Source organism: Streptomyces sp. NPDC002467 (genome assembly GCF_042889825.1).
GTDB lineage: Bacteria > Actinomycetota > Actinomycetes > Streptomycetales > Streptomycetaceae > Streptomyces.
Genome location: NZ_JBIARJ010000001.1, coordinates 638,376 through 695,630 on the forward strand (window position 1 = coordinate 638,376; position 57,255 = coordinate 695,630).

47 protein-coding genes, 10 tRNA genes and 1 other RNA gene (2 of these 58 running past the window's edge) are annotated in these 57,255 nt (G+C 71.7%); 35 read left to right on the plus strand and 23 right to left on the minus strand.

The window, feature by feature from the left end; translation table 11 throughout:
- From traB to ACFYYJ_RS03085, 8 genes are all read left to right on the plus strand, one after another.
- A protein-coding gene (gene traB / locus ACFYYJ_RS03050) for a plasmid transfer protein TraB (RefSeq protein WP_389127963.1) crosses the window boundary here: on the plus strand, positions 1-1,008 show its 3' portion. 1,035 nt of this gene lie to the left of the window's left edge; the window shows 1,008 of its 2,043 coding nt (coding positions 1,036-2,043); its start codon lies off the left edge, out of view; its stop codon occupies positions 1,006-1,008.
- 171 nt (positions 1,009-1,179) lie between these two features.
- Positions 1,180-1,665 carry a hypothetical protein gene (locus ACFYYJ_RS03055; RefSeq protein WP_389127965.1) on the plus strand — a complete coding sequence of 162 codons (486 nt, stop codon included), beginning with the start codon at positions 1,180-1,182 and terminating at the stop codon, positions 1,663-1,665.
- Between the two features lie 14 nt (positions 1,666-1,679).
- On the plus strand, positions 1,680-1,832 hold the full coding sequence (locus ACFYYJ_RS03060) for a hypothetical protein (RefSeq protein WP_389127967.1): 153 nt from the start codon (positions 1,680-1,682) through the stop codon (positions 1,830-1,832).
- Between the two features lie 93 nt (positions 1,833-1,925).
- Entirely contained in the window at positions 1,926-2,663 is a 738-nt protein-coding gene (locus tag ACFYYJ_RS03065; RefSeq protein ID WP_389127969.1) for a DNA methylase, read from the plus strand.
- Entirely contained in the window at positions 2,660-3,502 is an 843-nt protein-coding gene (locus ACFYYJ_RS03070) for a bifunctional DNA primase/polymerase (protein ID WP_389127971.1), read from the plus strand. The genes ACFYYJ_RS03065 and ACFYYJ_RS03070 overlap by 4 nt, the downstream gene beginning before the upstream one ends.
- On the plus strand, positions 3,499-4,980 hold the full coding sequence (locus ACFYYJ_RS03075; protein WP_389127973.1) for an ATP-binding protein: 1,482 nt from the start codon (positions 3,499-3,501) through the stop codon (positions 4,978-4,980). Before ACFYYJ_RS03070 ends, ACFYYJ_RS03075 begins: the two co-directional genes overlap by 4 nt.
- A gap of 494 nt (positions 4,981-5,474) precedes the next feature.
- Positions 5,475-5,705, plus strand: coding sequence for an excisionase family DNA-binding protein (locus tag ACFYYJ_RS03080; RefSeq protein ID WP_389127975.1), 231 nt, complete (start codon positions 5,475-5,477; stop codon positions 5,703-5,705).
- 9 nt (positions 5,706-5,714) lie between these two features.
- Complete coding sequence (locus ACFYYJ_RS03085) at positions 5,715-6,980, plus strand: tyrosine-type recombinase/integrase (RefSeq protein WP_389127977.1); 1,266 nt, start codon at positions 5,715-5,717, stop codon at positions 6,978-6,980.
- 83 nt (positions 6,981-7,063) lie between these two features.
- Here the strand turns inward: ACFYYJ_RS03085 and ACFYYJ_RS03090 are convergent.
- Positions 7,064-7,151 (minus strand) — tRNA-Ser (locus ACFYYJ_RS03090).
- A gap of 152 nt (positions 7,152-7,303) precedes the next feature.
- On the opposite strand from ACFYYJ_RS03090, the gene ffs reads away from it, so the two are divergent.
- The 6 genes from ffs (at position 7,304) to ACFYYJ_RS03120 (ending at position 15,759) form a co-directional block, all read left to right on the plus strand.
- Positions 7,304-7,402: signal recognition particle sRNA small type (gene ffs, locus ACFYYJ_RS03095), an RNA gene on the plus strand.
- A 65-nt stretch (positions 7,403-7,467) separates the two neighbouring features.
- Positions 7,468-9,714: a DNA polymerase III subunit gamma and tau gene (locus ACFYYJ_RS03100; protein WP_389127979.1), complete on the plus strand. Its 2,247-nt coding sequence runs from the start codon at positions 7,468-7,470 to the stop codon at positions 9,712-9,714.
- Between the two features lie 60 nt (positions 9,715-9,774).
- Positions 9,775-11,028, plus strand: coding sequence for a phosphoribosylamine--glycine ligase (purD, locus tag ACFYYJ_RS03105; protein ID WP_385363348.1), 1,254 nt, complete (start codon positions 9,775-9,777; stop codon positions 11,026-11,028).
- Between the two features lie 298 nt (positions 11,029-11,326).
- Complete coding sequence (locus tag ACFYYJ_RS03110; RefSeq protein WP_389127982.1) at positions 11,327-12,994, plus strand: hypothetical protein; 1,668 nt, start codon at positions 11,327-11,329, stop codon at positions 12,992-12,994.
- A 198-nt stretch (positions 12,995-13,192) separates the two neighbouring features.
- The gene (locus tag ACFYYJ_RS03115; protein WP_389127984.1) at positions 13,193-14,698 is read left to right on the plus strand and encodes a N,N-dimethylformamidase beta subunit family domain-containing protein; all 1,506 of its coding nucleotides are present in this window, start codon (positions 13,193-13,195) and stop codon (positions 14,696-14,698) included.
- Between the two features lie 158 nt (positions 14,699-14,856).
- Positions 14,857-15,759 (plus strand): phosphoribosylaminoimidazolesuccinocarboxamide synthase, encoded by a 903-nt coding sequence (locus ACFYYJ_RS03120; RefSeq protein ID WP_385126539.1) that lies wholly within the window; start codon positions 14,857-14,859, stop codon positions 15,757-15,759.
- A 45-nt stretch (positions 15,760-15,804) separates the two neighbouring features.
- Here the strand turns inward: ACFYYJ_RS03120 and ACFYYJ_RS03125 are convergent.
- The 8 genes from ACFYYJ_RS03125 to ACFYYJ_RS03160 form a co-directional block, all read right to left on the minus strand.
- Positions 15,805-15,877: transfer RNA gene (locus tag ACFYYJ_RS03125), tRNA-Gly, on the minus strand.
- Positions 15,878-15,900: 23 nt separating this feature from the next.
- The gene (locus ACFYYJ_RS03130; protein WP_389127986.1) at positions 15,901-16,512 is read right to left on the minus strand and encodes a response regulator; all 612 of its coding nucleotides are present in this window, start codon (positions 16,510-16,512) and stop codon (positions 15,901-15,903) included.
- Complete coding sequence (locus tag ACFYYJ_RS03135) at positions 16,509-17,744, minus strand: sensor histidine kinase (protein WP_389127988.1); 1,236 nt, start codon at positions 17,742-17,744, stop codon at positions 16,509-16,511. Before ACFYYJ_RS03135 ends, ACFYYJ_RS03130 begins: the two co-directional genes overlap by 4 nt.
- A gap of 21 nt (positions 17,745-17,765) precedes the next feature.
- Complete coding sequence (locus ACFYYJ_RS03140; RefSeq protein ID WP_389127990.1) at positions 17,766-18,560, minus strand: ABC transporter permease; 795 nt, start codon at positions 18,558-18,560, stop codon at positions 17,766-17,768.
- The gene (locus ACFYYJ_RS03145; RefSeq protein WP_389127992.1) at positions 18,557-19,480 is read right to left on the minus strand and encodes an ABC transporter ATP-binding protein; all 924 of its coding nucleotides are present in this window, start codon (positions 19,478-19,480) and stop codon (positions 18,557-18,559) included. Before ACFYYJ_RS03145 ends, ACFYYJ_RS03140 begins: the two co-directional genes overlap by 4 nt.
- A 144-nt stretch (positions 19,481-19,624) precedes the next feature.
- A tRNA-Gly gene (locus ACFYYJ_RS03150) sits at positions 19,625-19,697 on the minus strand.
- Positions 19,698-19,769: 72 nt separating this feature from the next.
- A tRNA-Gly gene (locus ACFYYJ_RS03155) sits at positions 19,770-19,841 on the minus strand.
- Positions 19,842-19,929: 88 nt separating this feature from the next.
- Positions 19,930-20,247, minus strand: coding sequence for an Lsr2 family protein (locus ACFYYJ_RS03160; protein ID WP_385363340.1), 318 nt, complete (start codon positions 20,245-20,247; stop codon positions 19,930-19,932).
- Positions 20,248-20,573: 326 nt separating this feature from the next.
- Here ACFYYJ_RS03160 and purS point away from each other — a divergent pair, with 326 nt between their 5' ends.
- The 6 genes from purS (at position 20,574) to ACFYYJ_RS03190 (ending at position 26,753) form a co-directional block, all read left to right on the plus strand.
- Complete coding sequence (gene purS / locus ACFYYJ_RS03165) at positions 20,574-20,819, plus strand: phosphoribosylformylglycinamidine synthase subunit PurS (RefSeq protein WP_365172338.1); 246 nt, start codon at positions 20,574-20,576, stop codon at positions 20,817-20,819.
- A 2-nt stretch (positions 20,820-20,821) separates the two neighbouring features.
- Positions 20,822-21,502: a phosphoribosylformylglycinamidine synthase subunit PurQ gene (gene purQ, locus ACFYYJ_RS03170; RefSeq protein ID WP_389127993.1), complete on the plus strand. Its 681-nt coding sequence runs from the start codon at positions 20,822-20,824 to the stop codon at positions 21,500-21,502.
- The gene (gene purL, locus ACFYYJ_RS03175; RefSeq protein WP_385126550.1) at positions 21,499-23,748 is read left to right on the plus strand and encodes a phosphoribosylformylglycinamidine synthase subunit PurL; all 2,250 of its coding nucleotides are present in this window, start codon (positions 21,499-21,501) and stop codon (positions 23,746-23,748) included. Before purQ ends, purL begins: the two co-directional genes overlap by 4 nt.
- A 107-nt stretch (positions 23,749-23,855) precedes the next feature.
- Positions 23,856-25,112 carry a hypothetical protein gene (locus ACFYYJ_RS03180; RefSeq protein ID WP_389127996.1) on the plus strand — a complete coding sequence of 419 codons (1,257 nt, stop codon included), beginning with the start codon at positions 23,856-23,858 and terminating at the stop codon, positions 25,110-25,112.
- 9 nt (positions 25,113-25,121) lie between these two features.
- The gene (locus tag ACFYYJ_RS03185; RefSeq protein ID WP_385363338.1) at positions 25,122-25,913 is read left to right on the plus strand and encodes a sterol carrier family protein; all 792 of its coding nucleotides are present in this window, start codon (positions 25,122-25,124) and stop codon (positions 25,911-25,913) included.
- A gap of 39 nt (positions 25,914-25,952) precedes the next feature.
- Positions 25,953-26,753, plus strand: a complete 801-nt coding sequence (locus tag ACFYYJ_RS03190) for an META domain-containing protein (protein ID WP_389127998.1) — start codon at positions 25,953-25,955, stop codon at positions 26,751-26,753.
- Between the two features lie 47 nt (positions 26,754-26,800).
- On the opposite strand, the gene ACFYYJ_RS03195 is transcribed toward ACFYYJ_RS03190, so the two are convergent.
- The gene (locus ACFYYJ_RS03195) at positions 26,801-28,222 is read right to left on the minus strand and encodes a sulfatase-like hydrolase/transferase (protein ID WP_389128000.1); all 1,422 of its coding nucleotides are present in this window, start codon (positions 28,220-28,222) and stop codon (positions 26,801-26,803) included.
- Positions 28,223-28,337: 115 nt separating this feature from the next.
- Positions 28,338-28,433, minus strand: coding sequence for a putative leader peptide (locus ACFYYJ_RS03200; RefSeq protein WP_350325720.1), 96 nt, complete (start codon positions 28,431-28,433; stop codon positions 28,338-28,340).
- 159 nt (positions 28,434-28,592) lie between these two features.
- Between ACFYYJ_RS03200 and purF the strand changes: the two genes are divergently transcribed.
- Both purF and purM read left to right on the plus strand, forming a co-directional pair.
- Positions 28,593-30,110: an amidophosphoribosyltransferase gene (gene purF, locus ACFYYJ_RS03205; protein WP_385126559.1), complete on the plus strand. Its 1,518-nt coding sequence runs from the start codon at positions 28,593-28,595 to the stop codon at positions 30,108-30,110.
- A 99-nt stretch (positions 30,111-30,209) separates the two neighbouring features.
- Positions 30,210-31,280, plus strand: coding sequence for a phosphoribosylformylglycinamidine cyclo-ligase (gene purM, locus ACFYYJ_RS03210; RefSeq protein WP_384750241.1), 1,071 nt, complete (start codon positions 30,210-30,212; stop codon positions 31,278-31,280).
- A gap of 78 nt (positions 31,281-31,358) precedes the next feature.
- On the opposite strand, the gene ACFYYJ_RS03215 is transcribed toward purM, so the two are convergent.
- A complete protein-coding gene (locus ACFYYJ_RS03215) occupies positions 31,359-31,625 on the minus strand; it encodes a DUF3073 domain-containing protein (protein WP_389128003.1) in 267 nt (88 codons plus the stop codon).
- A gap of 289 nt (positions 31,626-31,914) precedes the next feature.
- Positions 31,915-33,009 carry a Leu/Phe/Val dehydrogenase gene (locus ACFYYJ_RS03220; RefSeq protein WP_385126564.1) on the minus strand — a complete coding sequence of 365 codons (1,095 nt, stop codon included), beginning with the start codon at positions 33,007-33,009 and terminating at the stop codon, positions 31,915-31,917.
- A gap of 185 nt (positions 33,010-33,194) precedes the next feature.
- On the opposite strand from ACFYYJ_RS03220, the gene ACFYYJ_RS03225 reads away from it, so the two are divergent.
- Positions 33,195-34,055 carry a hypothetical protein gene (locus tag ACFYYJ_RS03225; protein ID WP_385126567.1) on the plus strand — a complete coding sequence of 287 codons (861 nt, stop codon included), beginning with the start codon at positions 33,195-33,197 and terminating at the stop codon, positions 34,053-34,055.
- 578 nt (positions 34,056-34,633) lie between these two features.
- Positions 34,634-34,840: a developmental transcriptional regulator BldC gene (bldC, locus tag ACFYYJ_RS03230; protein WP_003949541.1), complete on the plus strand. Its 207-nt coding sequence runs from the start codon at positions 34,634-34,636 to the stop codon at positions 34,838-34,840.
- Between the two features lie 660 nt (positions 34,841-35,500).
- On the opposite strand, the gene ACFYYJ_RS03235 is transcribed toward bldC, so the two are convergent.
- A tRNA-Asp gene (locus ACFYYJ_RS03235) sits at positions 35,501-35,574 on the minus strand.
- A gap of 82 nt (positions 35,575-35,656) precedes the next feature.
- Positions 35,657-39,592: an ATP-dependent RNA helicase HrpA gene (gene hrpA, locus ACFYYJ_RS03240; protein WP_389128006.1), complete on the minus strand. Its 3,936-nt coding sequence runs from the start codon at positions 39,590-39,592 to the stop codon at positions 35,657-35,659.
- Positions 39,593-40,243: 651 nt separating this feature from the next.
- Between hrpA and ACFYYJ_RS03245 the strand changes: the two genes are divergently transcribed.
- Both ACFYYJ_RS03245 and ACFYYJ_RS03250 read left to right on the plus strand, forming a co-directional pair.
- The gene (locus ACFYYJ_RS03245) at positions 40,244-40,966 is read left to right on the plus strand and encodes a DsbA family protein (protein ID WP_389128008.1); all 723 of its coding nucleotides are present in this window, start codon (positions 40,244-40,246) and stop codon (positions 40,964-40,966) included.
- Positions 40,963-41,784 (plus strand): cytochrome c biogenesis CcdA family protein, encoded by an 822-nt coding sequence (locus tag ACFYYJ_RS03250; protein ID WP_389128010.1) that lies wholly within the window; start codon positions 40,963-40,965, stop codon positions 41,782-41,784. Before ACFYYJ_RS03245 ends, ACFYYJ_RS03250 begins: the two co-directional genes overlap by 4 nt.
- A gap of 37 nt (positions 41,785-41,821) precedes the next feature.
- Here the strand turns inward: ACFYYJ_RS03250 and ACFYYJ_RS03255 are convergent.
- From ACFYYJ_RS03255 to ACFYYJ_RS03265, 3 genes are all read right to left on the minus strand, one after another.
- Positions 41,822-41,895, minus strand: a tRNA-Phe gene (locus ACFYYJ_RS03255).
- Positions 41,896-41,917: 22 nt separating this feature from the next.
- Positions 41,918-41,991, minus strand: a tRNA-Asp gene (locus ACFYYJ_RS03260).
- 38 nt (positions 41,992-42,029) lie between these two features.
- Positions 42,030-42,102: transfer RNA gene (locus tag ACFYYJ_RS03265), tRNA-Glu, on the minus strand.
- A gap of 103 nt (positions 42,103-42,205) precedes the next feature.
- Here ACFYYJ_RS03265 and ACFYYJ_RS03270 point away from each other — a divergent pair.
- The 6 genes from ACFYYJ_RS03270 to ACFYYJ_RS03295 all read left to right on the plus strand — a co-directional run bounded on the left by ACFYYJ_RS03270 (position 42,206) and on the right by ACFYYJ_RS03295 (position 48,343).
- Positions 42,206-42,556 (plus strand): metallopeptidase family protein, encoded by a 351-nt coding sequence (locus ACFYYJ_RS03270; RefSeq protein WP_376657960.1) that lies wholly within the window; start codon positions 42,206-42,208, stop codon positions 42,554-42,556.
- Positions 42,553-43,041, plus strand: a complete 489-nt coding sequence (locus ACFYYJ_RS03275; RefSeq protein WP_385132660.1) for a CrcB family protein — start codon at positions 42,553-42,555, stop codon at positions 43,039-43,041. The genes ACFYYJ_RS03270 and ACFYYJ_RS03275 overlap by 4 nt, the downstream gene beginning before the upstream one ends.
- Positions 43,038-43,412, plus strand: a complete 375-nt coding sequence (locus ACFYYJ_RS03280; protein WP_389128012.1) for a fluoride efflux transporter FluC — start codon at positions 43,038-43,040, stop codon at positions 43,410-43,412. Before ACFYYJ_RS03275 ends, ACFYYJ_RS03280 begins: the two co-directional genes overlap by 4 nt.
- Before the next feature lie 934 nt (positions 43,413-44,346).
- Positions 44,347-46,647 carry a DEAD/DEAH box helicase gene (locus tag ACFYYJ_RS03285; RefSeq protein ID WP_389128014.1) on the plus strand — a complete coding sequence of 767 codons (2,301 nt, stop codon included), beginning with the start codon at positions 44,347-44,349 and terminating at the stop codon, positions 46,645-46,647.
- A gap of 141 nt (positions 46,648-46,788) precedes the next feature.
- A tRNA-Lys gene (locus tag ACFYYJ_RS03290) sits at positions 46,789-46,861 on the plus strand.
- A gap of 216 nt (positions 46,862-47,077) precedes the next feature.
- Positions 47,078-48,343 (plus strand): hypothetical protein, encoded by a 1,266-nt coding sequence (locus ACFYYJ_RS03295; protein ID WP_385365554.1) that lies wholly within the window; start codon positions 47,078-47,080, stop codon positions 48,341-48,343.
- Between the two features lie 10 nt (positions 48,344-48,353).
- Here ACFYYJ_RS03295 and ACFYYJ_RS03300 read toward each other — a convergent pair whose 3' ends face one another.
- Positions 48,354-49,205, minus strand: coding sequence for a YhjD/YihY/BrkB family envelope integrity protein (locus tag ACFYYJ_RS03300; RefSeq protein WP_389128017.1), 852 nt, complete (start codon positions 49,203-49,205; stop codon positions 48,354-48,356).
- Between the two features lie 151 nt (positions 49,206-49,356).
- Between ACFYYJ_RS03300 and ACFYYJ_RS03305 the strand changes: the two genes are divergently transcribed.
- The 3 genes from ACFYYJ_RS03305 (at position 49,357) to ACFYYJ_RS03315 (ending at position 52,096) form a co-directional block, all read left to right on the plus strand.
- Positions 49,357-49,430: transfer RNA gene (locus ACFYYJ_RS03305), tRNA-Met, on the plus strand.
- A 150-nt stretch (positions 49,431-49,580) separates the two neighbouring features.
- Positions 49,581-50,738 (plus strand): PP2C family protein-serine/threonine phosphatase, encoded by a 1,158-nt coding sequence (locus ACFYYJ_RS03310; RefSeq protein ID WP_389128064.1) that lies wholly within the window; start codon positions 49,581-49,583, stop codon positions 50,736-50,738.
- A 305-nt stretch (positions 50,739-51,043) separates the two neighbouring features.
- A complete protein-coding gene (locus ACFYYJ_RS03315; RefSeq protein ID WP_389128018.1) occupies positions 51,044-52,096 on the plus strand; it encodes a M23 family metallopeptidase in 1,053 nt (350 codons plus the stop codon).
- On the opposite strand, the gene ACFYYJ_RS03320 is transcribed toward ACFYYJ_RS03315, so the two are convergent.
- The 4 genes from ACFYYJ_RS03320 to ACFYYJ_RS03335 form a co-directional block, all read right to left on the minus strand.
- A complete protein-coding gene (locus ACFYYJ_RS03320; RefSeq protein ID WP_389128020.1) occupies positions 52,005-53,381 on the minus strand; it encodes a PrsW family intramembrane metalloprotease in 1,377 nt (458 codons plus the stop codon). The genes ACFYYJ_RS03315 and ACFYYJ_RS03320 overlap by 92 nt on opposite strands.
- A 43-nt stretch (positions 53,382-53,424) precedes the next feature.
- Complete coding sequence (trmB, locus tag ACFYYJ_RS03325; RefSeq protein WP_385132689.1) at positions 53,425-54,192, minus strand: tRNA (guanosine(46)-N7)-methyltransferase TrmB; 768 nt, start codon at positions 54,190-54,192, stop codon at positions 53,425-53,427.
- 408 nt (positions 54,193-54,600) lie between these two features.
- The gene (gene lhgO / locus ACFYYJ_RS03330) at positions 54,601-55,833 is read right to left on the minus strand and encodes an L-2-hydroxyglutarate oxidase (protein ID WP_385132680.1); all 1,233 of its coding nucleotides are present in this window, start codon (positions 55,831-55,833) and stop codon (positions 54,601-54,603) included.
- Between the two features lie 41 nt (positions 55,834-55,874).
- A protein-coding gene (locus tag ACFYYJ_RS03335; protein ID WP_389128022.1) for a sporulation protein crosses the window boundary here: on the minus strand, positions 55,875-57,255 show its 3' portion. 269 nt of this gene lie beyond the right edge of the window; the window shows 1,381 of its 1,650 coding nt (coding positions 270-1,650); its start codon lies beyond the right edge, outside the window; the stop codon is at positions 55,875-55,877.

A 57,255-nucleotide genomic window follows, 5' to 3' on the forward strand; every position in this document is an offset into this window, starting at 1 on the left:
GTCATCCCCGCCCGTACCCGCTGGCTCGGCGCCCACGGCTACCGCCAGTGGACCCCCGAAGCAGCACAGCAGCAGACCAGCACGGAGCACACCTGCCGCCCCGACGGCCACGTCTGCGGCTGCCCCGGCATGCCGTTCCTGGTCACGTGGATGGAAGAGGCCGCCAACACCCTGCGGCTGATGGGTGATGACGCGTTCACCGGGATCGCCCAGGAGGCCCGCTCGGCGGGCGTGGCTCTGATCGTCTCGCTTCAGCGGCCGTCGTACGACCAGATGTCCACCTCCACCCGGGCGTCCCTGCCGTCCGTGATTGCCCTCGGCTGCGACCCGCGCGACGAGGGGTTCTCCCTCCCGGACGCGGTCATCGACGCCGGCGCCCACCCCGGCGCCTGGGGCAACCGCCGCCCCGGCTACTGCTACGTGGTCTCACCGGGCGTTCCCGAGGACCGCTACCCGTCCCCGGGCCGGACGTTCGCCGTCCCCCACACCGCTGTCCCCACCATGGAAGCCCTCGCCGCCTGGGCCCAGCGCCACGGCGCCACCGCCGACCCCATCACCGCCGGGGCTGCCGGAGCGGTCGCGGGCCAGAACTACTCGGGCCGTCCGACCACGGGCAGCGGTCCGGCGTCGCGTCCGGCCGGCGAGGAGGGGTACGGCGTGGAAGCGGAATCGCACGGCCTGCTGATCGACCCCGAGGACGCGGGCATCGACCCGGAGGCCGAACTCCCCGACGGGGAGGAGGGAGACGACTTCCCGCTGTGGGAGTCTCCGGGCCGCAAGCCGTCTCCGGCCGAGGCACGGGAGCTGTTCGCGCGGGCTCTGGACGACTTCGAGTCGGACGGGCAGATGGTCGTCGGTCCGAAGGACTTCATGGACTGGTGCGACCGACACAACCTGTCCCGCCCGTGGGTCTCCGAACGACTCAAGGAAGCCGCACTCGACGGCCGCCTGGAGCCGACCTCGGCAACCGGCCGCTGGCGGATCGTGCCCTCCCTGATGGCTGCCTGACACCTGACACCGTCACGCCGTCCTGACAGTCAAACCCCTAGGCAAACCCGCTGTCAGACCCCCTGACACCGGCTGTCTGACACCACCTGACACCACGCCCTGACACCCCACCTCTGCGGGCCCGCGCCACCCACACGGCGCGGGCCCGACCCATACCCGGGAGGCATGCGCATGCCCCACGAACCGGCCGTCCACCACCCCGCCCCGATCACCTGGAACGCCACCCCGAGCCACTACACCGCGGCCCCGCTGCCGGTCCTGCCCACCGGTTCGGGCATCGCCTGGGTCACCCTCCCCGACGGCACCCGCACCCTCGCCTACACCCACCCCACCCACGTCGAAACCGTCCCCGCCCCGGCGCCGGCGGCCGCGGTTCCGGCGTGGGCCAAGACCACCGCGCTCCTCGCCCCGACCGTCGGCGGCGGGATCGGCGCTGCCGGAATCGGAATCTCCTACGCCGCCCCGGGAGTCCTCGCCATGGTCGAAGCCCTCTGGGCCCTCGTCGCGCTCATCGCCGCGGGCGCAGTCCTCCCGCTCCTCCTGCGCACCGGGCGCGGCCGGACCGGGAGGAGCAGGGCCCCCGTCCAGCACATCACCCAGAACATCACCGCCACCGGCCTATTCGGCCGCGCCACCGGAACCCTCAACAACCGCTGACCAAGGAGCACCGCATGCACGAGGACGACTACGCCTCCGAAGTGGTCACCGTCGAACTCGACTGGGGCGACCTGGACGAGCCCTACCGGCGGGACCTCACCCGCCAACAGCTCGGCCAGCTCCTCCTGAACTTCGACGACATGGCCGACACCACTGCCAACCAGTAGTCGCACACACAACGAAGGCGGCCCCCTCTCACGCCAATGAACCGGGGCCGCCCTCATCCACAACCCATCAACAGACCTGTGGAGGGCACCAGCATGACCCACCCCACCGACATCCGGCGAGACCAAAACAGCGACCGGCCCTTACTCCTCGACCTGTTCTGCTGCGCCGGCGGCGCGGCCACCGGCTACCACCGCGCCGGATTCACCATCCACGGCGTCGACGTCGTCGACCGCTCCGCCCGCTACCCGTTCGCCTTCCGCCAGGACGATGCATTGTCCGTCCTCACCGAACTGATTGAGTCGGGTGAGATCGGCCGCTACACCGCGATCCACGCCTCTCCGCCGTGCCAGAAGCGGTGCGCGTTGACCGTGGGCACCAACCGGTCGCGTGGCTGGGGCGGCGAGCACGTCGACCTTGTCGCTCCCACCCGCGAACTGCTCGACGCGTCCGGCCTGCCGTATGTGATCGAGCAGCCCGACGGAAAGGCCGACGTCCGCAAGGACGTCACCCTGTGTGGGGAGATGTTCGGCCTCGGGGTGCTGCGGCACAGGAACTTCGAATTGGGCGGGTGGAGCACTGCAAAGGCCAAGCACGTCCGGCACCGCGGCTACGTGCGCGGCTGGCGCCACGGCGAGTACCGCGACGGGCCGTACGTCGCCGCCTACGGCAAGGGCGGTGGCAAGGCGACGGTCCCGGAGATGCAGCAGGCCATGGGCATCGACTGGACGGACGTACACGAGGAGCTGACCGAGGCCATTCCGCCGGCCTACTCGGAGTGGCTCGGCCGCGCCTTCCTCGCCCGGATCCCGGACGGGAAGGTGACCGCGTGATCCGCGCGACCGGACTCCTGCGTACGGCGCTCTGGCTCGCCGGGATCGGCCTGCCAGTGCTGCCGTTGCGGGAAGGGAAGGAGCCGTTCGGGAACTGCCCGGCCTGCACCCGTTCGGCGTGCGGGGACCGCCCGCACATGAAGGCAGCCGGCCCCTGCCGGTGCCCGGCCCCCTGCCACGCCTGGGGCGCCGCCACCACCGACGCCGACGTCCTGACCGGCCCGGCCTGGGCCCGTGCCTGGCGTCAGGCCGGAGCGGTCGCCTATCACCCGGGCGGGGCGGGTCTGACCGTGGTGGACCTGGACGACGCCAAAGCCGTCGCCTGGGCCCGCGAGCACCTTCCGGCGACCACGGTCGTGGCCACTACCCGCGGCGAGCACTGGATCTACCGGGGCGCCATGCAGTCGGTGAACGGGGTCCGTCCCGGGATCGATCTGAAGTCCACGATGTCCTACGCCCGCTGGCGCGGCCCCGGCACCGGCACCATGAGCCCGCTGCCGGACGTCGTGCGTGCGCTCGTGGTGAAGGAACCCACCGCTAGGCCGATCCGCCCGGTCATCGTGCCCGCGTCGGCCGGGGGCGGGCCGTGCCCGCACCGCTCGCCCGTCTACCTGGAGCGGGGGATCACCATGGCCGAGCAGCGCATCACTGCGGCGGCCGAAGCCATCCACACGACCGTGTACCGGACCTTCCTCGCGGTGCTGTCGGCGCATGGCCGGTGCGGCTGCCTGACCGAGGCCCACACCGGGCGGCTGTTCACCGCTGCGCAGGCCAGGGGCGAATCGGCCCGGCACTGCGAGGACGCCTGGACCAACGCACGCACCGCATTGGGGATGTGACCGTGCCCGACGAGGACAAAAACCCGGCCCGGCAGATCATCACCGACTACGCACAGGCCCACTTCCGGTACTTCCGCACCACCGAAGGCACCGTGTACGCGCAGAAGAACGGGCACCCCGTCGCCCGCCCGATCCGATCCCAGGGGACGACCGGCAGCCACCGGCAGGAACTCATGGTCGGCCTCTACAACGACGGGCACGGCTCCTTCAACGGTTCCGCCCTCAAGGAGGCCTTGGACTTGATCGAAGCACTCGCCCTCAGCCAGGACGTACAGGCCACCCACATCCGGGTCGCGCCCGGATTCGACGGCGCGACCTGGCTCGACCTGGGCCGCGACGATGGCAAGTCCGTCCGCATCCACCCCAACGGTTGGGACATCCTCACCCCCGACCCGCGAGAGGTCTGCTGGCGACGAACCCAGCTCACCGGCGAACTCCCGCTGCCGGAGAAGGACACCGACGGCAAGGGCATCGACGCTCTGCTGCGCCTGTGCAACTTCGCCAACGCCGAGAGCGAGTGCCTGGCCATGGCGTGGCTGATCGGCTGCCTGGAGCCGTCCGTGCCCGTCCCCGCCCCCTTCCTCACCGGCCCGCAGGGCGCCGGCAAGTCGACCGGCGGGCGGATGTTGGTTCGGATCATCGAGGGCATGAAGGGCGACCTGCGCCGGGCGCCCAAGGACGAGGAGAACCTGATCACGGCCGTCGCTGCCGGATGGGTCACCGCCCTCGACAACCTCTCCCACCTGCCGCCGGACCTGTCCGACCTGATGTGCTGCATCGTCACCGGCGCCGAGAGCGTCAAACGCGCCCTGTTCAGCGACGGAGACGTCTACCTCTCCCGCTACCGCCGCCCGCTGCTGTTGACCGGCATCGACGTCGGAGTCATCCGCCCCGACCTTGCCGAACGACTCCTGCCTCTCCGCTTGGAGCGGCCCCGCGTACGCAGGACGGAAGCGGAGCTGTGGGCGGAGTACGAGAGCAAGCTGCCGGTCATCCTCGGCTCGCTCCTGGACCTGACCGTCAAGGTCCGCGCCACGGAGGCCGAGATCCCCGCCGACCTGCGCATGGCGGACTTCGCCCACCTCTGCGCCCAGCTTGATGCGGCCACCGGCCTCGCGTCCTTGAACGCCTACCGGGCGACCTTGGACGACCTCAACGACGACGTGATCGAGGGCGACCTCCTCGCCCAGACCGTTCTCAAGCACGCCGCCGGCCTCGACCCGGGCGCCGAGGTCCGGATGACCTCCGCCGAGTGGCTGCACGCGCTCACCCAGCTCTACACCGGCGAGGACTTCCGGCCCCTGCCCAAGGGCTGGCCCACCACCGGCAAAGTCCTCTCCGACCGTCTCAAGCGACTTCAGCCCACCCTCGCCGCCCGCGGCGTCCTCGTCGACTGGGGCCGCACGAAAGCCGCCCGCTACATCGAGATGACCAGGCCCACCGCCGCGCCGTCACACGAGCAGGCGGAAGCGTTCTAACCCGCGTACCGCGGTCGCTTGCGCACAAGCAAGAAGAGCACCCGGCCCCGCCGACGCGTGCTCTTCTTGCTGTTCCGGCGGCTCGCCGCCGCTGCAAGGGTCGTGCCGCGCAGCGGCCCCTTCTTCGAGTTCGAAGGCGCACCCACAACCACAGACACCCCTTCCTTTTTTCCTAAGAAGGGAAGGACTGCGTCACCCGCGTCACCACCAGCCGCGAAATCGCCTGTGACCTGCGGATACGAGGGTGACGCAGACGGCCCACGGCCGCGTCATCCTGCGTCACCTGCGTCACCGCCCCACGTCACCCGATGACCCAGGTGACGCAGACCGGTGACGCACGCCCACCCCCTATGTCACCCAAAGTCGCAGGTCAGCGCGCTAAATGACGTAGGTGACGCGATGACGCAGAAATCCGGAGGTCGGACAGGTGCGGACCTGTGAGAAGCCTGCAATCGGCCTGTTGCCGATACCCAACAGCCCTGGAGAGAGGACGCATGACCACGTACGAGCCGGAACAGACCATCGACCCCACCGTCGTCCTGCTGACGGTCGAGGAGGCCGCTCGCCGCCTCAGGATCGGCCGAACGCTCTGCTTCCGGCTGATCGGGACCGGCGAGCTGGAGTCCGTGCCCGTGGGCCGCCTGCGCAGGGTCCCCGCCGCCGCCGTGCACGAGTACGTCGCCCGACTCCGAGCCACGCGCGGAACCGCCGCGCCGGCCGCCTGAGAGGAATCCGTGGAAGAGAAGAGCAAGCGCACCCGCCAGCCCAACGGGGCGTCGACCATCTACCTGGGGAAGGACGGCAAGTGGCACGGCCGCGTCACCGTCGGCGTGCGGCCCGACGGCAAGCCCGACCGACGCCACGTCGAGCGCAAGACCCGAGCCGAGGTCACGGAAGCGGTTCGCGAGTTGGAGCGGCAGCGCAAGGACGGAACCGTGCGCAAGGTCGGGCAGCAGTGGACCGTCAAGACGTGGCTTGAGCACTGGGTGGAGAACATCGCCAAGAAGTACGTCAGCGAGAACAGTTACGACGGCTACGAGGTGGATGTTCGGGTCCACCTTGTGCCCGGCCTCGGGGCCCACAAGCTGGAGCGGCTGGAGCCCGAGCACCTGGAGGAGTTCTACTCCCGGATGCAGAAGAACGGCAGCGCCGCCGGGACAGCGCACCACGTGCACCGGACCATCCGGGTCGCCCTGAGCGAAGCGGTCCGGCGGGGCCACGTGCCCAAGAACGTCGCCGAGATCGCCAAGGCCCCGCGGCTCGAAGAGGAGGAGATCGAGCCGTACACGATCCAGGAGATTCAGAGCCTCCTGCTGCAGGCTTCCAAGCTTCGCAACAGTGCTCGCTGGGTCATCGCCCTCGCCCTGGGGCTTCGCCAGGGCGAGGCGCTCGGGCTCATGTGGGAGGACGTCTACCTGGACGCCGGGTACATCCGGATCCGCAAGAACCGCCTGCGGCCCAAGTACGCGCACGGCTGCACGGAACCCTGCGGCCGTAAGCCCGGGTACTGCCGTCAGCGCCAGCAGATCCGGCGGGAGTACAAGAACACCAAGTCCCGCGCCGGCCGCCGCACCATCGGACTGCCGGGGCCGCTCATCAAGCTTCTCCAGAAGCACCAGGAGGAGCAGCAGCGTGACAGGCAGGAGGCCGGGGACGGGTGGGAGGACAAGGGGTACGTCTTCGCGCAGCCGACCGGCGGCCCGCTCATCCCCAACACGGACTACCACCTGTGGAAGCAACTGCTGGAGGACGCAGGGGTGCGAGACGGGCGTCTGCATGACGCACGCCACACCGCCGGGACGGTGCTGCTGCTCCTCCGAGTCCCGGATGTGGTCGTCGACGCGATCATGGGTTGGGAGCCGGGAGGGTCCGCCCGGATGCGAGCCAGGTACATGCACGTCACCGGGCCTCAGCTTGCGGCGGTCGCCCAGCAGGTCGGAGACGCGCTCTGGGGCGCGTCCGAAGCCGAGGAAGAGGCCGGCGCGATCGACCAGCAGTAGGGCCCCGCAGCCCAAGTGAGACGGAAACTGAGACGGGAAAACGCCAGAGGGCCGGACCGCTTTCGCGATCCAGCCCTCTGAGCTGGCGGAGGATACGAGATTCGAACTCGTGAGGGGTTGCCCCCAACACGCTTTCCAAGCGTGCGCCCTAGGCCACTAGGCGAATCCTCCGCCGCAAACAATACAAGACGTTGAGGGGTGCTCGCGAACGTGATCGTCGGGCGGTGGAGTGGACCGGGGTCGGACCGGGGTCCGGTCGAGGCCCGGTCGGGGTCCGGTCGGGGTCCGGCTCGATTCCGGGGGCTTCCATCCGCTAGGGTGGGCGCAGCCCCTCACGTGGCGCTATCTCACCCAACTCCCCCAGGGCCGGAAGGCAGCAAGGGTAAGTGGGCTCTGGCGGGTGCGTGGGGGGCGCTTTGCGTTCCGGGGCGGGTCCGGAGGCGTCGGCGGGCCGCCGTTGTCGGTGGGCCCGGATAACCTCGTAGACGTGTCGTCCCTTGCGCTGTACCGCCGCTATCGCCCCGAGTCGTTCGCCGAGGTCATCGGGCAGGAGCATGTCACTGCCCCGCTGATGCAGGCCCTGCGGAACAACCGGGTCAATCACGCGTACCTGTTCAGCGGGCCGCGCGGCTGTGGAAAGACGACCAGCGCGCGCATCCTCGCCAGGTGCCTGAACTGTGAGCAGGGTCCCACTCCGGACCCGTGCGGCGAGTGCCAGTCCTGCCGTGACCTCGCCAGGAACGGGCCGGGGTCCATCGACGTCATCGAGATCGACGCCGCCTCCCACGGTGGTGTGGACGATGCCCGTGACCTGCGGGAAAAGGCCTTCTTCGGGCCCGCGTCCAGCCGGTACAAGATCTACATCATCGACGAGGCCCACATGGTCACCTCGGCGGGCTTCAACGCCCTGCTGAAGGTGGTCGAGGAGCCGCCGGAGCACCTCAAGTTCATCTTCGCCACCACCGAGCCCGAGAAGGTCATCGGGACCATCCGCTCCAGGACGCACCACTACCCCTTCCGGCTCGTGCCGCCCGGCACGCTGCGGGACTACCTCGGTGAGGTCTGCGGGCGCGAGGGCGCGCAGGTCGAGGACGGCGTGCTGCCGCTCGTCGTGCGCGCCGGCGCCGGATCCGTGCGTGACTCGATGTCCGTCATGGACCAGCTGCTGGCCGGTGCGGGTGAGGAGGGTGTGACGTATGCCATGGCCACCTCCCTCCTCGGCTACACGGAGGGCGCGCTGCTCGACTCCGTCATCGACGCGTTCGCCTCGGGGGACGGCGCCGCCGCCTTCGAGGTCGTCGACCGGGTGGTGGAGGGCGGGAACGACCCCCGGCGCTTCGTCTCCGACCTGCTGGAGCGGCTGCGCGACCTCGTGATCCTGGCCGCCGTGCCCGACGCCGGGGAGAAGGGGCTGATCGACGCCCCCGCCGATGTCGTGGAGCGGATGCAGGCCCAGGCGTCCGTCTTCGGGGCCGCCGAGCTGTCGCGCGCCGCCGATCTGGTCAACACCGGCCTGACCGAGATGCGCGGCACGACCTCGCCGCGGCTGCAGCTGGAGCTGATCTGCGCCCGCGTGCTGCTGCCGGCCGCCTTCGACGACGAGCGGTCCCTCCAGGCCCGGCTCGACCGACTGGAGCGCAGCGGGGCCGCCGCCTTCGCCGCCGGGCCGCCGCCCGGCATGCCGCCCGCCATGGGCTACGTACCCGCGCCCGAGGCGCACGGCATGGCGCCCGTCGGCCCGGGCGGAGGCGTCGCCGCCGCACGTGCCGCCGTACAGGCCCAGGCGCCCCAACAAGCCCCGGTCCAGCCCCAGCCCCAGCCCCAGCCCCAGGCTCCGGCTCCCGTCGCCCCGCCCGTCGCCGTTCCCGAGCCGGTACGGGCGCCCGAGCCGGCGGCGCCGCCCGCCGCAGCCCCCGCCGCCGCCGGGGCCTGGCCGACCGCGGCCGCGCCCGGGCAGGGCATCCCCGCAGCGGCGCAGCCCCAGGCCGCGCCCGCGGCCCCCGCCCCGGGCGCCTGGCCCGGAGCAGGTGCCGGCGCCGGGGCCTGGCCGAGCGCGGCCGCCCCCGGTCAGGGAATCCCGGCGGCGGCCCAGGCCGCCCCCGCCGCGCCCGCCCCCGTGGCCGCGGCCCCCGCGGCCCCGCCGTCCCCGGGGATGGCCGCCGGAGCCGGCCAGGTGCAGGCGATGTGGCCGGGCATCCTGGAGGCCGTCAAGAACCGCCGCCGCTTCACCTGGATCCTGCTCAGCCAGAACGCCCAGGTCACGGGCTTCGACGGAACCACCCTCCAGCTCGGCTTCCCCAATCCCGGAGCCCGCGACAACTTCGCGAGCAGCGGCAGCGAGGACGTGCTCAAGTCGGTCCTGGCCGAGCAGTTCCAGGTCAACTGGAAGATCGACGCCGTGGTGGGCGGCGGCGGTGGCCAGCCCGCCCCCCAGGCCGGGTACTCGGCTCCGCCCGCGCCCGCCTACAGCCCGCCGCCCGCCGCCCCGCAGGCCCAGGCCCCGGCGCAGTCCCCCGCGCCGGCGCCCGCCCCGCAGCAGCCGCGGTACCAGCCGCCCCAGCAGTCCGCCCCCGCGTCGCAGCCGCCCGCGCAGCAGGCGCCCCCGCCCGTCGCCCCCGAGGACGACTTCGCGGAGGACGACGACCCGGACCTCGTCGAGAGCGCGCTGACCGGACACGACCTCATCGTGCGCGAGCTCGGAGCCACCGTTGTGGAGGAATACACGAACGAGTAGGGGCGTCCCATTGGGTGGCCGCACGAAAGGGAATCCGGAGCGCGGGCTACGCTTCATGGCGTGAAGGTCCTCGTCATCGGCGGCGGCGCCCGCGAACATGCCCTGTGCCGCTCTCTGTCCCTCGACCCCGACGTCTCCGCGCTGTACTGCGCCCCCGGTAACGCGGGGATCGCGGATGTGGCCGAGCTGCGGGACGTCGACCCCCTCGACGGCGACGCCGTGGCGCGCCTGGCCACCGAGCTCGACGCCGCCCTGGTCGTCGTCGGCCCGGAGGCCCCGCTGGTCGCCGGAGTCGGCGACGCCGTCCGCGCGGCCGGCATCCCCGTCTTCGGCCCGTCCGGCGAGGCCGCGCAGCTCGAAGGCTCCAAGGCCTTCGCGAAGGACGTGATGGCCGGGGCCGGCGTCCCGACCGCGCGCAGCTACCTCTGCACCACCCCGGAAGAGGTGGACGCGGCCCTCGACGCCTTCGGCGCCCCGTACGTCGTCAAGGACGACGGCCTCGCGGCCGGCAAGGGCGTCGTGGTCACCGAGGACCTCGCCGCCGCCCGCGACCACGCGCTGGCCTGCGACCGCGTGGTCATCGAGGAGTACCTCGACGGCCCCGAGGTCTCCCTCTTCGCCATCACCGACGGCGTCACCGTGCTCCCGCTCGTGCCCGCGCAGGACTTCAAGCGCGCGCTCGACGGCGACGAGGGCCCCAACACCGGTGGCATGGGCGCCTACTCCCCGCTGCCCTGGGCCGACCCGAAGCTGGTCGACGAGGTCATGGCGAGCGTGCTCCAGCCGACCGTCGACGAGCTCCGCCGCCGCGGCACCCCCTTCTCCGGCCTGCTGTACGCGGGCCTCGCGCTCACGAGCCGCGGCGTACGGGTCATCGAGTTCAACGCCCGCTTCGGCGACCCCGAGACCCAGGTGGTCCTGGCCCGGCTGCGGACCCCGCTCGCGGGCGTGCTGCTGAACGCGGCCAACGGCACCCTGGACACCCAGGCCGAGCTGCGCTGGAGCGAGGACGCCGCCGTGACGGTGGTCATCGCCTCCCACAACTACCCGGACACCCCCCGCACCGGGGACCCGATCGAGGGCCTCGCCGAGGTGGTCGCCGAGGACGGACCCGACGCGTACGTGCTGCACGCCGGCACCCGCCAGGAGGGCGACGCCGTCGTCAGCGCGGGCGGCCGCGTCCTGTCGGTGACGGCGACCGGTTCCGACCTGGCACAGGCCCGCGAGAAGGCGTATAAGGCCGTCGCGCGGATCCGGCTGGACGGATCGCAGCACCGTACGGACATCGCCGCCAAGGCGGCCCAGACCGGCTGAGCCCCCGCTGACCAGTGGCTACGCGGACCCGCGGGCCCGGTGCGCACACCCTGCGCCCGGGCCCGCGGGCGTGTTCGCGTACGAGTGCATCCGGCCGCGTTCGAACGCACCCAGCTTTACCCAAAGCCATTCCATCGGGTGATCTCACCCGGTCTGCCTGACGCCCGGACGAGCCCCAACTAGGGTGCGATTCCAAGCATTCCGGCACTTGGCCCACCGGCATTGCGATGTCAGTGGCGGGTGTCACAGTGGGGGAGTGAGCAACGTCGCCGCAGGGCAGAGGGGGTGAGGTCCGGCCGTGTCCGGAACCGGTTCGATCGTGGAAGTGAGCGCGCCGTCCGCGCGTTCCCGAGCCCTGGCCGTGCTGCGCGTGCGCAGTACGGCCCTGGCCCTCGGGCTGCTGCCCGCCGCCCTCGCGGTGGTGCTGGTGAGCGCCCGGATGACGGGCCGGCTGGCCGGTGACCCCTGGCCCGTGGTGACCCTCGTCGTCTGCGCGGTCGCCGCCCTGGTGCTGCTCGTCGGCGGGATCTTCGCCGCCGTGGTGCTGAGGGCGAGCCCCGCCGTGACGCCCACCGTGCCGCTCCCGGAGGGCTCCGCGCCCGATCTCTACCGGCTCGTACGGGATCTGGCCGACCGGATGGACGTCCCCGCTCCCTCCGCGATAGCCCTGACCCCGGACTGCGACAGCTGGCTGGAGGACCGCTCCCACGCGGCGCACCGCCAGGGCGGCATATCCACGGGTCCGGAGACGGAACCGGGAGCCGCCCCCGTGCTGGTGATCGGCTCGCCGTTCCTCTGGTGGATGCGCGTCGCCGAACTGCGGGCCGTGCTCGCTCCGGTCGTCGCCGGTACGGGACCTTCCGCGCACCCCGACATAGCCGACGCCCGCGGTTTCATCCGCGGACTGGACGCCGCCGTGGACGTGGGCAACCGCCGCGGCCTCGGCTGGATCGCCGCCGGCGCCCGGCTGCTGCTGCGGCTGTGTCGGGTGGACGCCGCCGAGATGGAGCGCGGGGTGGCCGTGGCCGCCTCGGACCGCGCACAGGGTGTGGACTACGGGCTGCGCATCGTCGCCCAGGAACAGGTCGGCCTCGCCTACGCGGGCTGGGACCGGCTGCTGACCCGGGTCGCGCTGCCCGCCTGGCGGATGGGCCGCTGGCCCGCGCACCTCGACGCCGGGGTGGTCTCCGCGCTGACCGAGCTGTCCCGACGGGACCGGCTGGCCGACGGGTTCGCCTCGCGGCTCGGCGAGCGCCCCGCCTGCGATCTGCTGGAGCGCCCCGGAGTGGTCGACGAGGCGGCCTCGCTGCTGGCCGCCCGGCTCTTCCACGGAGGTCCGGCCGAGGCCGGGCCGGACTGGTCCCCGGTGGACTGGGCCGCGTATCCGGAGGAGGTCGTGGACCGGAAGTGGCGCACCGAGGCGGCCCGGCTGCACGCCGCGCTGGACGCCCTGGCCGTCCCGGAGCGCCCGGGCACGGCCGCCGCCGTCGGCGCCCCCGCCTCCCCGGCGCCCGCCGGGGACGGCTTCGCCGGGCCCACCTTGGAGCGGGTGCTCGGCCACCTCACCGATCCCTCGGGCAGCGGTGCGGCCGGCGAGGCGCTGGCCGGGCGGCTCAGCGGGGACCTGGCCCGCGAGGAGCGGGCCGCCGGGGCCGCGCGCCCCCGGACCGCGAAGGAGCACGGCGGGGACTGCGTACCGCTCTTCCCGCTCCAGCCGCCGCGCACCGGGCGGGACCTGCTGGCCGACCACGTCACCGCGATGGTGTGCTGCGCCGCCGTGGACTCGGCGGGGGCGGCTCCCGGCCTCGACTGGCTGGACGGTCCGGTGCTGCTCGTCGACGGCGCCCGCTGCTCCGACCTGGCGCCGCTCGTGCTGTGCCTGGTCGAGGACGGGGACCCGGAGCCCCTGCGGAACTGGCTGGCGGAGTTCGGCGTACGGCCCGAGAAGCCCGTCCGGCTCGTCTGAGGGAACCCCCCGGGCTTCCGCGTCGGGCTTCCTCGCCGGGCTTCCCCCATCGGGCTACGGATCGCACGCACAACCGGATCCCAATGTTCCTATCACGTCAATTCGCGACGAACGGTGACGGACTGAGTGCGTTATGTGATGTGCTGGGACCGGCTCGACGCATGCACGTCCGGGGGAGCGAGGGAGGGGAGCGGGTACATGGGTGCGGACCAGATCCGGCGCTGGGAGTCAGGTGCGCTCGCGCACGCGGTGAACGACCCCTTCGGACAGGGCCCCCTGCCCTGGTTCCGGGGCAGCGAGCTCTACTTCGACGACACCGGCCACGTCGTCCCCTGGTACGTGGACCCGGCCGCAGCGGTGGCGGGCGCGGCCACCGGCACCGGCGCCGGCCGGATCCCCCGCGCCCGCGGCAACGGCGGCCCGCTCACCGCCGACGACGTGCACCGCCAGATCAAGGGCTTCGCCTCCACCGGAGCCGTCGCCCCCGGCGAGGCCATCGACTTCCACATCACCGTCGACCCGCCCCAGCAGTTCTCCGTCGACGTCTACCGGATCGGCCACTACGGCGGCGACGGCGCTTCGAAGATCACCACCAGCCCGCGGCTCTCCGGCATCGTCCAACCGGCGCCGCTGACCGCCGACCGGACCGTCTCCTGTCACCACTGGTGGCTGTCCTGGCGCCTCCAGGTGCCCTCCTACTGGAGCGTCGGCGCCTACGTGGCCGTCCTGACCACCGCCGACGGCTACCGCTCCCACATCCCCTTCACGGTCCGCGACGACCACCCCGCGGACCTGCTCCTCCTGCTCCCCGACATCACCTGGCAGGCCTACAACCTCTACCCGGAGGACGGTCGCACCGGCGCCAGCCTCTACCACGCGTGGGACGACGAGGGCCGCCTCCTCGGCGAGCAGGACGCGGCCACCACGGTGTCCTTCGACCGCCCCTACGCGGGCGCGGGCCTGCCCCTGCACGTCGGCCACGCCTACGACTTCATCCGCTGGGCCGAGCGCTACGGCTACGACCTCGCCTACGCCGACACCCGCGACCTGCACGCCGGCCGCGTCGACCCCAGCCGCTACCGCGGCCTGGTCTTCCCCGGCCACGACGAGTACTGGTCGGGCCCCATGCGCCGCACCGTCGAGCGCGCCCGCGACAACGGCACCTCGCTCGTCTTCCTCTCCGCCAACACCATGTACTGGCAGGTCGAGCTCGGCCCCTCCCCCTCCGGGGTCGACGACCGGCTCCTCACCTGCCGAAAACGCCGCGGCCCCGGCCGCCCCAGCCTCTGGCGCGAAGTGGACCGCCCCGAGCAGCAGTTGCTCGGAATCCAGTACGCGGGCCGGGTCCCCGAGCCCGCACCCCTGATCGTGCGCAACGCCTCGCACTGGCTCTGGGACTCCACCGGGGCAGGGGAGAACGACGAGCTGCCCGGCCTGGTCGCGGGCGAGGCCGACCGCTACTTCCCGCGCACCCAGCTCCCCGTGCACCAGGACCGGATCCTGCTCGCGCACTCCCCGTACCTCGACACCGAGGGCCACCGCCGCCACCAGGAGACCTCCCTGTACCGGGCCCCCAGCGGCGCCCTGGTCTTCGCCTCCGGCACCTTCGCCTGGTCCCCCGCCCTGGACCGCCCCGGGCACGTCGACGAGCGCGTGCAGCGGGCCACCGCCAACCTCCTCGACCGCATCTGCAAGAGGGACTGACCAGTTGGGGGGTGTCTTGCGGATCAGGCCGGGCTCGCGGCGTCTGGGGCCGCGCCTGATCCGCAAGACACCCCCCAAGCCGGACACCCCCTGGCCGGCGCGTGGGTCCCGGTACGCGAGAATGGACCCGCGCTCGTACAGAACCACAGGGAGACCCCGTGTCCGGATTCGTCGAAAAACCTGAGCCGGCGCAGGTGCCCGGCCTCGTCCACCTCCACACCGGGAAGGTGCGAGACCTCTACCGCGACGAGGACGGCCGTCTCGTCATGGTCGCCAGCGACCGCATGTCCGCCTTCGACTGGGTCCTGCCGACCGAGATCCCGGACAAGGGGCGCGTGCTCACCCAGCTGTCCCTGTGGTGGTTCGACCAGCTCGCGGACCTCGTCCCGAACCACGTCCTCTCCACCGACCTGCCCGCCGGCGCCCCCGCCGACTGGGCCGGCCGCACCCTGATCTGCAAGAACCTCGACATGGTCCCCGTCGAGTGCGTGGCCCGCGGCTACCTCACCGGCTCCGGCCTCGCCGAGTACGTGCAGACCCGCACGGTCTGCGGCCTCGGCCTCCCCGAGGGCCTCGTGGACGGCTCCGAGCTGCCCGGCCCCATCTTCACCCCGGCCGCGAAGGCCGAGGTCGGCGAGCACGACGAGAACGTCTCGTACGAGGAGGTCGCGCGCACCACCGGCGCCGAGACGGCCGCGCTGCTGCGCCAGACCACCCTGGCCGTGTACAGCCGCGCCCGCGACATCGCCCGCGAGCGCGGGATCATCCTGGCCGACACCAAGTTCGAGTTCGGCTTCGACGCGGACGGCACGCTCATCGCCGCCGACGAGGTGCTGACCCCGGACTCCTCCCGCTTCTGGCCCGCGGACCAGTGGGAGCCGGGCCGCTCGCAGCCCTCGTTCGACAAGCAGTACGTCCGCGACTGGCTGGCCTCCCCGGCCTCCGGCTGGGACCCGAAGGGCGAACTCCCGCCGCCGGCCCTCCCGACGCAGGTCGTCGCTCAGACCCGCGCCAAGTACATCGAGGCGTACGAGCGCCTGACCGGCCTGACCTGGTCCTGACGACGAAGAAGGCCCCGATCGATGATCGGGGCCTTCTTCGTTCTGAGCGGACAACGCGACTCGAACGCGCGACATCCACCTTGGCAAGGTGGTGCTCTACCAACTGAGCTATGTCCGCACTGCGCCGTAGCGCGAGAGCAACTATACCCAACCTCGGCGCCGTGCGAGACGCACTGCCGTGTGTCGGTTCTCCGCGCCCAGTTTCGTCGCCGCCGAGGACAGGTAGTTCCGCACCGTCCCCTGGGACAGCGAGGCCCGCTCCGCGATCTCCGCGATCGGCGCCCCGTCCGCCGCGAGCTCCAGCACCTCCGCCTCACGGGCGGTCAGCGGGGAGTCCCCCGCGCTGATCGCGTCGGCCGCCAACTCCGGGTCCACGTAACGCCCTCCGGTGTGCACGGTGCGGATCAGCTCCGCCAGCCGCTGCGCCGAAACCGTCTTCGGCGTGAAGGCCCGGACCCCCGCCGCCAGGGCCCGCTTCAGATGCCCCGGACGGCCGTGACTGGTCACGATCATGACCTTGCAATCGGGCAGTTCCGCCCGCAGGGTTGTGGCGACGCTCACACCGTCCGCCCCCGGCATCTGCAGGTCGAGCACCGCCACGTCCGGCCGGTGCGCCCGCGCCATGGCGATCGCCTCGGGCCCCGAGGCCGCCTCGGCGACGACCAGCAGGTCGTCCTCCAGCGAGAGCAGCGCCGCGAGCGCGCCCCGGATCAGGTGCTCGTCGTCGGCCAGCAGTACGCGTACGGGACTCATGCCCACGTCTCCAGTCGGTCGGTTCGCGATGCGGGTATCTCGGCGCGCAGCCGGAACCGGCCGCCGTCCACGGGCCCGGCGCTCAGGGTCCCGTCCAGGACGGCCAGCCGCTCGCGCAGCCCGGCCAGCCCCGATCCGGGCGGCCCGGCGGGGGCCTCGGGGGCCCCGTCGTTCTCCACGACCAGCGTCACGGCCCCCTCCTCGGACGCGGTGAGCCGGATCGCGCAGCTCTGCGCGTCCCCGTGCCGCAGGACGTTCGTCGTCGCCTCCCGCACCACCCAGCCGAGCGCGGACTGCACCTCGGCGGGCAGCCGGGGGCCGGCCTCGAAGTCGACCCGGCAGTCCATGCCGGCGGCGGTCAGCACCCCGCGGGCGCCCTCCAGTTCCACCGCGAGGTCCGCCTCCCGGTAGCCCCGCACGACGTCCCGTACCTCGCGCTGCGATTCCCGGGCGATCCGCTGGACCTCGATCATCTGTTCCACGGCCTCGGGCCGTTCGCGCCGGGCCAGCTGCACCGCCAGCTCGCTCTTGAGCGCGATCACCGCCAGGTTGCGGCCCATCACGTCGTGCAGGTCCCGCCCGAAGCGCAACCGCTCCTCGGCCACCGCGAGCTGCGCCTGCACCTCCCGGGCGCGGTCGAGTTCGTGGACCGTGCGCAGCAGCCACCCGGAGAACCCGCAGGTGAAGGAGAGGAAGGCGCAGGACACCAGGACCGCGACGAAGTACCCGATGATTTCGTCCGGTTCCAGGCCCAGCGCGGCGACGATCACCGCGGTCCCGGAGGCCGCGACCGGGGGAACGTACTTCATGTGTCGGACCTTCTCCATGGTGAGTACGAGGGATCCGCAGCCGAAGCAGCTCACCCCCATCACCAGGCCCGGAGCGGCGGACTCGTCGAGCGCGCCGAACCGGCGCAGGAGGAGGAAGAGCAGGACGGCCGCGGCGGTGAGGACCGTCACCAGCGTCGCGAGCGCGACCGGCCTCTCACGGCGGCCGCAGACGAAGTCCAGGGCCCTGGAGGAGAGGAAGCCGACGATGACGGAGTGGGCGCAGATCACCAGGAAGGTGGTGAGCGCCAGTGACCGGGGGGTGTCGTTTTCGGGGCCCGTGAAGGCCACCAGTCCGAAGGACACGATCTCCAGCAGCACGAAGAAGTGGAAGGACCAGCGCGTGTAGAGCTCGACCTTCCCCGCACTGCTGCGGTTCTTCCACCACCCGGTCAGCTTCGACACGTCCCCGTCCCCCGATCCGCCTCAGCGCCGCGGTTCCCAGCGGAACCACCGCTGGACAGCAAACACGGTGATCACGGTCCAGGCCAGCGCGCCCAGCCCGGCCACCAGCAGGTCCGTGCCGTCCGCCCCGCCGCTCCAACCGGCCCGCACCAGGGCCATCACCCCGCTCAGCGGCAGGAGTTCGCACACGGAGGCCAGTGCGTCCGGCAGCGTGTCCACCGGTACGAAGAGCCCCGAGCCGGCCGCCGTCACGACGAACAGGGGCATCGACGTGAGCCCCGCGGTCTCCACATTGCGGGTGAAGGCGCTGGTCAGCGCGGCCATTCCGGCCAGCACCACGATCCCCGCGAGGACGCCCGCCACGAGCAGCAGCGGGTTGCGCGGCATCGCCACGTCGAGGACGGCGGCCCCCGCGACCGCGAGGACGGTGCTCTGCCCGAGTGCCAGGACGGCGGCCGGCAGCGCGGTCCCGGTGAGGATCTCCAGGTCGTTGGCCTCGCCGGTCCGCAGCCTCTTGAGGACGAGCTCCTCGCGCCGGGCCACGTAGGCGGAGACCAGGTTCAGGTACACGACGAGGACCAGCACCATGCCGATCCCGCCGGTCAGGGTGGCCTCGCCGACGGACGCCGTCCGGCCGGAGTCGCCCAGCGAGGACCGCAGGAGGAACACCATCAGCAGGGGCATCGCCAGCGCCACGCTCAGCGTGGCCCGGTTGCGCACCAGAAGGGTCAGTTCGGCGCGGCCCAGCGCGGTGAGCCGTCCGGGGTTCAGGGGCACGGGCTTCAGGGGCACGCGCTTCAAGGTCACGCCGTTCATCGGACTGCCGCCTCCTCACGTCGGTTCTGCGCGATTTCCAGGAAGGCCTCCTCCAGGGAGGCGGAGCGGGCGTCGAGCCCGGCCAGTTCCACGCCGGATTCCCGGGCCCAGCCGAGCAGTTCGGCGAGGTCCTGCTGGAGCCGGTCGGTACGGATCTCCACGCGCGGCCCGTCGGACGCCGCGTGGAGCGTGAGCGGCAGCCGGGCCGCCGGAACCCCGTCCGGCAGCGTGAACCGGATCCGGGACGGCCGGCTCGCCGTCACCTCGGCCGGGCGGCCCGACAGGACGATCTCCCCCTCGTGCAGGATCGCCAGCCGGTCGGCGAGTTCCTCGGCCTCCTCCAGGTAGTGCGTGGTCAGCACCACCGTGGTGCCCTGATCCCGCAGTTCCCGTACCAACGCCCAGGTGTCCCGGCGACCTTCGGGGTCCATGCCGGTGGTCGGCTCGTCCAGGAACAGCACCTCGGGCCGCCCCAGCAGGGCCGTCGCCAGGTCGAGCCGCCGCCGTTCGCCCCCGGACAGCTGCTTGACCCGTACGGAGGACCGCGCGGCCAGTCCGACCAGTTCCAGGACCTCGGCGGCGGGACGGGCGCCCGTGGTGACCCCGCTCCACGTCCTCAGGGTCTCGGCGACCGAGAGGTCGGAGGGGAAACCGCCCTCCTGGAGCATGACCCCGGTGCGCGGGCGGACCTCGGCCCGCCGTGCGTACGGGTCGAGCCCGAAGACCCGGACCCGCCCGCCGCTCGGCGCGGCCAGTCCCTCCAGCAGTTCGACGGTGGAGGTCTTGCCGGCGCCGTTGGTGCCGAGGAGGGCGAAGACCTCGCCCCGCGCCACGGAGAAGGAGACGCCCCGTACGGCCTCGAAGCCCCCGGCGTAGCCGCGGCGCAGGCCCTCTGCCTGGATCACTGTGTCGGTGGTCATGGATCAAGCCTCGCGGCGCCCGCACGCGGTCGGCAGTGCGCGCTGTCACGGCCCGGCATGACATTTGTCAGGACGGCCGTCGTGAGAAGCCGTGGAAATACGAAGAAGGCCCCGATCGCAATGATCGGGGCCTTCTTCATACAGAGCGGACGACGCGACTCGAACGCGCGACATCCACCTTGGCAAGGTGGTGCTCTACCAACTGAGCTACGTCCGCAAGCAGTGCACTGCCGGGGCAGTACGTGCATCACTCTACCCGATCCACCGAGGTGGTCGGAAAGCGATACAGAGCGGGTGACAGGGATCGCACACTGCGCCTTCCCTCTGGAAGAGGGATGTTCTGCTACTGAACTACACCCGCACGACCTTCGGGGTCTTGCCTTTCGGCCTGGCCCCTCGGCGTGATCCAGACTCTAGCCGATCCATGGGGGTGGATGGCAAATCGGCCCTCAGTGCGCGGCGTTGTAGGCCTCGTAGATCTTCTTCGGGATGCGGCCGCGCGGCGGGACCTCGAACTGGTTGGCGCGGGCCCAGGCCCGGACGACCGCGGGGTCGGGGGCGATGGACGTGTGCTTGAACACCTTCCCCGAGCGGGACTGCCGGCGGCCGGCGGCCACGAAGGGGGCCAGGCCCTTCCGCAGTTTCTTTGCGTTCGCCACATTGAGGTCGATCTCGTAGGACTTTCCGTCCAGAGCGAACACGACCGTCTCCGCCGCTTCTCCGCCATCGATGTCATCGGAGAGCGTGACCACTACGCGCTGCGCCACGGATATCGGTCCCTTCGGTGCGACGTGCCACGCGCTGACGTGCGGCGATGTCGCCTGTGTGGATGTTTCGGGGCAATGCGTCTTTGAACAGGAATCCTGACTGATTCCTTTGTACCGCGATTCCCATTGCATTGCGAAGCCCAGTTAATTCTCTCCGCGTGTCCCGCCGCAATGCCGGGCGCGTGTTTTTCCGGCGGATTTTGCGAAGCGTTGGTGAAGCCGAAACGGGTCGGTGATCATGCCCTCTCGATATCTACCCGCGTAGAAATTTTGGCCGGGTACGCTGAGGGAACCGCCTTGCACCAACCACCTCATCGGGAGTGCCAGTGGCACGCGTCGTAGTCGACGTCATGCTCAAGCCGGAGATCCTCGACCCCCAGGGCCAGGCGGTGCAGCGTGCACTGCCGCGCCTGGGCTTCGCGGGGATCGCCGACGTCCGCCAGGGGAAGCGTTTCGAACTGGAAGTGGAGGGACCGGTCGACCAGGCCGCCCTCGACCGCATCCACAAGATGGCCGAAACGTTCCTCGCCAACACCGTCATCGAAGACTTCACCGTGAAGGTCGAGGCCTGACGGTGACCACTCGCATCGGTGTCGTCACGTTCCCCGGAACGCTCGACGACCGTGACTCGCTGCGCGCCGTCCGCCTCGCGGGGGCCGAGCCGGTCTCGCTCTGGCACCGCGACAAAGACCTGCACCAGGTCGACGCGGTCGTCCTCGCGGGCGGCTTCTCCTACGGGGACTACCTGCGCGCCGGGGCCATCTCCCGCTTCTCGCCGGTGATGGAGACCATCATCGAGCAGGCCAAGGGCGGCATGCCCGTCCTCGGCATCTGCAACGGCTTCCAGGTCCTCACCGAGGCCCACCTGCTGCCGGGGGCGATGCTCCGCAACAACCACCTGCACTTCATCTGCCGCGACCAGAAGCTGCGCGTGGAGAACGCGCAGACCGCCTGGACCGGCGACTACGAGCAGGGCCAGGAGATCTCGGTCCCGCTCAAGAACATGGACGGCCGGTACGTCGCCGACGAGCACACGCTCGACGAACTGGAGGCCGAAGGCCGAGTGGCCTTCCGCTACCTCGACGTCAACCCGAACGGTTCGCTGCGCGACATCGCCGGCATCACCAACGCCGCGGGCAACGTCGTCGGCCTCATGCCCCACCCCGAGCACGCGGTCGAGCCGCTGATCGGGACGGGCCGCACCGACGGCCTCCTGTTCTTCACCTCGGTCCTGAAGAAGCTGGTCAGCGCATGAGCCTCGACACCGTCAAGAACGCCACCGAGACGCCGGACGCCTCCCAGCCCTGGAAGGAACTCGGCCTCAAGGAGGACGAGTACGCCCGGATCCGCGAGATCCTCGGCCGCCGGCCCACCGGCGCCGAGCTGGCCATGTACTCGGTCATGTGGTCCGAGCACTGCTCGTACAAGAGCAGCAAGGTCCACCTCGCCCAGTTCGGCAAGAAGGCCCCCAAGAACGACGCCATGCTCGTCGGCATCGGCGAGAACGCCGGCGTCGTCGACGTCGGCCAGGGGTACGCGGTCACCTTCAAGGTCGAGTCGCACAACCACCCGTCGTACATCGAGCCCTACCAGGGCGCGGCCACCGGCATCGGCGGCATCGTCCGCGACATCCTCGCGATGGGCGCCCGCCCGGTCGCCGTCGTGGACCCGCTGCGCTTCGGCGCCGCCGACCACCCCGACACCAAGCGCGTCCTGCCGGGCGTGGTCGCGGGCATCGGCGGCTACGGCAACTGCCTGGGCCTGCCCAACATCGGTGGCGAGGTCGTCTTCGACGAGTGCTACCAGGGCAACCCGCTGGTCAACGCCGGCTGCATCGGCGTGATGAAGCACGAGGACATCCACCTCGCCAAGGCCTCCGGCCCCGGCAACAAGGTCATCCTCTACGGCGCCCGCACGGGCGGCGACGGCATCGGCGGCGTCTCGGTCCTCGCGTCCGAGACCTTCGACGACACCAAGCCGACCAAGCGCCCCGCCGTCCAGGTCGGCGACCCCTTCCAGGAGAAGCTCCTCATCGAGTGCACCCTGGAGATCTTCAAGGAGAAGCTGGTCGCGGGCATCCAGGACCTCGGCGGCGCCGGGCTCTCCTGCGCCACCTCCGAGCTGGCCTCCGCCGGTTCCGGCGGCATGCGGGTCGAGCTGGACACCGTCCCGCTGCGCGACGCGACGCTCTCGCCCGAGGAAATCCTCATGAGCGAGTCGCAGGAGCGCATGTGCGCGATCGTCGAGCCCCAGTACGTCGACCGCTTCATGGAGATCTGCGAGAAGTGGGACGTCATCGCCACCGTCATCGGTGAGGTGACCGACGGCGAGCGCCTGGAGATCTTCTGGCACGGCGAGCAGATCGTGGACGTGCCCCCGGGCACCGTCGCCCACGAGGGACCGGTCTACAACCGTCCCTTCGCGCGCCCCTCCTGGCAGGACGCGCTCCAGGCGGACGACGCGGGCCGGCTGCCGCGGCCGCAGACCTCCGAGGAGCTGCGCGCGCAGGTCCTGGCCCTGGTCTCCTCCCCGAACCAGGCCTCGAAGTCGTGGGTCACCGACCAGTACGACCGCTTCGTGCAGGGCAACACCGTCCTGTCGCAGCCCGAGGACGCGGGCATGGTCCGCATCGACGAGGAGTCCAACCTCGGCGTCGCCATGGCCACCGACGGAAACGGCCGCTACGCCAAGCTCGACCCGTACACGGGCGCGCAGCTGGCGCTGGCCGAGTCGTACCGCAACGTGGCCGCGACCGGCGCCAAGCCGCTGGCCATCTCCGACTGCCTGAACTTCGGTTCCCCCGAGGACCCGGACGTCATGTGGCAGTTCGCCGAGGCCTGCCGCGGTCTCGCGGACGGCTGCCTGGAGCTGGGCACCCCGGTGACCGGCGGCAACGTCTCGCTCTACAACCAGACCGGTGACGTCGCCATCCACCCGACCCCGGTCGTGGCGGTGCTCGGCGTGATCGACGACGTCAACCGCCGTACGCCGATGGCGTTCTCCGAGGCCGGCCAGCTGCTGTACCTGCTGGGCGACACTGCCGAGGAGTTCGGCGGCTCGGCCTGGTCCCAGGTCGTCCACGACCACCTGGGCGGCATGCCGCCGAAGGTGGACCTGGGCCGCGAGAAGCTGCTCGGCGAGATCCTGATCTCCGCCTCGCGCGACGGCATGATCGACGCCGCGCACGACCTGTCGGACGGCGGCGTCATCCAGGCGCTCACCGAGTCCTGCCTCAAGGGCGGCAACGGTGCGCGCGTGGTGGTCCCCGAGGGCCTGGACGCCTTCACCTTCCTGTTCTCCGAGTCCGCGGGCCGCGCCATCGTGTCGGTCCCGCGCAGCGAGGAGCTCCGCTTCACCGACATGTGCGGCGCGCGGGGCCTTCCCGCGGCGCGCATCGGCGTGGTGGACGGCGAGGAGATCGAGGTCCAGGGCGAGTTCACCCTCCCGCTGGCCGAGCTCCGCGAGGCCCACGAGGCGACGATCCCGGCCCTGCTGGCCTGATCCCCGCTCCGCCCGTCCACGGGCCCCCGGTCGGATTCCCTCCGGCCGGGGGCCCGTCGCGTTGTTAGCCTCGGTGCGGTCGCAGCCGTACCAACGGGGGGTCGGGGATGTTCGAACCACTGGAGCCGTCACGCGGGGGCCCGCTCCCGGACCGGGGCCGCCTGCGCAACGTGGCCAACGCCGCGCTGCTGTTGGTCGGCATCGGCGGCCTCGCCCTCGGAGGCTGGGCGCTGCTCGACGCGTACGAGACCCACCAGGACCGCGAGGCCTCCCGCGCGCTGATCACCAAGGCGTGCGCCGGGCTCGCGGACCCCCGCGCGGTCATGGAGCTGGACGGCGGCGCCGACCGGGTGGTGCTCGGCGGCAGGGACGCCGGCACCGTCGACTTCGAGACGATCCCGGACGGCTGCGCGCTGAGCCGGGTCGTGGAACGGGACGGCAAGGACCGTACGTACAGCCAGTTCACGCTGTCCCTGAAGGGGCTCCCGCAGGCACGCGACCTGCACGTCACCGATGACGCCTGGCGGACCGGCCCGTTCCGGACCCACCGCTCGCAGGGCGACGCGACCGCGCGGACCGAGGAGCCGGACCGGATGCCGCTGGGGGACGGCGCCCTCGGTGACTACGGGCCCGACGACGTCACCGTCGTGGCCCGCTGCGAGCAGCCCGCGAAGTCCGGTACGACCTCGCTGATCGTGACGGCGAGGTCCCCGATCACCGCGCACGGGGCCGCGGACCGCCCGGTCCTGGCCCGGATCGCCCGCCGGGCCGCGGAGGGGGCCGCCGAGAAGTACGGTTGCCGGACGCGGTTGCCCGCCCTCCCGGCCGAACTGCCCCCGCCCGTCACCGTTCTCGGGCCGGTGGGCGAGCGGACGGACAGTTGCGGCTGGTTCTCCGCGCACCTGCGGACCGCCGAGCGCGATCGGCTGCCCGACCGGGCCGCCGGCGTCCCCCTTGGCGGCTCCGCCCGCGAGGAGGGCTGCCTGCTGGCGATGAGCCCGGAGGGCACCGAGCGGGTGCTCCGCCTGCTCACCACGGCGGAACGCGAGGATGTCATCGGCAGCCTGAGGTACTCCCCCTGGTGGCTGCGGACCCGTGCGTACTTCGGCGAGGACGCGGCGGCCGTCGTCGTCCCCGGCCTGCACGGCCCCGATCCGGTGATCCCCGGGAAGGCCGGGCGCGTGGGCGACGTGCTGCACGGTTCGATGACCTGCCAGGGGCGTACGGCCACCGTCACCGCGGCCGTCCCCTACCGGTACAAGTCCGTGCTCGGCCCCCGCCTCGGCGCGCTGTTCAAGGCGTACGCGGAGGACGTGGCCGCACGGCGCGGTTGCACCGACCTCGTGCTTCCCCCGTCCGAGTAGGGTCGGAGGATGCCGCCCGCCAGGAAGAAGCAGCGCACCTACGACCCCGCGAAGATCCGCGCGGCCGTGACCACCCAGTTCGGGCACGTCGCCGCAGCCGTGGGGGAGTTGGGCCCCGAGCAGCTGGCGCTGCCCAGCGGGCTCGGGGAGTGGTCCGTGGCCGAACTCTGCGCCCACGTCGCCTGGATCGCCGACTCGTTGGCCGTCGGGCTCGCCCGGCCGCCGGCCGCCGTTCCGGAGCTGACCGTCTCCGAATGGCCCTTCGCCACGGCCTCCCTCGCGGGGAAGATCTCCGAGGCGGCCCGGGAGACCCTCACCGGTGCCCCGCTCCCCGAGCTCTACGAGCGGGCGGCCTCCCGGCTGGCGGAGCAGCTGGCGGCCAACCCGGGCAGCCGGGTGCTGGAGCTGTGGATCGGCGACATGACCCTCGCCGACTTCCTGGTCACCCGGACCGTCGAGCTGGTGGTCCACACCGACGACCTGAACCGGGCCACCGGGCTGGACGTCCCGATCGACCGGCAGGCCCTCGCCGCCTGCACCCGGCTGCTCGCCGACGCCCTCGCGCTCAAGGCGCCGGGCGGCTCGGTCGAGGTACGCGTGCCGCCGTTCGCGGTGGTCCAGTGCATCGAGGGGCCCCGCCACACCCGCGGCACCCCGCCGAACGTGGTCGAGACCGACCCGCTGACCTGGCTCCGGCTCGCGACGGGCCGTACGGGATGGGCCGAGGCCCTGGACGCGGCGCGGGTCCGGGCGAGCGGCGAGCGGGCCGACCTCTCCGCGCTGCTGCCGCTGATGAGCTGACCCGTGGAACCGACGGCGCGCCGACCCCGTCCCAGGGGCATGCGTAGATACCGGTACGTCCACGCCACGGCGGCCCTCGCGGCCCTCGCGCTCGCCCTCACCGGTTGCGGCCGGGTCGAGGAGGGCGGTTCCGGCCCGCTCCCCGACGTCGTGGGGTCCTGGTCGGTCGAGTCCCTGACCAGCGGGGGCCGGACCATGCACGGGCCCGAGGCCGCCCGGGTGGACATCGGGCACGACAAGGCCACGGGCAGCTACGGCTGCAACGGTTTCACGGCGGGGGTCGTGCTCGACGGGACCTCCTCCATGACCGTCACCCCCGGCGCCACGACCCTGATGAGCTGTGCGGACCAGGACTTCGAGACGCAGTTCGCCAAACTCTTCAAGGGCCGCCTGACCATCGACCGCGGCCCCGACCGGCTCACCCTGAAGACCGCGGACGGGAGCACCATCGCCATGACCCCGAAGCCCCCGGTGGTGGACGCCCCGCTCACGGTCACCCAGTGGACCGTCGACGCGACGATCAACGGGGACACGGTGACCTCCTTGCCCGCCGAGGCGGCGGGCAAGGCCAGCTTCACGATCACCGACGGCACCGCGGAAGGCAGCCTCGGCTGCAACCGCTTCAGCGCCAAGGCCACCGTCGAGGGATCCACCCTCACGTTCGGACCGCTCACCTCCACCCGGATGGCCTGCGAGGGCCGGGTGGGCGCGGTGGAGCGGGCGCTGACCGACCTGTTCGGCAGCGGCCCGCTCACCTGGCGGATCCAGGAGCACACCCTCACCCTCGTCGCCCCCGACGGCAACGGCCTCACCGCGAAGGCGGCCTCCGCCGCGGAGTGACCGGGCCGGGAGCGGGCCCGACGGTCCCGCGCCCGGTTCCTGCCGGCTCAGCCGGGGTAGGGCAGCAGGCCCGCGTCCGTCTTCTCCCAGGCGGCCTTCAGCTCCGCCAGCCGGGCCGGCTCCACGGCCGCCTTGTCAGCCTGCTCCCGGACGTCCCCGGCCAGGTTGAAGAGCTGGTCGCGGCCGGACTTGCCGCGGTAGTACTTCCAGTCACCGCGGCGCAGCGCCCGCTCCCCGCGCACCCGCCAGAACAGGTTCCGCTCGGCGACCTTCTCGCCGCGCAGCAGGTACCCGGCCAGGCTCACCCCGTCCAGCGGGTACGCCCGGTTCGGCCGGGTCCCGGCCAGCTCCAGCAGGGTCGCCGTCCAGTCCGGGCTGAAGACCGGGACGTGGCTGACCTGGCCGCCGTCCAGGCGCGCGGGCCAGCGCACGATGTTCGGCACCCGGATCCCGCCCTCCTGCAGCGAGGCCTTGTTGCCGGAGAGCGGCCAGTTGTAGGAGAAGCGCTCGCCGCCGTTGTCGCTGGAGAAGACCACGATGGTGTCGCGGGCCTGCCCCGAGCGGTCCAGGGCGCGCAGCACCTCGCCGATGGAGCGGTCCAGGTCCTCGACCATCTCCTTGTACTTCTCGACCGAGCCGCCGTCCTGGTGCCACAGCGCGCGCCCGTCGCCCGCCTTGATCCGCCGGACGATCTCGGCGCTCTGCTCGGTGTCCCCGTCGGCGATCCACGGCCAGTGCGGGGTGGTGAAGTTGAGGTTCAGCAGCCACGGCTTGCCGCCGTGGTCGCGGGAGACGTACTCGCTCGCCCGCTCGGTGATGATCCGCGTGTAGTAGCGCAGGTCCTTGTACTCGGCGTCGCCCTCGTAGAGGTCGTACTCGCCGCCCAGGCCCAGCTTGGAGTAGTACTCCAGCGCCCCGCCGAAGTTGCCGAAGAACTCGTCCCAGCCGGACTTGGTGGGGCTGTAGTCGGGCAGGTAGCCCGCGTGCCACTTGCCGATCAGCGCGGTGGCGTAGCCCGACTCCTTCAGCAGCGAGGCCAGCGTGGGATGCGTCGGCTCCAGGCCCGCCGACTTGTCGGCGATCGGCTCGGCCAGCCCGCCCTTGGAGCGGCCCGGGTAGCGGCCGGTGTACAGGCTGAACCGGGTCGGGGAGCAGGTCGCGGAGCCGGAGTAGGCGTCGGTGAAGCGGACGCCCTGGCGGGCGAGGCGGTCCAGGTTCGGGGTCTTGATGTGCGGTGACCCGTACGAGGACAGGTCGGCCCAGCCGAGGTCGTCCCCGAGGATGAACAGGACGTTCGGGCGCTTCGACTGCCGCCCCCGAGCGGCCCGGAACTCACGCTCCTGAGGGCTCGCGTCCTGCGCCGCGGCGGCCGCCGGAGCCGCCCCGAGGCCCACGGCGGCGGTGGCCGCGGTCACTCCGACGGCGCCGCCGAAGGCACGGCGGGACAGGCTGGATTCATACGAAGACACAGGTACTCCAAGGCACGGCCCGCCGGCCCGCCCCGGGCGGGCGCGGGACGGCGCGCGGCACGGCAGGGCAGGGCTGGGCGGGGCGGAAATGTGAAAGGGGGAGAAAGAGTTGTGGCTACGCAGAACAGCGACAGATGGCGCTCGCGACACGGACCAGGTCCACGTGCCGGCGCTCGACGAGGGTGACGGAACGGTCACCGAGAGGCTGCATGGGTCGAGAGCCTGTACGAATGCGCTTGTAGATGTCAACAAGGGCATCCGGATGCCGAGACACCACCCAAAGCGGAGCGTCCGGTCACCCTCTGTGCTGTGACATTTCCCGGCCGTCGCGAATTCGGACCAGTGGTCGATCTCGCCTACACTCGGTGTCGTGCCTCGTGGTGATGGACGACTCAACCACGACCTGCTCCCCGGCGAAAAGGGCCCCCAGGACGCTTGCGGCGTCTTCGGTGTCTGGGCTCCGGGTGAAGAGGTCGCCAAGCTCACCTACTTCGGACTGTATGCATTGCAGCACCGCGGACAAGAGTCCGCGGGAATCGCTGTGAGCAACGGTTCCCAGATCCTCGTCTTCAAGGACATGGGACTTGTTTCCCAGGTCTTCGACGAAACCTCCCTCGGTTCGCTCCAAGGTCATATCGCGGTCGGTCACGCCCGCTACTCGACCACCGGCGCCTCCGTCTGGGAGAACGCTCAGCCCACTTTCCGGGCGACCGCCCACGGCTCCATTGCCCTGGGTCACAACGGCAACTTGGTGAACACCGCCGAGCTCGCCGAGATGGTCGCCGACCTCCCGCGTCAGGACGGCCGTGCCACCCAGGTGGCCGCCACCAATGACACCGACCTCGTGACCGCCCTCCTCGCCGGACAGACCGACGAGGACGGCAAGCCCCTGACCATCGAGGAGTCGGCCGCCAAGGTCCTGCCTCAGGTCAAGGGCGCCTTCTCGCTCGTCTTCATGGACGAGGGGACCCTCTACACCGCCCGTGACCCGCAGGGCATCCGCCCGCTGGTCCTCGGCCGCCTGGAGCGCGGCTGGGTGGTCGCGAGCGAGACCGCCGCCCTCGACATCTGCGGAGCCAGCTTCGTCCGCGAGGTCGAGCCGGGCGAGCTCATCGCGATCGACGAGAACGGTCTGCGCACCTCCCGATTCGCGGAAGCGAAGCCCAAGGGCTGTGTGTTCGAGTACGTCTACCTGGCGCGCCCGGACACCGACATCGCCGGCCGGAACGTGTACCTCTCGCGTGTCGAGATGGGCCGCCGCCTGGCGAAGGAAGCCCCGGTCGACGCCGACCTGGTGATAGCGACCCCGGAGTCGGGTACGCCCGCCGCCGTCGGGTACGCCGAGGCCAGCGGGATCCCGTACGGCTCCGGCCTGGTCAAGAACGCCTACGTGGGCCGGACCTTCATCCAGCCCTCGCAGACGATCCGCCAGCTCGGCATCCGCCTCAAGCTCAACCCCCTCAAGGAAGTCATCCGGGGCAAGCGCCTGGTGGTCGTCGACGACTCGATCGTCCGCGGCAACACCCAGCGCGCCCTCGTGAAGATGCTCCGCGAGGCCGGCGCGGCCGAGGTCCACATCCGGATCTCCTCGCCGCCGGTGAAGTGGCCGTGCTTCTTCGGCATCGACTTCGCCACCCGGGCCGAGCTGATCGCCAACGGCATGACGGTCGACGAGATCGCCACGTCGCTCGGCGCGGACTCGCTCTCGTACATCTCGCTCGACTCGATGATCGAGGCGACGACCATCCAGAAGCCCAACCTCTGCCGTGCCTGCTTCGACGGCGAGTACCCGATGGAGCTGCCCGACCCGCAGCTCCTGGGCAAGCAGCTGCTGGAGAACGAGCTGGCCGGCGGCACGGACGCCGCCGACGCGCTCCGTCGCCCGTAGGTCCCGCGAGACCGGCTCCACCTGCGCCGGGCCCTGCCTTTCAAGCTTTGCCCAGGGCCCGGCACCACACGCAGTAACGACACGAAAGCTCTCCCTGTCATGACAGAGAAGACCACCGGTGCCAGCTACGCAGCCGCGGGCGTCGACATCGAAGCGGGAGACCGCGCCGTCGAGCTGATGAAGGAGTGGGTGAAGAAGACGCAGCGCCCCGAGGTCCTCGGCGGCCTCGGCGGTTTCGCCGGCCTCTTCGACGCCTCCGCCCTCAAGCGCTACGAGCGCCCGCTGCTCGCCTCCGCGACCGACGGGGTCGGCACGAAGGTCGACATCGCCCGCCAGATGGGCGTCTACGACACGATCGGCCACGACCTGGTCGCGATGGTCATGGACGACATCGTGGTCTGCGGCGCCGAGCCGCTCTTCATGACCGACTACATCTGCGTCGGCAAGGTCCACCCCGAGCGTGTCGCGGCCATCGTCAAGGGCATCGCCGAGGGCTGTGTCCTCGCCGGAACCGCTCTGGTCGGCGGCGAGACCGCCGAGCACCCGGGCCTGCTGGGCCCGGACGACTTCGACGTGGCGGGCGCCGGCACCGGTGTCGTCGAGTACGACCGGCTGCTGGGCGCGGATCGTATCCGTACGGGGGACGCCGTCATCGCGATGGCTTCGTCCGGCCTTCACTCGAACGGGTACTCGCTGGTCCGGCACGTGCTCTTCGACCGCGCGGGCATGTCGCTGGAGCAGGAGATCGCGGAGCTCGGTCGGACCCTCGGCGAGGAACTCCTGGAGCCCACCAAGATCTACTCGCTGGACTGCCTGGCCCTCACCCGTACGGCCGAGGTCCACGCCTTCTCGCACATCACGGGCGGCGGCCTCGCGGCCAACCTGGCCCGGGTGATCCCGGACCACCTGCACGCCACGGTCGACCGTACGACCTGGGCCCCGGGCGCCATCTTCGACCTGGTCGGCAAGGCCGGTCAGGTGGAGCAGCTGGAGCTGGAGAAGACCCTGAACATGGGCGTCGGCATGATGGCCGTCGTTCCGCAGGAGTCGGTCGAGGTGGCGCTGACCGCGCTGGCCGACAGGGGTGTCGACGCCTGGGTCGCCGGCGAGATCCTCGACCGCGGCGACCGTACCGAGGGTGCCACCCTCACCGGTTCCTACGCGAGCTGAGCAGCACCGAAACCCGGCCCTGGGCAATGCCCGGGACCGGGTTTCGGTATTTGCTCTTGGTGCAGACGCCGTAGAGCGTCAAGCGCCGCGACGCTGTGCCGACGGACCGGAGTCTTCGTCCTCGTCCTCGTCGTCATCGCTGTTGTACAGATCCGCGTACTTGGCGTACGGGTCGTCGTCGTCTTCCAGATCGTCATCGACTTCGACCGGCTCGCTGACAGGCAGCGGATCCGTCGGCGATGCGCCCAGCTCATTGGCCAGACGCGAGAGGTCAGTCCCGCCGCTGTTGTACTTCAGCTGGCGGGCGACCTTTGTCTGCTTGGCCTTGGCCCGGCCGCGCCCCATGGCTCGACCCCCTCGGTGACGGGGCTCGACGGCCCCAGAGTCTGACACGCGTTCATGGTTCGGAGCGGGCTCTCCGTGGAGAGACCGTCCGTAGGGGTTTAACGGTACCTGCTTCCGCGGCCATACGGTACGCCGCCCGCATGACGCGCCCCGGTGCAGAACCAACAAGGCGCCCCGTCCTCGCTGGTCAACCGCGATTTTAACGCTTTCCTGGCCCGCGACCCGCCGAAGTGCAGTGAGTTCTGTCTCCCCGCACCCCGGCGGGCGCGCCGAAGGGTCCCCGGAAGGGTCAGACCGCGCGGGCGGCGCGGGCGTCCGCCATCCGCTGCTCGGCGATCCGGTCGGCCGCGGCGGCCGGCGGGATGCCGTCCGACTTAGCGCGAGCAAAGATCTCCAGGGTGGTGTCGAAGATCTTCGTGGCCTTGGCCTTGCACCGGTCGAAGTCGAAGCCGACCAGCTCGTCGGCGACCTGGATCACGCCGCCCGCGTTGACGACGTAGTCCGGGGCGTAGAGGATCCCGCGGTCTTCCAGGTCCTTCTCGATGCCGGCGTGGGCGAGCTGGTTGTTGGCCGCGCCGCAGACGATGCGGGCGGTGAGGGCCGGCACGGTCTCGTCGTTCAGGGCGCCGCCCAGCGCGCAGGGGGCGTAGATGTCCAGGCCCTCGACGCGGATCAGCGCGTCGGTGTCGGCGACCGCGGTGACCTTGCCGGGGTGCTTGTCGAGGATCCGCTGCACGGACTCCTCGCGCACGTCCGTGATCACGACCTCGGCGCCGTCCTCCAGGAGGTGCTCGACCAGGTAGTGGCCGACCTTGCCGACGCCGGCGACGCCGACCTTGCGGCCGCGCAGCGTCGGGTCGCCCCACACGTGCTGGGCGCTGGCGCGCATGCCCTGGAAGACACCGAAGGCGGTGAGCACCGAGGAGTCGCCCGCGCCGCCGTTCTCGGGGGAGCGGCCGGTCGCCCAGCGGGTCTCGCGGGCCACGACGTCCATGTCGGCCACGAAGGTGCCGACGTCGCAGGCCGTCACGTAGCGGCCGCCGAGGGACTCCACGAACCGGCCGTAGGCCAGGAGCAGTTCCTCGGACTTCAGGACGTCCGGGTCGCCGATGATCACGGCCTTGCCGCCGCCCAGGTCGAGACCGGCGAGGGCGTTCTTGTACGACATGCCGCGCGCGAGGTTGAGCGCGTCCCTGACGGCCTCCTCATCGGAGGCGTACGCGTGGAAACGCGTTCCGCCGAGGGCCGGGCCCAGGGCGGTGGAGTGGATGGCGATGACGGCCTTGAGGCCGGTGGCGCGGTCCTGGCACAGCACGACTTGCTCGTGTCCGCCCTGCTCCGTGCGGAACAGGGTGTGCAGGACGCCGTCGGTCATTTCGGTCACGGTGGTGACTCCCATGGAAGAGATGCGGCGGATTTTCACGCGCTCCCTGCGGGTGGGGGAGAACGCGTGGAAGCAGAGTAAGACCTTCCGGGCGCGCGCAGGCGACCTGTCCGGGGATCGGAACTCTCCAGGAGTACGAGGGGGTGCCCGGAGTACCGCGGCGCCGCCGGGGGGAGTACGAGAACGTGAGCGAAACCCCCGATGCCCCGCGGCCCGCCGTGCGCCCGGCGCCGACCGTGCCGTACGCCTCCTACCTGCGCGTCTACGAGCCGCTCGCGGCCTTCCCCGAGCCGGAGCGTGCGCACTGGGCCGATTACGCCCGGCGCGGGACGGCCCCGACGGCGCAGGACGAACTGCGCCGGTCCCTCACCGACTTGGTGCGGGTCCCGGTGGTGGGGGTGCCGGCCCACGAGAGCGCGGACGCCTTCACGGCGGAGGTCGACGGGGTGTTGCTGGTCTGCCCGTGGCGGACCAGGCTGCGCGGCTGGCTGGCGCTCCGGGAACTGGTCGAGTGGTTCCCGCTCCCGGTGCTCGACGCGGCGCTCCCGCCGGCGACCCGGACGAGGGCGGCCGAGGAGTACGAGCGCTGGCGCGAGCGGAACCCGGACGCCCGGCCGTGGATCCGTACGGGGGTGTGGCAGGTCCCCCTGCGCTGGTTCGTGCTGGTGGCCGACGAGGAGCGGGAGTACCTGCCCGGCGAACGGCTGCGCTACCGGACGCCCATGGTGCAGGCCCGCCGCCGGCTCGCGCGGGCGCTGCGGACGCTGCGGGAGGCGGAGGGCGAGGGCTACGAGCCGCTCGCCGAGGGGTTGGTGGAGGTCGGGAGCTGGCTGGAGGAGTTCCACCCGAAGTCGATGGTCGAGCTGGACTACGGCGGACTGCTGCACGCACTGCCGGCGGAGCGACTGGCGGAGGACCGGTCCGCGGGGCAGTTGGCGGCGGGGGTCGCGGCACTGCGGGCCGGTGACACCAGAGGGGCTGCCGAGGCTTACGAGGAGTTGGCGGACCGGTGGAGGGCGGTCCGGGAGAGACTGTTCGCGAATTAGTGGTGTGGGATTCCCCCGGTTCCGAGGGCCCCGTGCACCGTCGGCGGACGCCGTTACGTACCGGTGCGTATCGGTCGATCGGCCATAAGCCGCAGATCAGGGGCCTGATCATGGCATTCGGGACGTAGTGCCAGGACCTACGTCCCGATACGGGCCATTGGCCCAAGCGTGACGGACCGCACTAACCACACCCTTGCGCCCTTCCCCTACCCTCGTGCCAAAATAGGACAAGGAGTCCGGGGAGGGTTCCTTCCGCCCAACTAAGGGCGGAATGCTCGGCATTGCGCTCTACGGGGGGTCTGACGACTCCTGATTGTTCTGTGACTGATCGTCACAGTGGGGTGACTGTCCGTTATGGGGCGGTCCATCGGGCTTCCGCCGCTGATGAACACCTCGGAGGGCAATTCCGTCGGTTTGGCCCTTGGGGCTGGACGGATGGTGTAGTTGTAGTGCCGAGGACAAGCCGTTCGTCCTATAACCGACTCGGCCCGCGTATGTCCATTTCGGGCAACGCGGGCCAAGGTGCAGAATTTAGAGGAAAGAACCGAGATGGTTCGGTTCTCCCGAGGAGGCCGCTCATGACCGCTCGCACCCCTGATGCCGAGCCGCTGCTGACCCCGGCTGAGGTTGCCACCATGTTCCGCGTGGACCCGAAGACGGTTACCCGCTGGGCCAAGGCCGGCAAGCTCACGTCCATCCGCACCCTGGGTGGACACCGCCGTTACCGCGAGGCCGAGGTCCGCGCACTGCTTGCGGGAATTCCGCAGCAGCGCAGCGAGGCCTGAGGTTCGCAGCACCCCTTTTAGGGGACATCTCCCGGCAGCAGCCGGGGGAGGGTCTGAATCGGGTCCCCCAATCCGAGGAAACCCACACAGCTTCATGCGACGGGGCCTGCCCCAACAGGTTCATGTCGTCCGATCGCGCTGGACTCCGCCGGGTCCAGCGCGATCTTTTTTATGCGCTGGTCAGGGCGGTGCGGGGGTCGCGGGGGTGGCCCCGACGAGGGGGTGCCATTGCACATATTAAATCGAGGCCGCGTAGGGGCGCGATAAACGTACGAGTCTCAAAAACTCATGCGGTGACTCCCGTCACAGATGATCACTCTTGTATTTCCGGCATTGCACCCCGTAAGGGGACGTGCGCGGCGGAGCGCATCATGCGAACGGGGGATTCTCGCGCCGACGGGCCCGGCCGGAGGGCGCGGACGGTCCGGAAGGGGGTTCGCGGGCCGACCGGTCGGTAACAGGGCCCCTCGATGAGGATCTATGCGGCCGAGTGAGGGTCTATGCGGGCTCCTGAGGCCCTCCGGGGGCCTTCGTGGCCTACCGGGGCCGGGCGGGTCGGGGTAGCGCCTCCAGGGCGGCTCCAAGGCCACCCCGCGCGACCGCGCCTGTCAACGCGTCAGGGCCCGCATCCCCTGGGGGATACGGGCCCTGACGTTTCTGCGAACCTGACGGGACTTGAACCCGCGACCTCCACCTTGACAGGGTGGCGAGCTAACCAACTGCTCCACAGGTCCTTGATTCGCAGCCATTGGTGCGGCTGCGAAACAGACTCTACAGCAGCTCAGGGGGTGCAGTCGAACCCGATCACGGAGCGGGTCATCGGGCCGACGGAGGGGCCGCCGCGTCCACCGCCTTCACGATGCGCTTGTCGGAGATCGGATACGCCGTGCCGAGCGCGTGCGCGAAGTAGCTCACCCGCAGTTCCTCGATCATCCAGCGGATGTCCGTGACCGTCGACGGCACGGGCCGGCCCTTCGGCAACTGCTCCAGCAGCCAGGCGTACTCGTCCTGCATCTCGTGCACCTTCTCCATGCGCGTGGTGTCGCGCTGGACGCCCGTGGGCATCTGCTGGAGCCGTCGGTCGGCCGCCACCAGGTAGCGCATCAGGTCCGGCAGCCTGCGCAGCCCGGTGAGGGTCACGAAGCCGGCCGGCACGAGCGCCGCCAGCTGCGACTTCACGTCCTGGATGTTGGCGACCAGGGCCAGGCTGCTCGTCGACTTCAGCCGCCGCTCGCAGGCCTGCCAGGCGGCCAGCACCTGCTGGACCTGGCCCACCGTCCGCACCGTGGTGTCCACCAGGTCGGCGCGGACCGCCTCGTAGAGCTTGCGGAAGCCGGCCTCGTCCCAGGCCGGGCCGCCGTGGTCGGCGATCAGCTTGTCGGTCGCGGCGGTGGCGCAGTCGTCGAACAGCGCCTGGATGGAGCCGTGCGGGTTCCTCGACAGGGCCAGCTTCTGCTGGTTCGTCAGATGGTCCGAGGCGAACTTCGCCGGATTCACCGGGATGTTCAGCAGGATCAGCCGCCGGGTGCCGAGCCACATCGCCCGCTGCTGCTCGGCCTCCGTGTCGAAGAGCCGTACGGAAACGGTCGCGCCCTCGTCCACCAGCGCCGGGTACGCCTTCACCGGCTGGCCCGCCCGCCGGGTCTCGAAGACCTTGGCGAGCGTGCCGATCGTCCAGTCGGTCAGCCCGGTCCGTTCCACCGACTCCCCGCCCGCCCGCTCGGCGGTGGCCGCGGCCGCCTTGGACAGCGCCTGGCGGGCCTTCGGCTTCAGCTTCAGCCGCAGGGCCTCCAGGTCCTTGTCCTCGGCGAGCTTCTTGCGGCGCTCGTCGACGATCCGGAAGGTGATCTTCAGGTGGTCCGGGATCCGGGTCAGGTCGAAGTCCTCGGCCGAGACCGGCACCCCGACCATCCGCTGGAGCTCGCGCGCCAGGGTCACCGGCAGCGGCTCCTGGAGGGGCACGGCCGTGTCCAGGAAACGGCCCGCGTAGTTCGGCGCGGGCACGTAGTGCCGGCGGATCGGCTTCGGGAGGGACCGGATCAGCTCCGTGACGACCTCCTCGCGCAGGCCCGGGATCTGCCAGTCGAAGCCCTGGTCGGTCACCTGGTTCAGCACCTGGAGCGGGATGTGGACGGTCACGCCGTCCGCGTCCGCGCCCGGCTCGAACTGGTAGGTCACCCGGAACTTCAGGCGCCCCTGCGCCCAGCTGTCCGGGTAGTCCGCCTTGGTGACCCCGGCCGCCTTCTCCGTCAGCAGCATCTCGCGCTCGAAGTCGAGGAGTTCGGGCTCCTCGCGCTTCTTGTGCTTCCACCAGGAGTCGAAGTGCGCCCCCGACACCACGTGCTCGGGGATCCGCTGCTCGTAGAAGTCGAAGAGCGTCTCGTCGTCCACCACGATGTCGCGGCGCCGGGCCCGGTTCTCCAGCTCCTCGACCTCGGTGAGGAGCTTGCGGTTGTCGGCGTAGAACTTGTGGTGCGTCCGCCAGTCGCCCTCGACCAGCGCGTTCCGGATGAACAGCTCGCGCGAGACCTCGGGGTCGATCCGACCGTAGTTGATCTTCCGCTGCGCCACGATCGGTACGCCGTACAGCGTGACCTTCTCGTACGCCATCACCGCCGCCTGGTCCTTCTCCCAGTGCGGCTCGCTGTACGTGCGCTTGATCAGGTGCTGGGCCAGGGGCTCCACCCACTCGGGCTCCACCTTGGCGTTCACCCGGGCCCACAGCCGCGAGGTCTCCACCAGCTCCGCCGACATCAGGAACTTCGGCTGCTTCTTGAACAACGCAGACCCGGGGAAGACCGCGAACTTCGCGGACCGGGCGCCCAGGTACTCGTTCTTGTCGGTGTCCTTGAGCCCGATGTGCGAGAGCAGACCGGCCAGCAACGAGACGTGGACGCTCGTCTCCGGGGCGTCGCCCTCGTTGACGTGGATGCCCATGGTCTTGGCGACCGTCCGCAGCTGCGAGTAGATGTCCTGCCACTCGCGGATCCGCAGGAAGTTCAGGTACTCCTGCTTGCACATCCGGCGGAACGAGGACGAGCCGCGCTCCTTCTGCTGCTCGCGGACGTACCGCCAGAGGTTGAGGTAGGCCAGGAAGTCGGAGGTCTCGTCCTTGAACCGGGCGTGGTTCTGGTCGGCCTGGGTCTGCTTGTCCGAGGGCCGCTCGCGCGGGTCCTGGATGGACAGGGCCGCCGCGATGACCATGACCTCGCGGACGCAGTTGTTCTTGTCGGCCTCGACGACCATGCGGGCCAGACGGGGGTCCACGGGCAGCTGGGAGAGCTTGCGGCCCATATCGGTGAGCCGCTTCTTGTGGTCCTTCTCGGCCGGGTCCAGGGCCCCGAGCTCTTGGAGCAGCTGCACGCCGTCGCGGATGTTGCGGTGGTCCGGCGGGTCGATGAAGGGGAACTTCTCGATCTCGCCGAGGCCGGCCGCGGTCATCTGGAGGATGACGGAGGCCAGGTTCGTGCGCAGGATCTCCGCGTCCGTGAACTCCGGACGGGCGTCGAAGTCGTCCTCCGAGTACAGCCGGATGCAGATGCCGTCGCTGGTGCGGCCGCAGCGGCCCTTGCGCTGGTTGGCGCTGGCCTGCGAGATCCGCTCGATGGGCAGGCGCTGGACCTTGGTGCGATGGCTGTAGCGGGAGATCCGGGCGGTGCCCGGGTCGATCACGTACTTGATGCCCGGGACGGTGAGGGAGGTCTCGGCGACGTTGGTCGCCAGGACGATCCGGCGGCCGGTGTGGGCCTGGAACACCCGGTGCTGCTCGGCGTGGGAGAGCCGGGCGTAGAGCGGCAGCACCTCGGTGAACCGCAGTTTCTTCTTGATCAGAGCGTCGGCGGTGTCGCGGATCTCGCGCTCTCCGGAGAGGAACACGAGGATGTCCCCGGCACCCTCCGCCTGGAGCTCGTCGACCGCGTCGCAGATGGCGGTGATCTGGTCCCGGTCGCTCTCCTCGCTGTCCTCCTCCAGCAGCGGCCGGTAGCGGACCTCGACCGGATACGTCCGGCCGCTGACCTCGACGATCGGGGCGTCCCCGAAGTGTCGGGAGAACCGTTCCGGGTCGATGGTCGCCGAGGTGATGACGACCTTGAGGTCGGGGCGCTTGGGGAGCAGCGTGGCCAGGTAGCCGAGCAGGAAGTCGATGTTGAGGCTGCGTTCGTGAGCCTCGTCGATGATGATCGTGTCGTACGCGCGCAGCTCGCGGTCCGTCTGGATCTCGGCGAGCAGGATGCCGTCGGTCATCAGCTTCACGAAGGTCGCGTCCTGGTCCACCTGGTCGGTGAACCGGACCTTCCAGCCGACCGTCTGTCCGATCTCGGACCTCAGCTCCTCCGCGATCCGCTCCGCGACGGTGCGGGCGGCGATCCGGCGGGGCTGGGTGTGCCCGATCATGCCCCGGACGCCGCGGCCCAGCTCCATGCAGATCTTGGGGATCTGCGTGGTCTTGCCGGAGCCGGTCTCGCCCGCGACGATCACGACCTGGTGGTCGCGTATCGCCTCGGCGATCTCGTCCTTCTTCTGGCTGACGGGCAGGTTCTCGGGATACGTGACCTCGGGCATGCGCGAGGCACGGCCGGCCAGTCGCTCGGCGGCCTTCGCGGCCTCCGCGGCGATCTCGTCGAGCACGGCCTGCTTGGCCTCGGGCTTGCGGATACGGCGGGCGCCTTCTAGGCGGCGGCCGAGGCGGTGCGCGTCGCGGAGGGAGATCTCACCGAGAAGCGTCTGCAGGGCGGCGAAGGAAGTAGACATACCTGATCGAGGATCTCACCTGGTCCCTCCGGGTGGCGAACGCATTTGTCGGGCGGACCCGTACCATTTCGGGACGAGTCCCCCCGCCGCCGACCGTGAGAGGCCCCACGCATGCCCGTCGCCTCCGGCGCGGACCGCTTCGACCACGGGGTCCCGGGGCTCCGCCGCCGTCCTCCCGTCCCCCCGACGGCACTCCGCGCCCGCGCCTCAAACGCCGGCGAGGCTGAGTTTTGCCCCTGCCGTCCGCCGGGTGCCGCAATCCCAGCCTGTCCGCGGTTTGAGGCGTGGGGCCACCATCCGGCCTCGCCGGCGTTTGAGGCGCGGGGTCTGGGGCGGAGCCCCAGGACGGGTCCGGGCGGAGCCCGGGGAACGGTGGAAGGGCGGGTAGGGGACCGCTCCGCGCAGCGGCACCGCCTTGGCCGGGGCGGGCCGGGGGCCGGCGGGGTCGGGCGCGTGCCGGGGCACCTCCTCGGGCGTCGAACCCGATGCGGCACCGGTGAGGCGAGCGGGTTTCGTTCGACGCCCTGCGGGGGTGCCCCGCCGCGCACCCGACCCCGACGGCGCGGGGGTGTCACGGGCCGCCCCGCCGAGCACCGGCACTCGACGCCGCACGTCATACATCCGATCCGTAGTTCTGGAGCACCCACCCGTATGTCTTCCCGCAAGTCCCCCCGGCCCCTCCTGATCTCCGCCGGGGTCGCCCTCGCCGCAGTCACCCTCGGGATCGTGTCCTGGCAGGCCACCGCCCCGGCGGAGAAGGGGAAGGGGTCCGGTGGAGCAGTGGCCGCCGCGCCGCCCCGCGAGGACCCCGCCGCCGCGCAGCTGAAGGCGCTCGCCCGCCGCGAGGACGGCGACGCGCTCGCCGTGGGCCGCACCGACGCGCCCGTCGTGCTCATCGAGTACTCCGACTTCAAGTGCGGCTACTGCGCCAAGTTCGCCCGCGACACCGAGCCCGAGCTGGTGAAGAAGTACGTGGCCGACGGCACCCTCCGCATCGAGTGGCGCAACTTCCCGATCTTCGGAGCCGAATCCGAGGCCGCCGCCAAGGCCGCCTGGGCGGCGGGCCGGCAGGGCAGGTTCCAGCAGTTCCACGCCGCCGCGTACGCCGAGGGCTCGAAGGAGAAGGGCTTCGGCGAGGACCGGCTGCTGGAGCTGGCCCGCGAGGCCGGGGTCCCCGACCCGGAGCGCTTCAAGGCGGACATGGCCGGCGACGAGGCCGCCGCGGCCCTGAAGAAGGACCAGGAGGAGGGCTACCGGATCGGCGTCGGCTCCACCCCGTCCTTCCTGGTGGGCGGCAAGCCGATCGCCGGGGCCCAGCCGCTCCGGACGTTCGAGACCGCCATCGCCGAGGCCAAGACGGCGGCGCGACGGTGACCATCGGATACCTGGCCGCCCTGCTCGGCGGCCTCCTCGCCCTGCTCAGCCCGTGCAGCGCCCTGCTGCTGCCCGCGTTCTTCGCGTACTCGATCGACTCGACCTCGCGACTGCTGGCCCGGACCGGCATCTTCTACGCGGGGCTCGCCGGCACGCTCGTACCGCTGGGCGCGGCCGGTTCGTACGCCGGGCGGTTCTTCCACGGCAACCGCGAGGCCCTCGTCCTCGTCGGAGGCTGGCTGATCATCGCGCTCGGGCTCGCGCAGATCCTCGGCCTCGGCTTCGCCCCGAAGCGGATCTCGGAGCTGTCCGGACGGATCCGGCCGACCACCGCCCTGTCGGTGTTCGCGCTGGGGGCGGTCTACGGGCTGGCCGGGTTCTGCGCGGGCCCGATCCTCGGCAGTGTCCTGACGGTGGCGGCGGTCAGCGGCAGCCCCGTCTACGGCGGACTGCTGCTGGCCGTCTACGCGCTGGGGATGGCCGTACCGCTGTTCGTGCTCGCCGTGCTCTGGGAGCGGTTCGAGCTCGGCCGGCGGCGCTGGCTGCGCGGCCGGGCCCTGACGGTGGGCCGCTTCGAGCTGCACACCACGTCGCTGCTGTCCGGGCTGTTCTTCATCACCCTGGGCGCCCTGTTCCTCGTGTACGACGGGGCGAGCGCGCTGCCGGGGCTGCTGGACGTGGACGACTCGTACGCGGTGGAGGAGTGGGTCCGGTCGGTGACGGCCGCGGTCCCGGACTGGGCGGTGCTCGGGCTGGTCGTGGCCGGGGCGGCGGTCTACCCGCTGGTGCGGTGGATGCGGGCCGGGGCCGAGGAGTAACGCAAGAAGCCCCGTCCGAGGACGGGGCTTCTTCACGTGGTCGGGGCCGGGGTCGAACCGGCGACCTATCGCTTTTCAGGCGATCGCTCGTACCAACTGAGCTACCCGACCAAGAGACCGTTTCCGGTCTCGGCGATCCTGACGGGACTTGAACCCGCGACCTCCACCTTGACAGGGTGGCGAGCTAACCAACTGCTCCACAGGACCTTGCAATGTGCGAGACAAGTCTCGCACACGGTAATGCGTACCCCCAACGGGATTCGAACCCGTGCTACCGCCTTGAAAGGGCGGCGTCCTGGGCCACTAGACGATGAGGGCTAAAGACCCACCGGGCACTTTCCAGCGCGTCGGGGACGTGAGAAGCATATGGGATCCGGGGAGCTATCGCCAAAACGGTTTCCCCCGGGGGGACAATGGCCCGGTGCTGGAGATGACGCGCGAGGAGTTCGAAGAGCTCGTCGCAGAGGCGCTGGACCGGATTCCGCCTGAGCTGACGCGGCTGATGGACAACGTGGCGGTGTTCGTGGAGGACGAGCCGCCCGCCCACGACCCCGAGCTGCTCGGGCTGTACGAGGGAACGCCGCTGACGGACCGCGGCGAGTGGTACGCCGGGGTGTTGCCGGACCGGATCACCATCTACCGGAACCCCACGTTGCGGATGTGCGAGGACCGGGAGAGCGTGGTCGCGGAGACGGAGGTCACCGTGGTGCACGAGATCGCCCACCACTTCGGCATCGACGACGACCGGCTGCACGCCCTGGGGTACGGGTGACCAGGCCGGTCCCCGATGCAGAGGCGATCGATCCGGACGTCGACCTCCACGTGCCGGCGCAGCGCGCCGAACCGCGGGGCAGGGTGCTCGCGGCGGTGGCGGCGGGCGGGGCAGTGGGGGCCTCGGCGCGCTACGCGGTCTCGCTGGCGTGGCCGGCCGCGGGCGGGGACTTCCCGTGGGCGACCCTGTGGGTCAACGCGCTCGGGTGCGCGCTCATCGGTGTGCTGATGGTGCTGATCAGTGAGGGCGGGCGGTCGGCGCACCCGCTGGTGCGGCCCTTCGCCGGCGTCGGCGTGCTCGGCGGTTTCACCACCTTCTCCACGTACGCGGTGGACTTCTCGCGGCTCCTGGACGCGGGCCAGGCCGACCGGGCGCTCGGGTACGCCGGGCTCACGGTGGTCGCCGCCATGGGCGCGGTGTGGGCGGCGGCCTCGGTGACGCGGCTGGTGGTCCGGTGGCGGGCGGGCCGGGTGGCGGCCCGGTGAACTGGCTGCTCGTGGTGGCGGGCGCCGTCGTGGGCGCGCCGCTGCGCTATCTGACGGACCGGGCGGTGCAGTCCCGCCACGACTCGGTGTTCCCGTGGGGGACCTTCGTGGTGAACGCGGCGGCGTGCCTGGTGCTGGGGGTGCTGACCGGGGCGGCGCTGGTCGGGGCGGCCTCCTCGTGGCTGGTGCTCCTGGTGGGGCCGGGGCTGTGCGGGGCACTGAGCACGTACTCGACGTTCTCGTACGAGACCCTGCGGCTCGTCGAACGCGGTTGGAAGTTCCTGGCCGCCGCGAACGTGTTGGCTTCGGTGCTGGTCGGGCTGGGGGCCGTGCACCTGGGGTCGGAGTTGGCCCGGCAGCTGTTCGCCTGAGGGCGTGTCCCTTGCGGGGCAAAGGGAGTTGGGCACATCGACCCGTCGGCGGACGCCGTCGGCCGAACCGTCCCCCAGGCTCCGGAGGTGCCCTGTGCGCCAGTTGTCCGCTCCCCTCCGACTGGCCGTCACCGCGCTCGCGGTCGCGGCCGCGGCGGGCTGCATGAGCGTCGGCCAGGACGAGGCGAAGCCCGGGCCATCGTCCAATTCGGACCGTCGGGGCGCGGCGGTCGGCGGAGGTTCCGCTTCCGGGAAGGGCGCAGGGGCGCACGGTGGCGTGCGCGGAGGGAAGGACGCCACGGGGAGCCAGGGCGGCAGGACCGAAGGCGACGGCAAGGCCTCGGGTGCCACCGGGGCCTCGCCCAGCCCGGGCGCGCCGAGCGGGCAGCCGGGCGTGCCGGCGCCGTCGGCCGGTCCGGGCGGCGGCGCCGGCGGCCAGGGCGCCCAGCAGCCGCCGACGGGCGGATCCGGTGGTTCCGGTGGAGCGGGCGGATCGGGAGGCGCGGGCGGCTCCGGTGGGGCTGGGGGCTCGGGCGGTCCGGGCGGCGGCCAGCATTCGGCGAGCCCGACCCCGCCGCCGGCCACCACTCCGCCTGTGACGGAACCCACTCCGAACCCGTCGACCCCGCAGCCGGAGCCCAGCACCCAGCCCGGCCCGGGCCCGCAGGCCTAGGGCCCGGGACGCCGCAGCCGCACCCTCCCCCTGTGTACGGCATCGTCGCAGGTCAGGCGGGTTTCTCCCGGAGTGACTTGCCAGACCCCGGGGAGGGTGCGTATGGTTATAGATCGTTTGATCCCATTGCCCGGCGCCGAATCCGAAGAGCGCCGTGTGGCGCGTACTCTCCCTAGCCGTGGCTGACCGCATTGAGGCGGTCGATTTGCGATTCACGGAGTTTGGGCGCGTGCCGAGACTCCGGAAGGTTTCGCATTTCGCATGTCCATTTCCAGTTCTGACCGCGCCGTCATGCCCGAGAACGAGTCGAACGAGATCGTCACCGACGAGATCATCGAGGCGCTCGAGGCCGACGTGACGACCGACCAGCCCATCGACTCCGTCGACTCGATCGACGACGTCGACTCCTTCGACGACGAGGCCGACGACGCCGACGCCGAGCCCACGATCACCTTCGCCGACCTCGGTCTGCCGGAGGGCGTCGTGCGCAAGCTCGCGCAGAACGGTGTCACCACCCCCTTCCCGATCCAGGCCGCGACCATCCCGGACGCCCTGGCCGGCAAGGACATCCTCGGCCGCGGCCGCACCGGCTCCGGCAAGACCCTCTCCTTCGGTCTGCCGACCCTGGCCCGTCTGGCCGGCGGCTTCACCGAGAAGAAGAAGCCCCGCGCGATCATCCTGACGCCGACGCGTGAGCTCGCGATGCAGGTCGCGGACGCCCTCCAGCCCTACGGCGACGTGCTCGGCCTGAAGATGAAGGTCGTCTGCGGCGGTACCTCGATGAGCAACCAGATCTATGCCCTGGAGCGCGGCGTCGACGTCCTCGTCGCCACCCCGGGCCGTCTGCGCGACATCATCAACCGCGGCGCCTGCTCCCTGGAGAACGTCGAGGTCGCGGTCCTCGACGAGGCCGACCAGATGGCCGACCTGGGCTTCCTGCCCGAGGTCACCGAGCTGCTCGACCAGGTCCCGGCCGGCGGCCAGCGCATGCTCTTCTCCGCCACCATGGAGAACGAGATCGGCACCCTGGTCAAGCGCTACCTGTCCAACCCCGTCACGCACGAGGTCGACAGCGCGCAGGGCAACGTCACGACCATGACGCACCACGTGCTCGTCGTGAAGCCGAAGGACAAGGCGCCGGTCACGGCCGCCATCGCCGCCCGCAAGGGCCGCACCATCATCTTCGTCCGCACCCAGCTGGGCGCCGACCGCATCGCCGAGCAGCTCGTCGAGGCCGGCGTGAAGGCCGACGCGCTGCACGGCGGCATGACGCAGGGCGCCCGTACCCGCGTCCTCGCCGACTTCAAGGACGGCTACGTCAACGCGCTCGTCGCCACCGACGTCGCCGCCCGCGGCATCCACGTCGACGGCATCGACCTGGTCCTGAACGTGGACCCGGCCGGCGACCACAAGGACTACCTGCACCGCTCGGGCCGCACCGCCCGCGCCGGCAAGTCGGGTGTCGTGGTCTCCCTGGCCCTGCCGCACCAGCGTCGTCAGATCTTCCGCCTGATGGAGGACGCGGGCGTCGACGCCTCGCGCCACATCGTCCAGGGCGCCGGCGCCTTCGAGCCCGAGGTCGCCGAGATCACCGGTGCCCGGTCGCTGACCGAGGTCCAGGCCGACTCCGCGAACAACGCGGCCAAGCAGGCCGAGCGCGAGGTCGCCGAGCTCACCAAGCAGCTGGAGCGCCTGACGCGCCGTGCCGCCGAACTCCGCGAGGAGGCCGACCGTCTGGTCGCCCGCTCCGCCCGTGAGCGCGGCGAGGACCCGGAGGCCGCCGTCGCCGAGGTCGCGGCCGTCGCAGAGGCCGAGGTCGCGGCTGCCGCCGCTGCCGCTGCCGCCGAACTGGCCGCGCAGGAGCGCCGCGAGGAGAACCGCTCCCAGCGCGACGACCGCGGCAACTTCGAGCGCCGCGACAACCGCGGTGGCGACCGTGGCGGCTTCCGTCGCGACGACCGTGGCGACCGCGGTGGCGACCGTGGCGGTTTCCGCCGTGACGACCGTGGTGACCGCGGCGACCGGGGTGGCGACCGTGGCGGCTTCCGCCGTGACGACCGTCCGTCCTCCGGTGGTTTCCGCCGTGACGACCGCCCGTCGGGTGGCTTCAACCGTGACGACCGCGGTGGCGACCGTGGCGGCTTCCGTCGCGACGACCGTCCGTCCTCCGGTGGTTTCCGTCGTGACGACCGTCCGTCCTCCGGTGGTTTCCGCCGTGACGACCGTCCGTCCTCCGGTGGCTTCCGTCGCGACGACCGCCCGTCGGGTGGCTTCAACCGTGACGACCGCGGTGGCGACCGTGGCGGCTTCCGCCGCGACGACCGCCCCTCCTCCGGCGGCTACAACCGTGACGACCGCCAGTCCTCGGGCGGCTTCCGCTCCGGTGGCGGCGACCGTCCGTTCAACCGCGACCGTCGTGACGACCGTCCGTCCGGTGGCTTCCGCTCCGGCGGCGCCGGCGACCGCCCGTACGGCCGCCGCGACGACCACCGTCCGTCCGGCTCCACCGGCTCCTTCGGTGGCCGCCGCGACGACAAGCCGCGCTGGAAGCGCAACGGCTGACGACCGGTCCTGATCTGACCGTCCGACAGGGCCCCCACGACTCCGGTCGTGGGGGCCCTGTCGCATGGCGACAGGCCGGGCATCGGATACCCGATCGGCTGACGGGCGCTCTGCGGCTATGCTCTGGGGTGAGCACGTGGAGGGCCATTAGCTCAATTGGCAGAGCAGCGGACTTTTAATCCGTTGGTTGTCGGTTCGAGTCCGACATGGCCTACCGCTCCCGGGCCGAGGCCACGCCTCCGACCTGGTGCTGAGCGCCCCCTCCGGTTTCGGCCGGGCGGGGCGCTCCGTCGTTCCCGGGCCGGGTCCGGCTCCCGTGCGCGGGCCGACGGTGCGTCATCCCTTTCGCCCGCTGGAGGTGCGGATCCGGCCGGGGCACCCGTCCAATGGGCGGAGGTGGTTGTTCGCCTCAGTCGTCCCCGGGAGCGCCATGAATCAGCCGTCCCAGCCGCCGAGCACCTCGCGTGGCCGGCGGATCGCCGCGAGCGCCGCCTCGGCCGTCCTGATCACGCTCACCTGCATCCTCGTGCCGGTGTCCCTCCTGACGGTCTGGGTGCACGACATCGTGCTGGACACCAATCGGTACGTGTCCACGGTCGCCCCGCTCGCCTCGAATCCGGCGATCGAGCAGGCCGCCGCGCACCGCATCACCGAGGCGGCCGACGTACGGATCGACGGCTCGCAGGTCACCGACGACCTGGCGAAGTGGCTGGAGTCGCAGGGGCTGCCGCCGCGCGTCGGCAACGCGGTCAAGGCGCTCGGCCCGCAGCTGGACTCGGCGGCCGACTCGGCCGTCAACAAGATCGCGACCCGCTTCGTCGAGAGCGACCGCTTCGAGAAGATCTGGACGACGGCCAACAGGGCCGCCCACAACGCGGTCGTCCACGCGCTCACCGGCCAGGGCCGCGGCGCGGTCGAGGTCGAGGGCGGCACCGTCACGCTCAACGTCGGCGAGGCCGTGGACCAGGTCAAGGAGGACCTCGTGAAGGCCGGCATCAAGCCGGCCGAGAAGATCCCCGAGGTCAACAAGCAGATGGTGCTGTTCCAGTCGGACAAGCTGGCGAAGATCCGCAACGCGGTCCACCTCCTTGACGTGCTCGGCAACTGGCTGCCCGTCATCACGGTGGTCCTCGGGGCGATCGGCGTACTGCTCGCGCGGCGCCGTCGCCGGGCGCTGGTGACCACGGCCCTGTGTGCTGCCGCCGCCTGCCTCATCGTGGCCATCGCCCTGGTCATCGCCCGCCGTTACTACCTCGACCACCTCCCGGCCGAGGTCCAGTCCCCGTCCGCGGCCGCGGCCGTCTTCGACACCCTGGTGCGGTTCCTGCGGGTCAGCCTGCGCACCGCGATGGTCCTGGGGGTCGTCGTGGCCCTCGGCGCCTACCTGTCCGGTGCGGGCCGGCTGCCGCGTGGTGTGCGGGGCAGGGCCGAACACGCCGCCGACTCGGCCGCCGGCTGGGGCGCCGCCCACGGGGTGCACACGGGGAAGGTCGGTCGGTGGGTGGAGTCCCGGCGGCGCGCGCTCACGGTGGGCGTACTGGTGGTGCTCGCGCTCGTGTTCGCGCTGTGGAACCACCCGACGGTGCTCACGGTCCTGCTGCTGGTGCTCATCCTGCTCGTCCTGCTGGCCGTGTTGGCGCTGCTGGCGGCCGGCGGCCGCAGCGATGCCCGGGCCGGCGGTCCCGAGGGGCCGTAGTGGGCCACGGTCACGGGCGCGGCGGGGGGAGGGGCGTGCGGAGCCGGCGGGCGAGGAAGGGCTCGTGCGCCACGACGTACCCCAGGGCGATGGCGACCGTCACGACGCCGAACAGCATGATCAGCCAGGACAGCAGGACGAACACCGAGCCGAGGCTGCCGTACTGCTTCATGCTGTGGGCCACGGCGTGGGGCAAGTAGATCTTCGAGACCGCAGTCATGATCTGCTGCCCGACCCCGGCCAGCACCGCGCCGGGCAGCAGAGGCAGCCACGGGACGCGGGCGGCGAGCAACAGGTGCTGCGTCCACCACCACAGCAGGACGCTGGTCACCAGGGCCAGGAAGAAGCCGCCGAGCGGGCCGGTGCCGAAGGCGTCCTGGATCGGCCCCTGGAAGAGCAGCGCGACCAGCCAGACGCTGACCCAGGCCACCCACCGCCAGGCCGCGAGCGTGGCCTTGGCCTTCGGGAGGTGCCAGCAGCGCTCGCAGGTCCGCTGCATGGCGCGGCTGCACGCGGTCGCCGACAACACGGCGACGAAGACCCCGACGAGGCCGGTGCTGGTGGCGGTCGCGACGTCGCCGCCGGAGTACAGGGCCCGTACCTGGTCCAGCGCGGCGTCTTGCAGGCCCAAGGACGTGCGGATGGACGAGATCAACTGCTGCTGGAGCCAGTCCGGCGCGACGGTGCCGATGACGAAGAGTGCGGGCAGCGCTCCGAGGAAGGCCTGGGCGGCAAGCCGGGTCGCGCAGTCGAGCACCTTGACGTCGGCGAGCTGCTCGATGATCCGGTACAGGAGCGGGGTGTGCTTGCGCATCCAGCCGGGCAGCCGGAACCTGCTCGGCCCGGCTTTCGGTACAGGCACGTTGGAACTCCTCATGAGGCACGGCTGTGACCACAGTGCACGAGATCGGCCACGGAACGCGGCATATCGGGCATTTGGCACTGTCGTGGAGTAGTGGAGCGGTTAATTGGTTCTGGGCGCTCCCCGGATGGCGTAGAGTTGTGTTTACCGACGCGGGGTGGAGCAGCTCGGTAGCTCGCTGGGCTCATAACCCAGAGGTCGCAGGTTCAAATCCTGTCCCCGCTACTCAGTACGAAGGCCCGGTTCCCTGATGGGAACCGGGCCTTCGTCGTACGTCGCTTCACCCGTACGGCCGCCGCCGGCTCGCCCCGGGGCCGCTCCTGACGCCAGCCTTGAGGGGCGAGGGACCGGCGGCGGGAGAACAGCGTGGTGGGGCTGGCCCGGCAGGGCGACGACGGTGACCGCGCGGGCGGAGCCGGGAGCGGGACGGTGGCGAGGCTCCTGCGGACCCTGCCGCTCGCGCTGATCGCCCTCGGTCTCGCCTTCGACCTCACGACCCCGCCCAGCTTCACCGGATCCCCGTTCTTCTCGGCGGCCCCGCTGGTCGCCGCTCCCCTCCTCAGCCTCCTGGGCACGCTCCTGACGGGACTGCTGGCCTCGCTCACGGTGTTCGTGCTGCACGTCCAGCACGGCACCTCCTGGAAGGCGACGGCGCTCACCGAGCTGGCCACGGTCCTCACCGTGTCCGCGCTGGCGGTCCTGATCAACCGGGTGGTGCGGCGCAGCGGAGAACGCCTCGCCTCCGCGCGGGAGATCGCCGAGGCCGCGCAACGGGCGGTGCTGCCGACGCCCGCCGAGCGCGTCGCCGGGCTGCACGTCTCCGCGCGCTACGAGGCGGCGCGGGCCGACGCCTTCATCGGCGGGGACCTGTACGCCGTCCAGGACACCCCGTACGGAGTGCGCCTGGCGGTGGGCGACGTACGGGGCAAGGGGCTGGGCGCCGTGGAGGCGGTGGCCGTGGTGCTCGGCGCGTTCCGGGAGGCGGCGGAGACCGAGCCGACGCTGGAGGCGGTGGCCCAGCGGCTGGAGCGGGCGCTGGCCCGGGAGGGCGCCCGGCGCGACAGCCTGGACGCCGTGGAGGGGTTCACCACCTGCGTGCTCGGCGAGATCCCGCCGGGTGCGGCACTGCTGCGGCTCCTCAACCGGGGTCACCCCGAGCCGTTGCTGCTCCACGCGGACGGGGACCTGGCGGTGCTCGCCCCGGCGGAGCCGGCCCTGCCGCTCGGCATGGGGGAGCTGGGCGGTTGGCCGGACACCGCCCAGGAGTGGGCCTTCCCGGCGGGGAGCACCCTGCTGCTGTTCACCGACGGTCTGACCGAGGCCCGGAGCGTGACGGGGGAGTTCTACGATCCGGCGGCGCGGCTGCGCGGGCGGGTGTTCCCGGGGCCGGCGGAACTCCTCGGCGCGCTCAGCAGCGATGTGCGCCGGCACACGGGCGGCGGGGCGATGGACGACATGGCGCTGCTCGCGGTGGGTCGGCCGGTTCAGGGGCAGCCGAAGCGGCGCAGGACGGTGCGGGTGGTGCGGCCGTGAGGGCGGTCCGTGACTCTGTGTGGATGAAAGGGTGCTCTCAGCAAGGAATTTGACGGGGTGTCACATGTCGGATGTGGCGAAAGAAGTGAGGTAAACCTCCGAATATTGACCCGATTCGCACCCGTCTGCACCGAAAAGCCTTGGCCAAAGACGGTCGTTGAGTGGCCGATTGGTGGGAACGATCAATCGCAACAGCTTGGAATCACTCCCCTGCGTCTATTACCGTTCGATAACGCAGCGCGGTCGTCCCAGCCGTCGCAAGAGACGGCGCCGTGCGCGTGCGCGTCAATGAGGAGTGTGCCCCGGTGGCCTCCAACTTGCCTGCCCCTGAAGGCACCGAAATCCAGGAACCGCCCACCGCGGGTGCCTGGGGCGAGTGGAACCCCACCGAGGACTCGGTCCGTTCCGTACGGGGCCGGCACCGGGTCGCCCGGCAGCGCGGGGGACTCGCGCGCAGCTCCACCGTGCTGGGCGTCGGCGTCATCGCGGCCGTCGGCGCGGGCGGCATAGCCACCGCGCAGGACAGGCCCCAGGTCGCCATATCCATGCCGGACCTGCCGGACATGCCGGAACTGCCCACCGTGAACCAGGTACTGGACGGCGACTTCTCCGCGGACCACGGCTCGGCGGCCGACGCCCGGCACACGGGCGCGCAGGCCGGGAAGGCCGGGGTCATCCCGCAGCAGGCCGGCCGGGGCGCGGACGCCGGTGAGGTGCTGCTCAGCCGGATCCTCCAGCAGGCCGAGTCCCAGCAGGACGCCGCCGGGGCCAAGGCGCTCGCGGATGCCGCTCAGGCCGCCCAGTCCGCCGCCGCGCAGGAGGCCAAGGCCAAGCTGGACGCCGCGCAGAAGGCAGCCGACGACGCGAAGGCGGCCGCCGAGGCCAAGGCGGCGGCCGAGGCCAAGGCCGCCGAGGAGGCCGCCGCGGCCGAGGCCGAGCAGGAGCGCATCGCCAAGTCCGCCGGCGACTACTCGCTGCCCACCTCCGCCTACACCCTCACCTCGCACTACGGCGTGGCCGGCTCCATGTGGTCCTCCGGCTATCACACCGGCCTCGACTTCGCCGCGCCCACGGGGACCCCGGTCAAGGCCGTGGCGGCCGGGAAGATCACCTCGGCGGGCTGGTCCGGGGCGTACGGCTACCGGATCGTGCTGGAGCTGGAGGACGGCACCGAGGTCTGGTACTGCCACCTCTCCTCGATGTCGGTGACCTCCGGCTCGGTCGGAGCCGGGGACACCATCGGCCGCGTCGGCGCCACCGGCAACGTCACCGGCCCCCATCTGCACCTGGAAGTACGCAAGGGCGGTTCGACCGTGGACCCGCTGGCGTGGCTGACCTCCAAGGGCCTGAACGTCTGAGACCCGGGGCGGCGTCCGGGGTCGGGGCTGCCCGTCGGGGGGCGGGTACACCGGCGGCCGGGGCCGTGGCACCACCGGGCGCCGGCAGCGGGCCCGACCACGGCGGAAGCAGCTCCTCCAAGACCGCGGCCCGGACCAGCGCGGGCCCGGCGGTCGCCCTGCGCAGCCACAGCAGGTCCAGCAACTCCCGCTCGCGCTCCGCGAAGTCCGGCTCCCCCGCCGGGCCGCGGCGGCGCGCCCGGTTCCGCAGCAGGGCCAGCGCCGTCGCGTCCTGCTCGTACCGGGCGACCGCCCGCCCGGCCGCCCGGCCCGCGCTGCGCCGGGCCAGGGAGCGGGCCAGTGACCGGGCCGGCATCGACGCCAGCGCCGGGACCTCGGCCGGCGCGAGCCAGCCCGCCGCGGCGTACTTCGCGAGCTCGCGGGCGACGGCGCGCAGCCGGCGCCGCCTTATCCACACCGCCAGCCACACCAGCAGTGCGAACACCGGGACCATCACGCAGCCGTAGACCACGTAGAACCCGTACTCCCCGAACCGCGAGGAGCTGTTCCACAGCGCGTGCGCGCACATGGCGGCGCCGAGCCCGAGCAACGGCAGGGCGAACCGGCGCGAACGGCTGGCGCTCAGCGCGGCCGCGCCGAAACCGAGCCCGGTGAGGACCGTGAACAGCGGGTGCGCGAACGGCGACAGCACGATCCGTACGAAGAAGGTGGCCGCGGTCACCGAGTCCAGTACGCCCGTGCCTTCGACCAGGTCCTCGCCGAAGGCGTTGCCGAGATAGAGGATGTTCTCGGTGAAGGCGAAGCCGGTGGCGGTGAACCCGGCGACGACGAAGCCGTCCGCCGGGCCGGTGAAGTGGGGTCTGCGGAAGACGAAGACGAGGAGCAGGGCGGCCGCCTTGGCGCTCTCCTCCACGACCGGGGCGATCGCCACCGAGCCGAGGGTGTCGGCGTGGGCGGGGTCGGCCGTGGCCCCGGCTATCCACTCGGTGGCGAAACTGTTGGCCAGTATCGCGATCAGCGCCGCGGTACACGCCCCCCAGCCGAAGCAGAACAGCAACTGCGGCCAGGGCGCGGGCGCGGCCCGGCCCAGCCACCGGAAGGCCGCCATGAGCGGCGCGACGGGCAGCAGGGCCAGACCCAGGCCGACGAGGAAGCCGGGGGTGCCGGTCTGCTCACGTACGAGTTCGAGGATCGCGACACCCGTGCCGGCGAGCAGAACGACGAGCACGCACGTGCGGACCTTGCCCGCCGGGCGTGCGAGCACAACGGAGAGCGCTCGGAACACACGATGACCCTACAGAGCGGGTCCGACACGGCGAGTGACGTTGTCAGTTCTTGGTGGCGTTCTTGACGTTCTCTGCGCGACGGAAGAGCAAGTCGTGTACGACATGGCCCTTGTCGAGACCCTGGCCCTCGAACCGGGTGAGCGGCCGGAAGTCGGGACGCGGCGCGTAACCGCCGTCCGCCTGGGTGTTCTCGAAGTCCGGGTGCGCGCTGAGCACTTCGAGCATCTGCTCGGCGTACGGCTCCCAGTCGGTCGCACAGTGCAGCACGGCCCCGGGGGCGAGCCGGGTGGCGGCCAGCGTGAGGAACTCGGGCTGGATCAGCCGGCGCTTGTGGTGGCGGGCCTTGGGCCAGGGGTCCGGGAAGTAGACGCGCATCCCGGCCAGGGAGTCCGGCGGCAGCATCTCGCGCAGCAGGATGATCGCGTCACCGTTGGCCACGCGGACGTTGGTCATCCCGCCCCGCTCGGCGAGGGCGAGGAGGTTGCCCTGCCCCGGGGTGTGCACGTCGGCGGCGAGGATGCCGGTGCTCGGGTCGGCGGCGGCCATCTGGGCGGTGGCCTCGCCCATGCCGAAGCCGATCTCCAGGACCACGGGCAGGCCGTCGAAGAGCGTCTTCAGGTCGATGACCGAGTGGCCGTCGATGTCCAGTCCCCAGGTGCCCCACAGTCGCTTCAGGGCTTCGCCCTGGCCGGTGGTGACCCGGCTGCGCCGGGGCTGGAAGCTCCGGATCCGCCGCTCGTGGTGCGAGCCGGCCGGGTCCGGGGAGGGCCCGTCGGGGAACCGGGGCTCGGTCCGCCACTTGGGGGGCACGTAGGAGTTCGCCTCCGGCGCGGTGTTGTCCGGGAGGCTGTTGGACTGGGGGTTCAGGGACTCAGACACAATGACGGGATTCTACGACGGGGGTGCTGCCCCGGCCGCTCGGCCAGGCGCGGCGCCGCTGCCAGGGGCTCCGCCCCCGGACCCCCGCGCCTCAAACGCCGGCGGGGCTGGATTTCGCTCCTGCCGTCCGCCCGGTGCGGCTGGATTGCCCGCAGGGCAATTTCAGCCCCGCCGGCGTTTGAGGCGCCGCCGGAGGCAAATTCAGCCCCTCCGGCGTTTGAGGAGCGGGGTCCGGGGCGGAGCCCTGGGGAACGGAGGAAGGGCGGGTAGGGGACGGCTCCGCGCAGCGGCGATCCGCACGCCCCGGGCCGGGGCAGCGGCGGCGCGCTCGGCGGACCGTCAGGCCGTGCTCAGCATGCGAAGGGCGCGCGCAGCGATCTCGCGGCCGATCGGGAGCGAAGCGGTGGCCGCCGGCGAGGGCGCGTTCAGCACGTGCACCGTCCGCGGCGCCTCCCGGATCAGGAAGTCGTCCACCAGGGTCCCGTCCCGCAGCACGGCCTGCGCCCGCACCCCCGACGAAGCCGGCCGCAGGTCCTCCGCCGAGACGGCCGGCAGCAGCCTGCGCACCGCCCGCGTGAACGCCTGCTTCGACAGCGAGCGGTGTATCTCGCCCGCCCCGTACCGCCAGTGCCGCGCGGCCATCCGCCAGGAGCCCGGCCACGCCAGCTCCGTGGCCACGTCCCGCGGCCGGACCACGGACCAGCCGTACCCCTCCCGGGCCAGCGCCGGCACCGCGTTCGGGCCGACGTGGACACCGCCGCCGATGCCCCGCGTCAGATGCACCCCGAGGAAGGGGAACGCCGGATCCGGCACCGGGTAGACCAGCCCGCGGACCAGCTCCGGACGGTCCAGGTCGTAGTACTCGCCCCGGAATGGCACGATCCGCATCCCCGGGTCGTCCCCGGCCAGCCGCGCGATCCGGTCGCACTGCAGGCCCGCGCAGTTCACCAGGACCCGTGCGCGCACGACCAGCCCGGACGTGGTGCGGACCGCCACGCCGGAGGGTCTGCGCGAGATCAGGTCCACCGCGCCGCCGTAGACGATCTCCGCGCCGGAGGACTCGGCCAGCTGCGCGCTCACCCGGCCGTAGTCCACGATCCCGGTGCTGCCGACATGGATCGCGGCCAGGCCGTGCACCTCGGGCTCGTACTCGGAGATCTGCGCCGGGCCGAGCTCGCGCACCGGAATGCCGTTCTCCCGCCCGCGCTGGACCAGGGCGTGCAGCCGCGGCAGCTCGTCCCGCTCGGTGGCGACGATCAGTTTGCCCGTCACCTCGTGCGCGATCCCGTGCTCCGCGCAGAACTTGACCATCTCGGCCGCACCGCTCACAGCGAAGCGCGCCTTCAGCGACCCCGGCCGGTAGTAGATCCCGCTGTGGATCACCCCGCTGTTGCGGCCCGTCTGGTGACGGGCCGGGCCGTCCTCCTTCTCCAGGACGACCACCCGGGTCCCCGGAGCCAGCCGCGACACGGCATACGCCGTCGACAGGCCGACGATCCCGCCACCGATCACCAGCACATCGCAGTCCACGCCACCGCCCACGCCGACACCTCCCACCCCTGCATACTGCACCCCGCCACCGACAACACGGCCACGAGGGCCCGCGCCCACCCCTAAGCCGGCGCCACCAGCAGCGGCCGGGCCCGCTCGCGCAGCTCCGCGACGCGCGGCTCGTCCCCGTACGGTTCCAGGCGGTGCAGCAGGTCACGTACGTATTCGGTCGTCCGCGCCGAGGAGATGCGGCCCGCCACCTCCACCGCCCGGGTGCCCGCCGCGCACGCCGCGTCGAGGTTGCCCGACTCCAGCTCGGCGACCGCGCTCACCACCAGCCGCAGCCCGTGCGAGCGCACGAACTCCTCCGTGGGACGGGACAGGGCCTGCTCGGTGAAGCGCCGCACCTGGCGGGGGAGCCTCAGGTCCCGGTAGCACTCCGCCGCGTCCGCCGCGAAGCGGTCGTACGAGTAGAAGCCGAGCCACGTCGGATCGGGATCGCCGTCCCGTGACCGCTCCAGCCAGCCCTCCGAAGCCCGCAGCGCGGCCCCGGCGGCCGAGGAATCGCCCGCCTTCGCGTGTGCGCGCGCCTCCACGAGCCGGAAGAAGCTCATGGTGCGGGCGGTGGCCAGGCCCCGGTTGCGTTCGACGGCGGCCTGGGCGAGGTCCACGCCCTCCTCCGGGAAGTCCCGGTAGGTCGCCTGGAGGGACATCGAGGCCAGGACGTATCCGCCGAGCGGAACGTCGGCGGCCGCACGGGCGAGGCGCAGCGCCTGGATGTAGTAGCGCTGGGCGGCTTCCTGCTGGCCGGTGTCGAAGGCCATCCACCCGGCCAGCCGGGTCAGTTCGGCGGTCGCGCCGAACAGCGCGCGGCCCACCTCGTCGCTGTACGAGCCGAGCAGCAGCGGCGCGGCGTCCACCCGCAGGCACTCGGGCACCATCGACGAACGCCAGTCCCCGCCGCCGTACTTGGAGTCCCAGCGGCGCGCGTCCTCGGCGGCCTCGCGCAGCTTGCTCACGTCGCTGTGGCCCACGCGCTGGGCGTGGTCGCGCTGAGTTTCGGGCCCGGGCTGGGCGGGCACAACGGTGGACGGTGGTTCCGGCGCCGTCGGCCTGCCGGCCGGTGGAGCGGCCGGAGCCGGAGCGGTCACAGGTCCGGTCGTCGCGGGCGCGGGCGCGGGTGTAGCCGTGGACGCAGCCGTGGCGGGCGCGGTCGTCGTGGTCGCCGTGGTGGCCGACGCCGTGGCAGCCGTCGCCGTGGGGGCGGTCCCGGTCATCGCGTCCGGCGCCGTCGGGCCCGGCTCCCGTGCCACCGAGCCGTCCGCCGGAGATATCAGCCAGCGCGAGGCGGGCGTCGCGTACGCCGCCACGGAGAAGGAACCGGCGAGCGACTGCCAGATCCCGCCGCCCCGCCGGCCGGCGAGGTCGAGCCGGTAGAGGTCCGTGGCCGAGCGGACCGCCGCCCCCACGTCACGCGGGAAGGCCAGGCCCACCTCGGGCGCG

Bases quoted from the DNA above. Each gene is read 5' to 3' on its own strand.
- ACFYYJ_RS03055 (WP_389127965.1), top strand. From the start codon at position 1,180: ATGCCCCACGAACCGGCCGTCCACCACCCCGCCCCGATCACCTGGAAC.
- ACFYYJ_RS03060 (WP_389127967.1), top strand. From the start codon at position 1,680: ATGCACGAGGACGACTACGCCTCCGAAGTGGTCACCGTCGAACTCGAC.
- ACFYYJ_RS03065 (WP_389127969.1), top strand. From the start codon at position 1,926: ATGACCCACCCCACCGACATCCGGCGAGACCAAAACAGCGACCGGCCC.
- ACFYYJ_RS03080 (WP_389127975.1), top strand. From the start codon at position 5,475: ATGACCACGTACGAGCCGGAACAGACCATCGACCCCACCGTCGTCCTG.
- ACFYYJ_RS03115 (WP_389127984.1), top strand. From the start codon at position 13,193: ATGGGTGCGGACCAGATCCGGCGCTGGGAGTCAGGTGCGCTCGCGCAC.
- ACFYYJ_RS03130 (WP_389127986.1), bottom strand. From the start codon at position 16,512: ATGAGTCCCGTACGCGTACTGCTGGCCGACGACGAGCACCTGATCCGG.
- ACFYYJ_RS03140 (WP_389127990.1), bottom strand. From the start codon at position 18,560: ATGAACGGCGTGACCTTGAAGCGCGTGCCCCTGAAGCCCGTGCCCCTG.
- ACFYYJ_RS03145 (WP_389127992.1), bottom strand. From the start codon at position 19,480: ATGACCACCGACACAGTGATCCAGGCAGAGGGCCTGCGCCGCGGCTAC.
- purL (WP_385126550.1), top strand. From the start codon at position 21,499: ATGAGCCTCGACACCGTCAAGAACGCCACCGAGACGCCGGACGCCTCC.
- ACFYYJ_RS03180 (WP_389127996.1), top strand. From the start codon at position 23,856: ATGTTCGAACCACTGGAGCCGTCACGCGGGGGCCCGCTCCCGGACCGG.
- ACFYYJ_RS03185 (WP_385363338.1), top strand. From the start codon at position 25,122: ATGCCGCCCGCCAGGAAGAAGCAGCGCACCTACGACCCCGCGAAGATC.
- ACFYYJ_RS03190 (WP_389127998.1), top strand. From the start codon at position 25,953: ATGCGTAGATACCGGTACGTCCACGCCACGGCGGCCCTCGCGGCCCTC.
- ACFYYJ_RS03200 (WP_350325720.1), bottom strand. From the start codon at position 28,433: ATGCAGCCTCTCGGTGACCGTTCCGTCACCCTCGTCGAGCGCCGGCAC.
- purM (WP_384750241.1), top strand. From the start codon at position 30,210: ATGACAGAGAAGACCACCGGTGCCAGCTACGCAGCCGCGGGCGTCGAC.
- ACFYYJ_RS03215 (WP_389128003.1), bottom strand. From the start codon at position 31,625: ATGGGGCGCGGCCGGGCCAAGGCCAAGCAGACAAAGGTCGCCCGCCAG.
- bldC (WP_003949541.1), top strand. From the start codon at position 34,634: ATGACCGCTCGCACCCCTGATGCCGAGCCGCTGCTGACCCCGGCTGAG.
- hrpA (WP_389128006.1), bottom strand. From the start codon at position 39,592: ATGTCTACTTCCTTCGCCGCCCTGCAGACGCTTCTCGGTGAGATCTCC.
- ACFYYJ_RS03245 (WP_389128008.1), top strand. From the start codon at position 40,244: ATGTCTTCCCGCAAGTCCCCCCGGCCCCTCCTGATCTCCGCCGGGGTC.
- ACFYYJ_RS03285 (WP_389128014.1), top strand. From the start codon at position 44,347: ATGTCCATTTCCAGTTCTGACCGCGCCGTCATGCCCGAGAACGAGTCG.
- ACFYYJ_RS03295 (WP_385365554.1), top strand. From the start codon at position 47,078: ATGAATCAGCCGTCCCAGCCGCCGAGCACCTCGCGTGGCCGGCGGATC.